Annotated in this window: 30 protein-coding genes and 1 tRNA gene; 18 read left to right on the forward strand and 13 right to left on the reverse strand. The window is 58.3% G+C overall.

Annotated features, from left to right (window positions below):
• The 4 genes from U9R25_08970 to U9R25_08985 form a co-directional block, all read left to right on the forward strand.
• Positions 1 to 1,132 (forward strand): CotH kinase family protein (locus U9R25_08970; GenBank protein MEA3336025.1); only part of this gene is annotated, 1,132 nt, incomplete at its 5' end.
• 294 nt (positions 1,133 to 1,426) lie between these two features.
• Positions 1,427 to 3,187, forward strand: coding sequence for a CotH kinase family protein (locus U9R25_08975; GenBank protein MEA3336026.1), 1,761 nt, complete (start codon positions 1,427 to 1,429; stop codon positions 3,185 to 3,187).
• 288 nt (positions 3,188 to 3,475) lie between these two features.
• Entirely contained in the window at positions 3,476 to 4,387 is a 912-nt protein-coding gene (locus U9R25_08980) for a CotH kinase family protein (protein MEA3336027.1), read from the forward strand.
• A gap of 226 nt (positions 4,388 to 4,613) precedes the next feature.
• Positions 4,614 to 9,149, forward strand: coding sequence for an SdrD B-like domain-containing protein (locus U9R25_08985; protein ID MEA3336028.1), 4,536 nt, complete (start codon positions 4,614 to 4,616; stop codon positions 9,147 to 9,149).
• A 547-nt stretch (positions 9,150 to 9,696) separates the two neighbouring features.
• Here the strand turns inward: U9R25_08985 and U9R25_08990 are convergent.
• The gene (locus U9R25_08990) at positions 9,697 to 11,391 is read right to left on the reverse strand and encodes a substrate-binding domain-containing protein (protein ID MEA3336029.1); all 1,695 of its coding nucleotides are present in this window, start codon (positions 11,389 to 11,391) and stop codon (positions 9,697 to 9,699) included.
• Between the two features lie 343 nt (positions 11,392 to 11,734).
• Here U9R25_08990 and U9R25_08995 point away from each other — a divergent pair, with 343 nt between their 5' ends.
• The 9 genes from U9R25_08995 to U9R25_09035 all read left to right on the forward strand — a co-directional run bounded on the left by U9R25_08995 (position 11,735) and on the right by U9R25_09035 (position 21,877).
• Positions 11,735 to 12,811 carry a sugar ABC transporter substrate-binding protein gene (locus U9R25_08995; protein ID MEA3336030.1) on the forward strand — a complete coding sequence of 359 codons (1,077 nt, stop codon included), beginning with the start codon at positions 11,735 to 11,737 and terminating at the stop codon, positions 12,809 to 12,811.
• A gap of 92 nt (positions 12,812 to 12,903) precedes the next feature.
• Positions 12,904 to 13,908 (forward strand): ABC transporter permease, encoded by a 1,005-nt coding sequence (locus U9R25_09000; protein ID MEA3336031.1) that lies wholly within the window; start codon positions 12,904 to 12,906, stop codon positions 13,906 to 13,908.
• 16 nt (positions 13,909 to 13,924) lie between these two features.
• A complete protein-coding gene (locus U9R25_09005) occupies positions 13,925 to 15,457 on the forward strand; it encodes a sugar ABC transporter ATP-binding protein (GenBank protein ID MEA3336032.1) in 1,533 nt (510 codons plus the stop codon).
• On the forward strand, positions 15,454 to 16,443 hold the full coding sequence (locus tag U9R25_09010) for an ABC transporter permease (protein ID MEA3336033.1): 990 nt from the start codon (positions 15,454 to 15,456) through the stop codon (positions 16,441 to 16,443). The genes U9R25_09005 and U9R25_09010 overlap by 4 nt, the downstream gene beginning before the upstream one ends.
• Before the next feature lies 1 nt (position 16,444).
• On the forward strand, positions 16,445 to 17,296 hold the full coding sequence (locus tag U9R25_09015) for a GDSL-type esterase/lipase family protein (protein MEA3336034.1): 852 nt from the start codon (positions 16,445 to 16,447) through the stop codon (positions 17,294 to 17,296).
• A gap of 238 nt (positions 17,297 to 17,534) precedes the next feature.
• On the forward strand, positions 17,535 to 18,821 hold the full coding sequence (locus U9R25_09020; protein MEA3336035.1) for a uroporphyrinogen decarboxylase family protein: 1,287 nt from the start codon (positions 17,535 to 17,537) through the stop codon (positions 18,819 to 18,821).
• An 837-nt stretch (positions 18,822 to 19,658) separates the two neighbouring features.
• Positions 19,659 to 20,297, forward strand: coding sequence for a transcriptional repressor LexA (gene lexA, locus U9R25_09025; GenBank protein MEA3336036.1), 639 nt, complete (start codon positions 19,659 to 19,661; stop codon positions 20,295 to 20,297).
• 114 nt (positions 20,298 to 20,411) lie between these two features.
• Positions 20,412 to 21,494: a DNA translocase FtsK gene (locus tag U9R25_09030; protein ID MEA3336037.1), complete on the forward strand. Its 1,083-nt coding sequence runs from the start codon at positions 20,412 to 20,414 to the stop codon at positions 21,492 to 21,494.
• Positions 21,491 to 21,877, forward strand: coding sequence for a hypothetical protein (locus U9R25_09035; GenBank protein MEA3336038.1), 387 nt, complete (start codon positions 21,491 to 21,493; stop codon positions 21,875 to 21,877). The genes U9R25_09030 and U9R25_09035 overlap by 4 nt, the downstream gene beginning before the upstream one ends.
• A 43-nt stretch (positions 21,878 to 21,920) precedes the next feature.
• On the opposite strand, the gene U9R25_09040 is transcribed toward U9R25_09035, so the two are convergent.
• The 7 genes from U9R25_09040 to U9R25_09070 form a co-directional block, all read right to left on the reverse strand.
• Positions 21,921 to 22,364: a SufE family protein gene (locus U9R25_09040; protein MEA3336039.1), complete on the reverse strand. Its 444-nt coding sequence runs from the start codon at positions 22,362 to 22,364 to the stop codon at positions 21,921 to 21,923.
• A gap of 166 nt (positions 22,365 to 22,530) precedes the next feature.
• The gene (locus U9R25_09045; GenBank protein ID MEA3336040.1) at positions 22,531 to 23,457 is read right to left on the reverse strand and encodes a 1,4-dihydroxy-2-naphthoate polyprenyltransferase; all 927 of its coding nucleotides are present in this window, start codon (positions 23,455 to 23,457) and stop codon (positions 22,531 to 22,533) included.
• Positions 23,458 to 23,494: 37 nt separating this feature from the next.
• Entirely contained in the window at positions 23,495 to 24,121 is a 627-nt protein-coding gene (locus tag U9R25_09050) for an NADPH-dependent FMN reductase (protein MEA3336041.1), read from the reverse strand.
• 25 nt (positions 24,122 to 24,146) lie between these two features.
• The gene (locus U9R25_09055; GenBank protein ID MEA3336042.1) at positions 24,147 to 24,521 is read right to left on the reverse strand and encodes a DUF423 domain-containing protein; all 375 of its coding nucleotides are present in this window, start codon (positions 24,519 to 24,521) and stop codon (positions 24,147 to 24,149) included.
• A gap of 45 nt (positions 24,522 to 24,566) precedes the next feature.
• Positions 24,567 to 25,397, reverse strand: coding sequence for a class I SAM-dependent methyltransferase (locus U9R25_09060; GenBank protein ID MEA3336043.1), 831 nt, complete (start codon positions 25,395 to 25,397; stop codon positions 24,567 to 24,569).
• A 53-nt stretch (positions 25,398 to 25,450) separates the two neighbouring features.
• Positions 25,451 to 26,794 carry a hemolysin family protein gene (locus U9R25_09065; protein ID MEA3336044.1) on the reverse strand — a complete coding sequence of 448 codons (1,344 nt, stop codon included), beginning with the start codon at positions 26,792 to 26,794 and terminating at the stop codon, positions 25,451 to 25,453.
• Positions 26,791 to 28,119 (reverse strand): hemolysin family protein, encoded by a 1,329-nt coding sequence (locus tag U9R25_09070; protein MEA3336045.1) that lies wholly within the window; start codon positions 28,117 to 28,119, stop codon positions 26,791 to 26,793. The genes U9R25_09065 and U9R25_09070 overlap by 4 nt, the downstream gene beginning before the upstream one ends.
• 580 nt (positions 28,120 to 28,699) lie before the next feature.
• Here U9R25_09070 and U9R25_09075 point away from each other — a divergent pair.
• Together U9R25_09075 and U9R25_09080 are read left to right on the forward strand one after the other, a co-directional pair.
• Positions 28,700 to 30,508, forward strand: a complete 1,809-nt coding sequence (locus tag U9R25_09075) for an ABC transporter ATP-binding protein (GenBank protein ID MEA3336046.1) — start codon at positions 28,700 to 28,702, stop codon at positions 30,506 to 30,508.
• Between the two features lie 103 nt (positions 30,509 to 30,611).
• Positions 30,612 to 32,531 (forward strand): ABC transporter ATP-binding protein, encoded by a 1,920-nt coding sequence (locus U9R25_09080; protein ID MEA3336047.1) that lies wholly within the window; start codon positions 30,612 to 30,614, stop codon positions 32,529 to 32,531.
• Between the two features lie 277 nt (positions 32,532 to 32,808).
• Here U9R25_09080 and aspS read toward each other — a convergent pair whose 3' ends face one another.
• Positions 32,809 to 34,116 (reverse strand): aspartate--tRNA(Asn) ligase, encoded by a 1,308-nt coding sequence (gene aspS / locus U9R25_09085; GenBank protein MEA3336048.1) that lies wholly within the window; start codon positions 34,114 to 34,116, stop codon positions 32,809 to 32,811.
• A gap of 949 nt (positions 34,117 to 35,065) precedes the next feature.
• On the opposite strand from aspS, the gene U9R25_09090 reads away from it, so the two are divergent.
• The 3 genes from U9R25_09090 (at position 35,066) to U9R25_09100 (ending at position 39,094) form a co-directional block, all read left to right on the forward strand.
• Positions 35,066 to 36,943, forward strand: a complete 1,878-nt coding sequence (locus tag U9R25_09090) for a DUF5107 domain-containing protein (protein MEA3336049.1) — start codon at positions 35,066 to 35,068, stop codon at positions 36,941 to 36,943.
• A gap of 71 nt (positions 36,944 to 37,014) precedes the next feature.
• Positions 37,015 to 38,841 carry a hypothetical protein gene (locus U9R25_09095; GenBank protein MEA3336050.1) on the forward strand — a complete coding sequence of 609 codons (1,827 nt, stop codon included), beginning with the start codon at positions 37,015 to 37,017 and terminating at the stop codon, positions 38,839 to 38,841.
• Positions 38,842 to 39,020: 179 nt separating this feature from the next.
• A tRNA-Pro gene (locus U9R25_09100) sits at positions 39,021 to 39,094 on the forward strand.
• Between the two features lie 215 nt (positions 39,095 to 39,309).
• Here U9R25_09100 and U9R25_09105 read toward each other — a convergent pair.
• The 4 genes from U9R25_09105 to U9R25_09120 form a co-directional block, all read right to left on the reverse strand.
• Positions 39,310 to 39,843, reverse strand: coding sequence for a DinB family protein (locus U9R25_09105; GenBank protein ID MEA3336051.1), 534 nt, complete (start codon positions 39,841 to 39,843; stop codon positions 39,310 to 39,312).
• Positions 39,819 to 39,998: a hypothetical protein gene (locus U9R25_09110; protein MEA3336052.1), complete on the reverse strand. Its 180-nt coding sequence runs from the start codon at positions 39,996 to 39,998 to the stop codon at positions 39,819 to 39,821. The genes U9R25_09105 and U9R25_09110 overlap by 25 nt, the downstream gene beginning before the upstream one ends.
• Before the next feature lie 197 nt (positions 39,999 to 40,195).
• The gene (mazF, locus tag U9R25_09115; GenBank protein MEA3336053.1) at positions 40,196 to 40,531 is read right to left on the reverse strand and encodes an endoribonuclease MazF; all 336 of its coding nucleotides are present in this window, start codon (positions 40,529 to 40,531) and stop codon (positions 40,196 to 40,198) included.
• Positions 40,532 to 40,535: 4 nt separating this feature from the next.
• Complete coding sequence (locus U9R25_09120) at positions 40,536 to 40,778, reverse strand: AbrB/MazE/SpoVT family DNA-binding domain-containing protein (GenBank protein MEA3336054.1); 243 nt, start codon at positions 40,776 to 40,778, stop codon at positions 40,536 to 40,538.
• Between the last annotated feature and the right edge of the window lie 475 nt (positions 40,779 to 41,253).

Consider the following 41,253-nt stretch of genomic DNA (forward strand, 5'->3'; position numbering starts at 1 on the left):
GGCCTCCTGGATAACGCTCTACATCACCCTGACCGGACGGGTAGACGGCGATGGCAATCCACTACCCGATCTGACCTTCTACAACGGAGTCTTCGTCAACGTGGAGCACCGGGACAAGCAGTGGCTGGAGAACCACGGCCTTTGGCTAGATGGCCAAACCTGGCTCTACAAATACAGCGATCCCTACAGCCCCGATATCAAAGAAGGACCTGACGGCGATAGCCCCGCCTATCAGGCCCTCCTCTTCAAGCCTTTCCAGGAATGCAAGAAGCCTCGAGACTGCAACACGCAACCCACCGGTCAGGATTTCGTGGATACACTCAATCAGTGGATCAACATGGAGGGCATGCTGGCCTTTGCTGCCACAAGTGCCTTTCACATCAGCCCCGACGACCTCTTCTCCAAGGGTAAAAACTTCTACTTCGTCGACTACAGCCAGACCGTGGACACCCCTCGTGAGTATATCGAGTGGGACCTGGACGCCGCCTATCAGGGCATGGACTACACAGCTGATATCTACGATGTTGGCGCCCGCAAGTTCGGCGTCTATGAGGATTGGATCGTCGACGATGGTACCTTCAAGGCTGAATATACTGAGATCATGCAGCGCCTGCTTGACGGGCCACTGAATGAAACCGATATCAACGATGCCCTTTCAGACTTCGAGGCGCTGCTCGGTGACGCCCTGGCGGCCGATCCTCACAATGCCCTGGGTGATCCTGTGCCCGAGTACTTCTCAGATTTCCGCACCTGGCACTCGAATCGCATCGCCAGCGTGCTCAGCCAGTTGCCCTCGACGCCACCCGAACCGGGGAACCCCGAGACGGCTCTGTATGTTGGTGCACTTGCCGGAGAAAGCGCGCCCGCGCCCAAGAACCGCTGGGATGCCACGGTCACGATCACTGTTTTTGTTGACCCTGAATCCCCTGACACACCATTCGAAGCCGCGACGGTATCGAGTGATTGGGGCAGCTGTGAAACCGATGACTCCGGAACGTGTCAGATCAGCAAGAACAACATCAAGAGCAATGTTGCCAGCGCTACCTTCACCGTCGCCGACATCACTGCGGATGGCATGTGGTACGATGCCGATGCCAACGCGGTAACGTCGGTCACTATCTATAAACCATAGCGCGCACCTCGCTGGCCGCTGAGAACGTATAGGTTCGACGTGCCTTCACCCAGGCGCGTCGAACCTATAACCTCCCTTAAGCAATTTCATTCTCTTGGCACCGTCCTGTTCCAGTCTTGCGCCAGCAAACAACTCAATCTGGATTTCCGCAGCCACCTCTTTCAGCACTGGAATCAGCGCTTCTTCTCGTTGTTCACGATTGGTTCCCAGCGACGCTTGCACTCGATCCTGGAATGCGCTAAACTCTTATGACAGATGAGCGGGCATCCTTCGATGTACTTAGACAGGAGAAGAATGATGACGAAAACACACACTTTCACCTTTGCACTCCTGATGCTGCTCGCCATGGGCTTCGTGCCCGCGGCGACCGCGCAGGAAGCCGTTCCCGATTGGCCCGACCATTACGATCCCTTTACGTTGTTAACCTATCAATTGGAGATGACCGAAGCTGACTGGGATACGATCCGCTATGACCTGACCTTTGACATCGAGGTGCCGGCACTGTTCTGGGCTGAGGATGAAACCCCGATCCCGATCAACGTGCGCCGCAAGTCGGCCGATTCCTTCCCCCTGAATGATCCGGCTAATCCGGAAAAGGTTTCGCTCAAGTTGGACCTCAACGATTTTACCGGCGAAGCCTGGCATGGGCTGAATAAGCTGAGCCTGGAAAACGGCGACGATAACAACGTGGTCACCGAGGGCATGTCCTGGTACTTGCACCGCCTGGCGCAGGACGATGCCAATTTCGACTATACGTCCGGCCTGGCCTCCTGGATAACGCTCTACATCACCCTGACCGGACGGGTAGACGGCGATGGCAATCCACTACCCGATCTGACCTTCTACAACGGAGTCTTCGTCAACGTGGAGCACCGGGACAAGCAGTGGCTGAAGAACCACCTTCTGTGGCAAGGTGGCGATAATACCTGGCTCTACAAATACAGCGACCCCTACGAGCCCGCAATCAAAGTGGGTCCCGAGGATGAACTCGGTAATCCTGTTGATAGCCCGGCCTACGACACTCTTTTCTTCAAGCCCTTCCAACGGTGCACGCAGCCCTGCGCTCTCCAACCGGCGACGGAAACCGAGTTCGCCAACACGCTGACTGCATCGATCAACATGGAGGGCATGTTGACCTTCGCCGCGGTCAGCGCTTTCCACGTCAGCCCCGACGATCTCTTCTCCAAGGGAAAAAACTTTTTCTTCGTAGATTACACCCAGCCCCCGGCCCATTCTCCCGACCTTGCTCCCCTCCGCGAGTATGTCGAATGGGATCTGGACGCGGCCTATGCCGGCATGGACTACGAAGCCGACATCTATAACGTTGGTGACGGGTCCGGCCAGTATGAGAATTGGATCATCGACAATGAGATTTTCAACGAGCAGTACACTCAGATCATGCAGGATCTGATCGCCGACGACGGGTTGCCTGAGGCGACCGGGCCACTAAATGAGGCTGCTATCAACGGCGCTCTGACAGCCTTCGAGGCGTTGCTCGGTGACGCCCTGGATGCTGACCCGTACAATATGCTGGGCGACCCCGTGCCCGAGTACTTCGAGGACTTCCGCACCTGGCACTCGAATCGCATCGCCAACGTGCAGACGCAGTTGCCGCTGGCAGTGCTGCTGGCCAGTTTCAGCGCCAGCGCGCAGGCGAATCACGTGCTGGTGAGCTGGGCCACGGTCAGCGAGGTCGACAACGCCGGTTTCAACGTCTACCGCGGCCTCTCGGCCGGTGCCCCTGAAACCCTGCTGGGCTTCGTGCCCTCCGCTGTGCCAGGCTCGGCCCAGGGTGCAGGCTACAGCTATGCCGATCTTGACATCGCCGACGGCCAGACCTACTGGTACTGGCTGGAGGATGTGGACACCAGCGGCGCCACCGGCCTGCACGGGCCGGTCAGCGTTACTTACCTGGCGCCCACGGCCGTCACCCTCAGCGACCTGACCGCCGGCGGCCAGCCGCCGGAGAACCTGAATTGGTTGTTGCCGGTCGCCCTCGCCCTCGCGGCAGCGGGTGCTGCGTTCGCCTGGCACCGCCGGGTCGCTGCGAATTAACATTCGACGATCAACACGAGAAACAGGGATCGGAGCTCAACCCTCATCATCTCCGATCCCTGGCCAATCGATCAGGATCCTTTGATCAGGTTTGTTCCATTCCTGGCGCTATCCGATTCGATTTGGCAGCATCGCAGCATGCACTGGCAAAGAACAAAAACGTATTGGGGACATTGGACAGTGCCGATCTGATGCTCTTGGCGAACGTAGCGCGTCCGGCAGTGGCAAGAAGCAATCTCCTGTCAGAGGGCACTTGTTCACTCTCGGTTCACCAATAGGAGAAGAACGATGAAGAAAACTTACGCACTTACTTTTGCACTCCTGCTGCTGCTGGCTACCGGCTTTGTGCCCACAGCAGCCGCACAGGAACCTGTTCCCGACTGGCCCGGCCTTTACGATCCAGAAACTTTGTTGAACTTCAACCTGGAGATGACCGAGGCCAACTGGCACACCATTGTCAACGATCTCACCTTCGATATCGAGGTTCCGGCGCTCTTCTCGGCCGAGGGCGAAGCACCGATCCTCGTCTCGGTGCGCCGCAAGGCCGCCACGAAGCTGGGCCAGGACAAGGTCAGCCTCAAGGTGGACATCAACGAATATACCGACGATGACGGCTGTGATAGTGATCACGGCTTCCCCGGTGCAACCTGCGTTGACAAATGGCATGGCGTCAAGAAGCTGAGCCTGGAAAACGGCGATGACAACAACGTCGTCACCGAAGGCCTGGCCTGGTATCTGCACACGGTTGCGGCAGATTCTGATCTGAACTACCATTCAGGCCACGCGGCCTGGGTGACAGTCACCGTCAATGGCGATAGCAAGGGCGTTTACGTCAATGTTGAACAGCCCGACAAACAGTATCTGAAGAACCACGATCTTTGGGAAGGCAGCGATGATACCTGGCTGTACAAGTACAGTGATATCGACAGCCCCGAGATCAAGGTGGGTCCTGAAGACGAACTTCGCGACAAGAGGACTCCAGCGAAGAGTCTCGCCTCACACACACCGCGAGATGCTTCGCTGCCGGCACCTGCCCGCATGGGATTCTGGCGTGTCTTCGGCCATTTTCCCCTTGCGAAGTTGACTGTCAGACCTGCTCAACATGACATATTCAGGCTTTTTGGACTTGCGAATAAGGGGCAGGAGTCGGTTACATGGGGGCATGATCTGTCATGTTCCCATGTAACCGACAAACTGTAAGCATTTTGTAATCTTCGAACTATTGACTCACCATGGGCCATCTGGTATCATTCATAGTGGCGAAAACCATGCCGCGATGGGCGGGACAGACCAACTGGGAGCCACTTTGCATGGCCCATCTCTGTACCGCCAGGGTGATCAACCCTAAAAAAACGGGGAGCACATTCTTCGACGAATACATAGCATGACAGTGAGCTACCCAGACTCATAACAGGAGAGAAAAAGTATGTTGACAAACAAAGAAAAACCGAGGCGCTCCGGCGGCACCAAAGGCGCTCGCCGGCGCACCACATGGGCGGGATTGGCCATAGTCCTGGCAATGCTCGTTGCCCTCTTGCCGGGAACGTTGCCTGCTATCGCTACCACCACGCCGACATTTGACGGCTTTGTCGACCCGCAGTACCTGACCTTCGGCACAACCGTGTCCTTTGCCGGCGTCGGCACCGGGGCAAATCTGTACGTCATCGACGATGCCGACGACGGCAACATCTGGCTGACCTGGGAGATCGACCGCAGTTTCGTCGACAACAGTTATGACGATGACGGCGTCAACGGCCAGAGCCAGCATCCCTCCTGGGCGCCGGGCTACCAGCACCGCTTCCGCGACCTGGCCGAGAGCGACCTGCAGCAGATGCAATTTTACAACAGTTGCGGTGAGCTGGCCGTGCATGTCACCATGGACTACATCGACGGCTACGGAGGCCTGGAAGCCTGCGGCGGCCTCAAACCCGTTCCCGTCATCGGCGGCAAGCTCGACATCAACGGTGGCGGAATCGGCGACGGAACCACTGACCCGGCTGATAACGGTTCCTACTTTGGTATCGAAATTCTCAACGGATGCCTGGACCTGGACGGCGATGGCACTTCCTGTCCCGACACGAACACCGGCGCTTCAAACGTCTTTGGCGGCACCGACGATCATGCAGCGGCAGGGGCCGGCTTTTTCGGGCTAGCGCCCACCTCCTGGCAAATCATCGATGGGATCCTGCAAACCGCAGATACCACTTATTCCGGCATCAATCTTATCGCCGTCACCGGCGGATACGCCGTTGACATGAACCTGGATAGCAGCATCACTGCGGCTGACAATGGTTCGCTTAGCGGGATTACCGTCACAGCCGGTGTCCTTTCGGCACCCGATGGACCGTTTCAGCCCAATCCGGCATTCACCGTTGCCAGCGGCCTGATCCAGGAGCCTGGTCCCTTGTACCCATCCGGCTGCGGAACCATCCATTCCAACACCAACTCGGGCTACGATGCCAACCTGTACACCAGCGAATCCATCCGCTGGTCAATCAATGGTGACGACTGGACCAAGTTTGACTACACCACCTCTTTGGTCGGCAATCTAAACCTTCCGGTTCCTCGCAGCGCCGGTCCTACTGCTTCCGGATACTGCGTATATAATCCCGCAGGCCTGCTTCCTGGAGGCGAGGGAGATTGCGACAACTATGGCCTAAATCAAGGTGACCCAGGTCCACCCCCAATTGCACCAGCACCAAATGACCTGCTCGGCAATCAGAGTCCCTACGGTGCAGAGTCGCCCTCCTGGGAGACTCCCCCGGGCACCGACTACGTGCCTCAGGCCGCCTACACCGCCGGCTGGGAGTACAGCCTGATCTACGAGATGAAGATCGACCCCAGCGTGTTTGTTACCACTAACTGTCCGGCTGGAGGCATCAGTCCATACCTGACCAAGCCGCTCGAGTTGCACGCCTCTCCCAACAAGCTGGGCGACACCTATGTTCCCGTCCGCGTTGTTTTCGGCGCCATCGGCAACTACGTCTGGCTGGACGAGAACAGCGACGGCTACCAGGATGCTGGTGAGCCGGGCATTCCCAACGTGGCCGTAGTGCTCTACGACAAGGAAGGCAGCGAGATCGCCCGCACCTACACCGACTCCCACGGTGGCTACCTGTTCACCCGCGATTCCGCAGGCGAGCCCCTGTCTGCCGGCCTCTATTATGTGGATGTGCTCGACGGCACCGACACAACAGCTTATACGCTGCCTCAGCAGGATATGACGCAGACAACGCCCAGTACGCTGGCCGACGCCGACTTCGGCAACCAGGATCATGGCTCGACGTCGATTCCGAGCACGGCCTTTACCGGGTATGAAGTGATCATTGGCGGCGCGCTGCCAATGGAAAACCTGACGGCAGACTTTGGTTATAACTACAACCCCGACAGCGACGTCAACGGCGGCACCAACTTAGCCGCCCTGGGCGACCGGGTCTGGGTCGATACCGACGGCGACGGCGCGCAGGATCCCAATGAGATCGGTGTCTCCGGCGTGGAAGTGACGCTTTACTACGATCAAAACCAGGACGGCGTGTATGACGAACCTTATTCCGTGGGCGGTTATGTTCCAACCACGACTACCGACGCCAACGGCTACTACCTGTTTGACGACTTGCCAGCTGGCGCTTATGTGGTGACGGTCACAGGCGACACGGGCGCCAGCCACGATATTCTCGGCACCTACACTCAGACAGGCGATCCGGACGACTTTGGCCAGCCGGCGACATCGCCGGACAATACGACTACTGTCGCGGTAATCCTCGGTCCTGGCGATGTCTTCCTCAACGCCGACTTCGGCTATCAGCCGCCGGCCGATGTTACCGGCGAAATCGGCGATACCATCTGGTTCGATGCCGACATTGATGGAAATGGCCCCGCATTGCCTCCCGCCAACGATCCCGGTGGCGCTCCGGTCAATCAGGGCAATGGCGTCGAGGATGACAGTAATGAATACGGCATCCCAGGGGTAACGGTTGCCTTGATCAAGGACAGCAATGGCAACGGCGAGTGGGATGCCGGCGAGCCGATCGTCGCCACCGACACAACCGACGCGAAAGGCCAATACCTGTTCCAGGGTCTGCCCGTGACCATCGGCACAGATGACTACCTGGTGTGGGTCAACGACACAGACAACGTTCTCGGCTGGTTTAAGCCCACCTACGACGCGGACGGCCCACTTCTGCCCGCCGGTGGCCTGGTCACTGGACTGGGCATTAGTTCGGTCCTGGATCTGACCACCGACACGGCGGCGTTCATGGACCAGGACTTTGGCTATACGCCGCTCGAACATGAGGTAGACAAGGGCTTGATCGGCGACACCATCTTCTATGATGCTGATCCAAACGACGGTAACGCCTACAATCCTGCCGCGGGCGACACGCCCATCGAAGGCGTACTGGTGCAGTTGTGGAATCGCCAGGGCAATAAAGTTCTAGCGACCACCGCGACCGATGAAAATGGCCTCTACTACTTCGGTGGCCTGGATCCCGATAGGTATCAGGTCGAAGTTTTTTCCGGCAACTTCCTGCCCGGTGGTGTATTGGAAGGGTTCGCCAACACCGCCGACCCCGACAATGACCAGGACAACAACTCCGGCGTGGTTGATATCCGAAATAGCCCCTATATCGATCTGGACCAGGATTTCGGCTACCGGGCAACGGACAATCCTGGCTCTATCGGCAACCTGATCTGGGAAGACCTGAACGCAGATGGTGATGTCGATGCCGGTGAGAATGGCATCGAGGGCGTGACCCTGGACCTCTACCGCGACCTGAACGGCGACGGCGATGTCGATCCCGGAGAGCCGCTGATTGGCACCACCAAGACCGATGGCAGTGGCAACTACCTGTTCGAAGGTCTGTCCACGACGGATAACGGCGTAGGAGCAGCTGGTGCAGACTACATCGTCGATGTGACCGATGTGGACGGCGTGCTGCATGGCTACTGGCATTCCCTGGGAATCGCCGGGGCTGACAACAACAGCCAGTTAGACCCGTATGCGGTCTCGATCAGCGTTGCCAGCCCGGACAACCTGACGGCGGACTTCGGCTACTACGTCAAGCCTGCTGCCGTGGGCAACTGGGTCTGGACCGACATTGACAAGAACGGTGTTCAGGATGATGGGGAGACCGGCATAAATGGGGTGGTGGTGCAACTGGGGATCGCATACCCCGATGGTACCGCAATTACCCTTGTCACAGTCACCGCCAACGATCCGGAAGGTAGCAGTCCCGGCTGGTACAGCTTTGGTAACCTGCTGCTGGACGAGGATTACGCGACGAGCAGCGGAACCTTTGGGGCTGCCCCCAACCAGCCTGCTCATGTGGTTTCAATAACAGTGCCCCCTGGCTACTACAAGACCTTAATCAACGCCGCAGGCAGCACGTTTATGAACGACTCCGACAACCACGACGGAACGCCCGCGCAGGCAACCCAGGGTCAGAACGACGTGACGCGAAATGCTGATCCTGACGCGGAAAGCAACCCGAATGCGGGCTACGACTTCGGTCTGACCGACACTCCGCTGGCGGTGTTGCTGGCTGACTTCGCGGCTGCAACCCAGGCGAATCATGTCCTGGTCAGCTGGGCCACGGTCAGCGAACTCAACAACGCCGGCTTCAACATCTACCGCAGCCTCTCGGCCGGTGCCCCTGAAACCCTGCTGAACTACGTGCCCTCCCAGGCGCCCAACTCTGCCCAGGGTGCCGATTACAGCTACGCCGATCTTGACGTCGCTGACGGCCAGACCTACTGGTACTGGCTGGAGGATGTGGACACCAGCGGCGCTACCAGCCTGCACGGGCCGGTCAGCGTCACCTTCATGGCGCCCACCGCTGTCACCCTCAGCGACCTGTCCGCCAACGACCAGCCCGAAAGCCTGAACTGGTTGTTGCTGGCTGCCATGGCCCTTGCGGCAGTGGTCGCAGGCTTTGCCTGGCGCCGCCGCATCGGTGTGCAGTAACACAAATCGACAACTTCCGGGATCGGAGACGATAGTTCGTTGTCTCCGACCCCGGCCTATAACCCCGACAAGCCCCGGTCGATGATCGGGGCTTTTTGTATCTCCCCCCAGCCCCCCAAAGGGGGGAGCGATCAGAAATTCCTCCCTGTGGGGGGGTAGGGGGGGGCACGCCCGGACTACCCCCCGCGCCACCGGCATCCCTGCGGCAGCAACGACCATGGACTCCCACCTTCGCGGGAGTGACGTGTTCACACCACCATCGTCTCCGTGTCCCCCCTCGCCGTGTCTCCCATCCCCGCGTCCCCGCGTCCTTCGTGCCCTTCGCTCCCTTCGCGCTTTGCGTCCTTCGCGTCCCTCCGCGCCTTCGTGGTCCAACCCCTCCCCGCGTTCGCGAGGATGACAGCGGGAGTGACGCGGCTAAATGGCCTTTTGCGCCGCGTCCCCGTGTCCCCGCATCCCCGTGTCCCTGCGTCCCCGTGTCCCTGCGTCCCCGCGTCCTTCGCGTCCCTCCGCGCCTTCGTGGTCCAACCCCTCCCCGCGTCCCCACTCACTCGTTGTAGTAAAGATCTACGTTCGAGGAGTCTATAAACACGTGCTCCATGTAAACCGCCGGCTGTATCGACTGCCCTTCCAGGATACGTTTTGCCAGTTCGATCAGCTTCTCCCCATAGCGATCCGGCATGAAGGCTGTCGATCCAATGATGGCTGAGTTTCGCTTGCGAATCTCGTTGCGGACGACCCGGTCAGCCCCCTGACCAACGATAGCCACGTCGGCTTCCCGACCCAACTTACGCGCTGCCTTCAGCGCACCGTAGGCGGCATCATCGTTGAAGGAAAACACGGCGATTCGTTGGCCTTCGGGAACCGACTGCAACGCCTCAGCGACGTGCATTTCGCTCACCTGGCTTGTATTGCCGCTGTCCAGATAGATCCGTTTCTCCTCAGGAATTGGGCCCATCACTTCCTGGTAACCGTCCACCTGACCTGTGATCCTCGATGCGGGCAATGCCCCTGCACGTTGTTCCTCCAGAATCACCAGCCGATCATACTGGCCCTGCCAATGCTCTCGGACCCATTTGCCCAGCTCGGCTCCCGCGATGTGTCCCGATCGATAGTTGTCTGCGCCAAAAAAGGTCGCCCCTACCATGGGGATATCCACGGCAATCACGGGGATCCCTGCCTGCAAGAATCTGTCCATGATCAAGCTGTTGATTTCGGCGTCAATCTGATACTCGATTGCCAGGTCGACCTGCTTTTCGATCAGGTAGTCGGCGACCTGTAGCGCCTGTTCGCCGCTGAGCTGATTATCGGCAAGGATTAGCTCCACCTGCTGTGCCTCTGCTGCTCGCTCCAGTCCACGCCGTACATCGATGGCAAAGGGGATTCCTGTTTCCGTTAGATTGGCAAAGCCGATACGGTAGGTTGGTTTGCGCCCATTGCTGCGGTAGTTGGTAACCGTACGCTCGTCGCAGACAGTCACCGATACGCCAGCCTGCTGCAACAGGTTGATGAAGGAGGGAGACACCTGGCTGTCCGTAACCACGTGAGAAAGCGAATCCACGTTCAGAAAAGGTGCAAAACCCACCTTGCCGAACTTGGTAGAATCGACCAGTGCCACCACCTGTGGCACTTTCTCTACCATTGCATGTTTTAGCTGCGCTTCCGCCACATCGCGTTCGGTCAGACCTTGCTCGAAATTAAAGCCGGTTCCGGAGACGAACGCTGTGCGCGCGTGAAGCCGTTCCAACATGTCAGTGCCCAGCAAGCCCGTTACGGAGTTATCGTTGGTCCCCATTATGCCGCCGACAACGATAACTGTGTGGTTTGTTGATTCGGACAGAAGGCGGGCCGTTTCCAGTCCGTTAGTTATTACCGTCAAACGCTGGCATGGCTGCAAACAGGGCACCATATGCAGAACCGTAGAACTGGCATCCATAATGATGGCGTCGCCATCCTCGATCATGTCAGCGGCCCAGCGTGCGATACTTCGCTTTGCCTCGGTGTTGACCGCGTTGCGGGCAATGCGGGTCTGGGCGATCAGCGGAGGTTGCTCAACCGGTGCGGCGCCACCTCTCACCCGCCTCAAGCGGTTCTCCGCCTCCAGAGCCGCCAGATCGTTGCGGATAGTGCCTTCGGATACGTCAAACTGTTTTGCCAGGCTAGTGACTTTGACGACGCCTTGCCCGGCGAGTAGCTGCAGAATGCGCTCGCGCCGCTCGAATGTGGTCATGTGTGGATTCATTTTTGTCCTCATGCCGGTGTCGCACGCGATTTCCAGGCGATTCCTCTGATTTTCCTTGACACAAGTTGTTGTTTATGATATCATAACGAGTAAGTTTCGTCAATCATCAACAATTTTCGACAACTTGTGCCTTACCTCACGTAACAGTCCTGTCAGCGTGCTTCTCGATAGAGGAGGTGATGCGTCAAAGCCTGACGACCCGACGATCCGCAGCCTCTTCGTTGCGCTGCAAGTCTTCCCTTGTTTCCTTCGATCCGAGAAACAGGACATGCGCCCCGTCGATTCCCGAAGTCGTGCTAATCTTGGCACAGCGAAGCTCTCAGTCCCTTCCTGGAGGAAAAGAATGAACCCCACAACGTCGAAACAGTTACTGATCATCGTCGCCATCATTCTGGTGGCCGGCCTCGTCACAGCTTGCGCCGCCCCAGTCCCCATGCCTGCCGAACAGGTGACCGTAGTAGAGACGGTCATTGTAACGGAGGTGGTCGAGGTAGTGGCCGAAACCGAGTGTGAAACGGCAAAGGACAGCTATAAGATCGGCTTTGCCAACCTGACCGAGGACATCGTCTTCACGCAGCTCGTGCGCGAGAGCATCGAGCGCGAGGCCGAGAAGGCGGGTAACATCGAACTGGTCCTGGCGGACAATAAATTGGACGGCGCCACCGCGCTTGCCAACGCGGACAACTTCATCCTGCAAGGTGTGGATGGCGTGATCGAGTTCCAGACCGACGAGAAGTTCGGCAACGTGATGATGGATAAATTCCGCAAGGAAGGCATCCCGGTGATCGCCATCGACATCCCCATGCCGGGAGCGACCTTCTTCGGTGCCGACAATTACGGCGCGGGGTTTATGGCAGGCGAGGCCGCTGCCAACTGGGCAAAAGAGAACTGGGAAGGCCAGGTCGATGCCCTCCTAGTGCTTGAACTGCCCCAGTCGGGCCCGATTCCAGAAGCCCGTATGCAGGGCCAGGTGGAAGGCCTTCTGGAAAATCTAGACGTTGAGGTACCGGAAGAGATGATCTTCTACCTCGACAGCAAGAACACCCAGGATGAAGCCTTCCGGGTCGTCGGCGATACCCTGCCCAAGATTCCTGATGCCAGGCACGTAGTCGCTGTCAACATCAACGAGGGCACGGCGTTAGGCACGATTGCCGCCTTTGAGGCAGCGGGCCGCAGTGAGGATATCATCGTCGTGGCCCAGGGTGCAGATCCCTCCGGCCAGGATGAAATGGTCAAAGAAGGCAGTCGCCATATCGGCTCCACCGGCTACTTCGCGGAGCGCTACGGTGAATACCTCATTCCAGCAATCATCGACACGCTGGAATGCAAGTCGCTGCCGCCAGCTATCTACGTGGATCACGTCTTCATCAACGCTGATAACCTGTGCGAATACTACCCCGAGCACAGTGCCTGCAACTAACGACACTTTCGAGAGGCGGAGGATAGCGTTGCCGTGTTCCGCCTCTCGTCCACTGTATCGAGCTCACGGGTATCGATTCAGGAGCACGATCCATGACTACGCCAACTGCCTCGCCGGGGAGATCGCAGCCTGACCTGATGGAACGCCTCCGGGCAAGGGGCTTGAGGGTCAACAATTTCGTCAGCCTGGTGGTGATCTTCCTTATCATCTGTGCCGTCTTGTCCATCCTCTCACCCTATTTTCTGACCCTCGAGAATTTCAAGAACATCGGGCGCACCATGCCGGTCGTTGGCATCATCGCCATCGGAGAGACCCTCGTCCTTATCGCCGGTGGGGTCGATCTATCGGTGGGATCGGTGGCAGCCCTGTCCGGCGTTGTAACCGGGCTGTTGTGGGAAGTAGTTGGCTTGCCCATCGGCATCGCAGCTGCAGCGGGGCTGGCCAGTGGCGCGTTCATCGGGCTTATCAACGGCTTGTTGGTCACACGGCTACGCATCAACGCCCTGATCAGCACGCTGGCAACCTTCTCCATTGTGCGCGGCCTGGCCTTCGTTTTGACCAATGCCCAGATGAACCAGCTCACAGACCCGGGATTTCTTTTCCTGGGGCGTGGCGAGGTGGGGATCATTCCGGTGCCGTTTATCCTGATGTTGATTCTGTATGCCATTTTCATTTTCATCCTTCGGCGCACACCCTTTGGCAGAGATCTGTACGCCATCGGCGGTAACCCGATGGCTGCCCGCCTGGTCGGCATATCAACCAGACGTAACGTCCTTGTCGTTTTCGTGATCAGCGGCCTGCTGGCCGGCGTTGGTGGTCTGGTGCAGGCGTCGCAGCTGGCAGCCGGCGCGCCCCAGGCCGCCGTTGGTCTGGAGTTCACCGTGATTGCCGCCGTTGTGCTGGGAGGGACCAGCTTATCAGGTGGCAAGGGAACGCTTGTTGGCTCCTTCCTGGGCGTGATCATTCTGCGCACCCTGGACAACGGTCTGATCTTGACCGGCGTATCCGCTTACTTTCAACAAGTCGCCCGTGGAGCGGTTCTGATCCTGGCGGTCGGGCTGGATCAACTACGCACAAAATGGTCGGCCAGGCGATAAGGTATGACAAAGGATTATGACAGAGAGCACTGATAGTCGTCCAACTCTGGAGATGATCGATATCTCCAAAAGCTTTTTCGGCGTGAAAGTCCTGGACGAGGTGTCAATTGACCTCTTTCCAGGTGAGGTGCTGGCCCTGGTGGGCGAAAATGGCGCGGGCAAATCGACGTTGATCAAGATCCTGAACGGCGACTACCGCAAGGATGGCGGCGCCATCGTCATCGACGGCCAACTGGTGGAGATCGAACACCCACGCGATGCCGAAGCGTTGGGCATTCACATGATCTACCAGGAATTGCATCACTGTCACGAGCTGTCGGTCACCGAGAATCTTTTACTCGGTCATCTCCCGCGAGGCAACGGGCCCGTCGGCAAGTACATTGTCGACTGGAAGAGGGCGCGCGCGATCGCAACAGAGCAGATCGAGATGTTGGGCCTCGAGATCGATCCCCTGGCCTTGATGGGCGAGTTATCGGTGGTGGAACGCGAGATCGTGGAGATCGTCAAGGCGGTGTCCTCCAACGCCCGAATCCTAGTCATGGACGAGCCCACGGCAGCACTGACACCCCACGAGGTTGATCTCCTCTTTGAGATCGTAGCGACTCTGCGCAAGCAAGGGGTCGGCATCATCTACATCTCTCACCGTCTGGATGAGATCTTTCAAATCGCCCAACGCGTGACCGTATTGCGTGATGGTTACAAGGTTGGCACTGAACGGGTGGTCGATGTGACGAAGCATGATATCGTCCGCATGATGGTGGGTCATGAGGTCGAGGAGCGACAGCCTGACGATCTACAGGTTCAGGAAGATGGCCGTCCCCCGATCCTGGAGGTCTCCCATCTGACCAGAACAGGCGCCTTCGAGGATGTCAGTCTGGAGGTTCACGCCGGTGAGATCGTGGGCATTTTCGGCCTGCTGGGCGCCGGACACTCAGAGCTGACCCGCACACTCTTCGGCGCAGAACGGGCCGACAGCGGGGAAATCCAGGTCGAGGGCAAGCCGCTTGTCATTCACTCGCCCACCGACGCGCGGCGGGTTGGCATCGGGCTGGTACCAATCGATCGCAAACAGCAGGGGCTTGTGTTGAGCCAAAACGTCCGTGAGAATCTCACCCTCTCCAACTGGCCGGCGATCTCCCGCTTCGGCTTTTTTCAGCGCGGATCAGAGCGGCAGCACGCCCAAACCTGGATCGACCGTCTGGGCATCCGCGTGGCCGGCGGTATGGAGGTCGAAACCCAGTTCATGAGCGGTGGCAACCAGCAAAAGGTTGTGCTGGGCCGCTGGCTCGAGGCCAACGTTAAGATACTGCTCATGAACGAACCAACCTGGGGCGTCGACGTTGGCGCGCGTTCGGACATCTACGACCAACTGGAGGGTCTGGCCGAACAGGGACTTGGTATTCTGATGGTTTCCTCGGACATGCAAGAGGTCTTGTCGGTCAGTCACCGCATTATCACTATGTTTCAGGGCAAGGTCACCGGCGAGTTCGCTGCCAGCGCGGTTACCCAGGAAGAACTCTTGAACGCAGCGGCCGGAGGTGAAGCGTGAGCGATCCCGCGGCACTCGCAACAACACCTGAACAACAATCTCTACAGGACAGGCTCAAAGCATCGGCTTTGCAGGAAGGCGCCGGGTTGGTGGTGATGTTACTCATCATCCTCGTGGTCATGTCCCTGTTGTCCCCCTATTTCCTGACGGCGAGAAATTTCTCGAACCTGCTGTTATACAGCTCCGCCATGGGCATCATTGCCATGTTCACCACCATGCTCATGGTGGGCGGTGGGCTGGATCTCTCGGTCGGCTCGACCGCGGCCCTGGTCGGCGTGGTCATATCTCAAAATCACAATTCCCTGGGCGTATGGGGAGCGGTGGCGTTGGGCCTGGTTGTGGCGATCGTCGTCGGCCTGATCAATGGTTTTCTGGTTACGCGCGTCGGCATCAACGCGCTCATCACGACGCTCGGCATGTTCTCCGTGGTACGCGGCCTTGCGTTCGTGTTTTCAGGCGGGCTCACCGAACTCATGCTCGATGAAACGTTTGGCGAATTGGGCAGGGGTGAGGTGGCTGGCATTCCCATGCCGGTAATTGTCTTCGCGGTGGCCACCATTGGCTGTGCCATCGTCATGCGTACCACACAATATGGTCGGGCAATGTACTCGATAGGCGGCAACGAAACGGCCAGCTTCCTTGCCGGTTTGCGTACGAAGCGCTATCAGATGATAGCGTTCGTGCTTTCGGCTCTCAGCGCCGGAGTCGCCGGCATTCTGCTGACCTCACAACAGGGCGCGGGCGCGCCACAGGCGGCCACCGGTCTGGAGATCAGCGTGATCGCAGCGGTGATTCTGGGTGGCACCAGTCTGGCCGGCGGCAAGGGCACCATTCTCGGCACGCTCATCGGCGTGTTGATCCTGGGCACGCTGACCAACGGCATGATCCTGTTGGGCGTTTCGGCCTATTATCAGCAGATCGCCCAGGGCCTGGTGCTGCTACTGGCCGTGGGCATGGACCAACTACGCACGCGCTCTGAGGCCTGATATGGATCCAGAAAACGCCCTGACGGCAGATGCCAAATCCCAGATCGACTTCAACCTGCACATGGTCCCGGCAGCCCTGGGGTTGGACGTACCGGATGTCGCCACCGCTGCTATCCTCAACGTCAGTGAGGTTGCCCTGGTCGGCTACATCGCCGAAATCGAAACGACGGTCCGGCATACAGCGCAGCGTCTGCTGGAAAAGCATGGCCTGGCGACAGCTCTCGAAAAATGGCCAGTCCCTATGGGTGGCACGATACTGGCGGTCGGCGACTCCATCACCACTTATCGCTTCGGTTATGCCCGCATCCTGGCGGCAACGCTCGCCGTACACCGTGTCGATGATGCGATTCGCTTCGCCAACGTTGGCCAGTCAGGTTACACGTCGACTCACGGGCTTGAGACCACGTTTACACAGAATCTGGACATGAATCCGGACTGGGTCTTTATCAAGTTCGGCGTAAACGATTGCAAGCGCTTTGGCGGCCGCGCTGCCCGCACCCTGGTTTCTCTCGACGAATATCGGGCCAACATGGCCGGAATTGTGGATGCTTATCAGCGTTTCACCGACGCCCGGATCATCTTGCTTACCCCCACGCCTGTAGTGGAACAGCTCGCCAACTCGCTTCCCGATTTCGTGGCCATGCGCATGACCTGGGACAATACCGATCTGGCCGCTTGCGCGGAGTTCGTGCGTGATCTGGCACGGTTGCGCAACCAGCTCGTTGTCGATCTTTTTGCCATCTTCGGTCCCGATCCCGACCCAGACTACTTCTTGCCGGATGGTTTGCACCCGAACCGTGCGGGACACGAGATCATCGCAGAACGAGTGCTCGAAACCGTGCGCGACATCTGAGAAACAGCATCAAGCCCAAAGAATCTCGTTTTCCGTACAAACCTTGACACGCCATCACAGGTACTTCGGCTTCGTCCCTCGACAAGTTCGGGGCACCGCTCAGCACAGGACCTTTGCCACGAACCTGACGGCGAACGAAAACAAATCCGGAACCAGAATAAGTGCAATTGATGGCAGGTCTTTTTTCGCTGGGCAAGTAGACGAGCGTTTAGGCACTGACAAAGAAGCGGAGGCTACAATGAATTCGCGTGAACGTTTTCTGGAAGTCATGCACTTCAACACCGACGTACGGTCGATGAAGTGGGAGTTTGGTTTCTGGGGCGAGAACATCAGCCAATGGTATGAAGAGGGCCTGCCCAGGAAATTCGGCACTAACATACCCACCAGCCTGACCACGGTGGGTGCTTCCCTTTATACAACCGCGTGGACTCACGAGTGGGCAAAGAACCGGACCTACCTGGAGAAGTTCCACCATGAAAGGGAGCGTCCGGTGCCGCTTCCGCCTGGTATTGCCGTCTGGGGAGGTGCACTGTATTGGCCAAGTCAGGGATTCCCCCTGGCGCTCGATGTTATGGACTATTTCGATTTCGACAAGAGTACGGCCCTTGTACCTGTTGAGCAGCTTTTTTGTCCGTTCTTTCAGCCACAGATATTGGATGAGGATGATAAGTATCTGGTCTACGTCGATATCGATGGCGTCGAGCGCCAGTTTCAGAAGGAAGAGGGTGTCATCCCCAGCTCTCGTAAGTGGCCCATTCGGGACTGGGCGAGCTGGCAGCAAATCAAGGAGCAGCGCCTTCGATTGGACTCTATCCATGAGCGCTTCCCAGACAATTGGGATTGGTGGATCGAGGAATACAAGGGTCGAGACTATCCTCTCTCGGTGGGTGGCTACCCCAACGGCTATTTCGGAACATTGGTTCACCTGATCGGTTACGAGAACGTTTTCTATTTGTACTACGACCAACCTGACTTGCTCAAGGATATCAATCAGCACCTGACTGATCTGTGGATCGCCATCTGGGAGGAGATTCTGGCCAATGTGGAGATCGACTGTTGTCACATTTGGGAGGATATGTCCTCTACCATGGGCACGATGATCTCTCCTGGCCACTTTGAGGAATTCATGGCGCCCTACTATCGCCAGGTCACCGATTTTCTGAAGGGCAAGGGCGTTGATATCATCCTGGTGGACACGGACGGAAATATCGAGCTGTTGATACCGCAGTTCCTGGAGGTAGGTGTCACCGGCATGTATCCTATGGAAACCTCAGCTGGCATGGATGTTGTCAAGCTTCGCCAGCAATACCCCCGCTTCCAGATGATGGGTGGCGTGCCCAAGTACGACATGGCGCTGGGACCGGAGCGTATCGAAGAATTTCTCCAGCCTGTAAACGAGTTGCTCAAGTATGGCGGCTATGTCCCCCATGGCGATCATCTCATCTCGCCCGGGGTTTCCTGGGAGCAATTCAAGCACTACCGCAATCGCCTCAACCAGATCATCGACGCCAACGGCAGCGAATAAATGACCTTCTCCCGGTAGCAGGAGGCGCAGGCCCCGCTGGGTTCATGAACCGTTGGTGCAGAGAGAACCCCACCTATCACTGAGCCATGGAAGTCGGCCGCCAGGTTGGCCGAATCAAGAACCAGGCGCGGCTTCTGGACATCGACCTGGCCGTAATCGGTTAGCTTTCTCTCTCTGGCAGGAACCCGGCGCTCCTGAATCGCCCGCGTCCCCGCGTCCCCGTGTCCTTCGCTCCCTTCGCGCTTCGTGTTCTTCGCGTCCCTCCGCGCCTTCGTGGTCCAACCCCTCCCCGCGTCCTTCGTGTCCTTCGCTCCCTTCGCGCTTCGTGTTCTTCGAGAGCCTTCGCGCCTTCGTGGTCCAACCCCTCCCCGCGTTCGCAAGGATGACAGCGGGAGTGACGCGGCTAAATGGCCTTCTGCGCCGCGTCCCCGCGTCCTTCGTGCCCTTCGCTCCCTTCGCGCTTTGCGTCCTTCGCGTCACTCCGCGCCTTCGTGGTCCAACCCCTCCCCGCGTTCGCAAGGATGACAGCGGGAGTGACGCGGCTAAATGGCCTTTTGCGCCGCGTCCCCGTGTCCTTCGCTCCCTTCGCGCTTCGTGTTCTTCGAGAGCCTTCGCGCCTTCGTGGTCCAACCCCTCCCCGCGTCCCCGCGTCCTTCGTGTCCTTCGCTCCCTTCGCGCTTCGTGTTCTTCGAGAGCCTTCGCGCCTTCGTGGTCCAATCCCTCCCCGCGTCCCCGTCTTGACATAGAACAGTTGTTCTGATATAATCATTTTAGAACATTTGTTCAGTTCCCTTGCAGGGATACGTAGATTGGTTGTCGCACGAAAAGGAGAATCAGATGTTGCCAACCCTAACGGAACTTGAAATGGAAGTCATCGATTTCCTGGAGATGCAGCTGCGGAAAGACCCCATCGCCCCCAGCATCGACGAAATCTGCCAGGCCGTTCGCCTGACCCGCGGCTATCGCATTAACAAGCTTTTGAACTCACTGCGGGAAAAGGGTTACATCGACCGGCGCCCAGGACGGGCCCGCTCGCTTCGCCTGTTGCTTAGTAGTGATGGCCAGCCCTTCCAGGCCGGCAGCAGACTGGTCCAGGTGCCGGTCCTTGGCCTGATCGCCGCGGGTTCCCCCATCGATCCACAGGATGGTTTCGACGACTTCATCGAAATCACCTCCGGGCTGATCGGAGATCCCAGCGAGACCTTTGCCCTTCGGGTCAAGGGAGATTCCATGATCGAGGACTCGGTCCTCGACGGCGATCTCGTGATCCTGCAGCATCAGACCACGGCCAGTAACGGTGATATGGTCGCCGCCTGGCTGCTCGACTCCGGCGAAACTACACTGAAACGCTACTACCGGGAGGGCAGACAGATCAGGTTGAAGCCGGCCAATGCCGGATATGCTGACCGGGTCGAGGATGAAAGCAATGTTCAGGTGCAGGGCAAGGTTGTGGCGGTCGTTCGTCAACTGATGTGAAGCGCGCCAGTATCCTCCTGGCGTTGCAATCAATCAACCAGTTCCAGACCTCCTTCTTGCCTCATAGGATCCCTATAACGTGCGTCATCGCTGCCGCTATGCAGGAGGCAGGTCATGCGAAGAAGACTGGAAATGCAAGCAGATCGGATCGAAGCGGTCCTCGCTTCCCACAAGGTTCCAGGTCGCGTCTGGGGCGGCACCATCACACCGCGCTTCATTCGCTTTCAACTCACCACCTCCCTCGGTACCCGCGTCAACAAGGTCTCTCAACTCTCTGAAGAGTTCGCCCTCTCCCTCGGCGTCTCCTCCGCTCGCATCTACCGGCAAAACGGCGCCATCCAGGTCGAGGTCCCTCGCAGCAAACCTCAGTCCGTTCGCCTTCTGCCTCTCTGCCAACGCCTGTCCAACGTCCCTCCCCTGGCCGCTCTGCTTGGCCTCGATCACGACGGCACTCCCCTGCTCCTTCGCCTGCCCAGCCCCGATGTCGTTCACGTCCTCATCTCTGGCACCACCGGCAGCGGCAAGACCGCCCTGCTTCGCTCCATCCTGCTCTCCCTCGCCATGTTCAATCGCCAGGGTGCCCTGCAACTCCTGCTCATCGATCCCAAGAGCCGTGGCTTCAGCCCCCTCGCTCAACTCCCTCACATCCTCGGCCGCCTCGTCTCCACTCCCCAGGAAGGTGTCCAGGCTCTCTCCTGGCTCATCCAGGAAATGGAGCGCCGTGACCGCGATCATATCTGCTCTCCCTCCATCGTCGTCGCCATCGACGAACTCGCCGACCTGCTCACCACCGGTGGCAAAGAGGTCGAAACCGCCCTGCTTCGCCTCGCCCAAAGAGGCCGGGAGGCTGGCATCCATCTCCTCTGTGCCACCCAGAAACCGGCCGCCTCCATCCTCTCCAGCCTCATCAAGGCCAACTTCCCCGTCCGTCTCGTCGGCTCCGTCTCCAGCCCCGAGGATGCCAAGGTTGCTTCTGGTATCGCCGCCACTGGCGCCGAAAAACTGCTCGGCCGCGGCGACTTCCTGCTGATCAACAAGGGCCAGATCGTCCGCTTCCAGGCCGCTTACGCCCCTGAGGTCGACATCCGCCAGATCGTCAACCGCCTCCACCTTGCCAGCGACTCACGCCATCGCTGGTCCCAATCCGTGCCTCTCCTGGCACCTGTCGCCCAGCCTGTACCCGGGAGCACCTCATGAAATGGATCCTCGCTCTCACCACCGTCGCCGCTGCCGTCACCCTGGCACTCATCATCGGCCAGCGCATGAGCACCGATGCCATGGCCATCGCCTTCGGCGTTGTCTTCGGCGTCGCAGCCAGCATCCCAACCAGCCTGATTGTCGTCCTTGCCACCCGCAGTCGCCCCCGCGACACATACCGCCCGCCCGAGCACCCACCTCAGCCCGGCCAACCCCAGGTCGTCATCATGCCCGGACCTGTCGGCCAGCGCAATCCCTGGCTCAACAGCGGCCTGCCGCAGCAACAGCTCCCTCAGCCTCCCGCCGACTTCTACAAGACCCAACCCGATCGACGCTTCAAGGTCGTCGGCGAGGATGAACACTGGCTGGATGCCGAGGATTAGTGCTCATTTGTCATTCGAGTTATTCCTTTTCTGCGGAACCCGATCAGGCCCCGATCTCGCGCAGCGCAAGCCGTTTCATGTAGGAAAGAATCGCGCTGATGCCGTTCAACCGTTGGTAACTCAACACATCCGGCAGGCCCATCTCGCGATAGAAGTCGCCTGGGATCGCCAGGATTTCCTGTGGCGTGGTGCCAGACAGCCCTTCAGCCATCAAGGATGCAAAACCTCGTACGGTCGGCGACTCCGGCGGCACGTCGAAGTAGAAGATCATGCGACCATCGTTGGCCTCGGCGTGGATGAATACCGGGGTCATGCATTCGTGAACCTGTTCCATGCCGTCACGCTGCTCAGCAAGCCAGTCGGGAAGCAATGGCATGCGATCTGAGAAATCGAGCAACAGCTCCAGCTTTTCACGCCCTTCCGCCCACTTGAAATCTTCCACGATATCCTGCAACTGCCGGGGCAAACTGTCAGTATTCTCGGCCATCATCCGTTCCTCTCAAATAGGGCATCGGTTCATTGTAGATGCCCTGCAAATCCCCGTCAAATAATCCAAAATTCCCTGTCTGGCGACCGGGGATAGATCTGTCCGGAGTAATGGCATCCAGAACAGGTCGTGGGATTCGCCGGCAGTTGCCCTCCATGCTGCAATGTCAGAGCGCTGATAACAGCATTCCCAGGGAAAAGAGAACGCAAAAGACAAGGCTCAGCCGGGCAGTGCCGGCCAGAGCCTTGTTCAATGCCGGCCCATCGGTCGTGGACACAACGGTTTGCCTCAAACGGGCAGCCATGGGCAGGGAGAGCCAGGGCAACAGGAGCAGCGAGGCCATCAAGGCCGGCCTTCCGTGAAGGAGATCGACGATTGACAACAGGACTGGCACCAGGTAGGCAACTGCCAACAACAGGGTGTATTCCCCGTGAGTACCCTCCACGCCCAGCCGCACTGCCAGGGTTCGTTTGCCTACCCGGGCGTCGGTCTGCATGTCCCGCAGATTGTTTACGACCAGGATGGCTGTGATCAGTGCGCCGGGCGGGATAGCGGCGGCGACTACCACCGGCGTGACCGTCAGCGCCTGCACGTAATAGGTGCCAATCACCGCGGCCAGGCCAAAAAAGGTAAAAACAAACAGATCTCCCAGGCCATGGGATGCCAGGGGAAAGGGCCCGGCACTGTATGCCACCGATGAGATGATACCGGCCACGCCCACCACCAGAATGGGCCAGCCACCGATGGCAATCAGGTACAGCCCGATGAGAGCGGTGATAAGCAGCACCAGGATCAGGCCAAGTCGAAGTTCACTGAGAGGAATGAGGCCGCTCGATGCAACCCGGGTCGGCCCCTTGCGGTCAGCCTGATCGAGTCCGCGAACGAAATCGAAGTAATCGTTGGCCAGGTTGCTGGCAATTTGCAACAGGATCGCGGCGGTCAAGGAGGCCAGCACTGGCAGCAGCTGAAAGAGATCATCAGCGACAGCCAGGGCAGCGCCCACCAATACCGGCCCAACCGCAGCCGGCAGGGTCTTGGGCCGAATGGCCAGTTGCCACGCCTGAGCGCCTGAAATTTCTTCCTGATGATTCATTTTCGGTTTCGCCGGATGGCATTTCGGTTCGGCGTCCTCAGTCCCATTCGCCGCCCGGATTAAGGGGCGCTTCTTCCCAGGCTTGCAGGAAGGCCATCGCCTGGTCGGAGGTAAGCAAGTAGGCAAAGCGAGCAACCTGCCGTCCCATATCCTGTACACGCTGCTCCAATTGGGGATCCTTTAGATTCCCGTCATTGTCGAACTGCTTCCACCCTTGCGCGATCGACACTTGCTGGGGCAGTACCCAGGCGCGCAATGATCGTCCCACGGCCCGAAGACTATTGAGGGAATTGGTAGCGCCCATGCTGCCCCCTGCGACACCCAGGAGACCGATCATTTTTCCTTCGAATTCATCGAAACCCATCAGGTCCAACGCATTTTTCAGAACACCGCTGAAGCCTGCGTGATATTCGGGCGTTCCGAGCAGGACACCATGAGCCCCTTTGATTTCCCGCTTGAGGCGCAACACGTCGGGAGCTTGCCTGGCATCTTCGCCATCACAGAAGGGCAACTGGTAGCTGCGCAGGTCAATCAACTCAGTTTCTGCGCCAAGCTCTCGAGCTCCAGCCAGCGCTATCTCCAGGGCGCTTCGCGTATAGCTGGCGGGACGCAGGCTACCACAGATGGCAGCAACGCGGATAGAATTCTTGCTTATGTCACTCATCGCAGGTTCTCCGGGTGCCTCCCCATCAGTTGCCGCGCCAGGCAGCCAGCGCCAGAAGAATCCATCCGGTGATGAAGGCGGCGCCGCCGATGGGTGCCACGGCGCCCAGCCAGCTGGTTCCCGTAAAGGCAAGCAGGTACAGGCTGCCCGAAAAAAAGAGGATTCCAGCCACGAATAGCCATCCGGCTGCCGCCGGAAGTCTCGATTGTGCCCAGCGCGTCAGGGCGATGGCGACGAGCAATAGCGCCAGCGAATGATACATCTGATAGCGGACCCCCGTTTCGAAAGTTGAAAGCAGGTCTTCGCTTAGCCGGCCCTGCAGGCCATGAGCGCCAAAAGCTCCCAACGCTACTGCAAGCCCGCCCATCAGGCTGCCAATGATGAAAAAAAGGCGATCCATGGTTATCTCCGGTGAGGTTTCCGACATCAGCGAGATCCGGCCCGATCAGTCCTGGGTCGCGATAAAAAGACCGGTGGATTTTTGGATATGGATCGCGCCCTGGTTAGCCATTTCTTCGACCAGCAGTTGCCGCAATGCGTCTTGATCATTCTCGTCAGCCAGACCCCAAAGCCGACTTGACTGCACATACGCCATCAGGGCTTCGATCTCGGTCACAACCAGGCCATCCCGGTACTGGGAAAGGGAAATCGTATCGAACCAGGGCATGAGCTGCTCGGTACCATTTTCCAGACCAAACTGGTCGAAGGCGCCCATGGTCACGGCTTCCTCGGGCACCAACCGGAGTACGTACTGGCGCAGCTCCTGCATGTGTGAGCGTCCGTTGGTGGCCGCGTAGAGTTGCCCTTCCGGCTTCAGGACCCGCTGAATCTCGCGAAGGGCCTGCCGGCGATCAGGCACATGGTAGAGCATGTGGTTGGCCACCACACCGTCGAAGCTGTTGTCGCCAAAGGGAATCGACTGGGCCTCGATCAATTCAAACTGAAAATGTCCCAGGGTTGGCGATGCGTTGGCTCCATCGCTACCAAAGCCCAGATTGTCCTTCGCTTTTTCGAGCATCCCCGGGGACATATCCGAGAGTGTGAGTTGCCATCTTGCTGGAATCCGGTCCAGGTTTTGGCGCCACAGGTCGGCAGGGCCGCATCCAAGCTCAAGTACACGGGCGTCAGCAGGGAAATCGAAGTGGTCAAACACCCAGCGATGCCAGCTTCCCTTGTTGGTGCTATACAGCTGGTGTAACCGAATACGGGTATTGAGATTTGAATCGTCTTTATACTGCTCTTTCAGCAGATAATCCTGTTCGGAAATCTTTGTCATACCAACTTCTTTCTCACCACGAGTCATGCCCTCTGCAATCAACCATTGACGATTCACCAATTGGCAATTGACAATGGATCACCATCCTCCGGCAACCGGACCAATACCTGCTGGACCGCCAGTCCCATTACTGATTCCACCTCGAACGTCACGCCGTCCTGCACGACGATATCACCTGCTTCTGCCACCCGACCCAACAGGGACATGACCAGCCCGCCGACGGTGTCGGCACCGGGATGGGCAACATTTAGCCCCGCAAGCTGGTTCAATTCGTCGACAAGAAGATCCCCGCGTGCCCGCAACAGGCCTGGCTCGACCTGCTCCAGCGGCGCTATTTCCAGGTCGAATTCATCCAATATCTCGCCAACCACCTCTTCGATCACATCTTCCAGGGTTACCAGGCCGGCGGTGCCACCATATTCGTCCACGACGATGGCAAGCTGGTTGCGTTCCCGACGAAAGCGGGCCAGCATGTCGTCCAGCGGCAAGGACTCTGGCACATAGATCACCGGTCGAAGCAGCTGGAGCAGGTCGAACTCCTCTCCCTCAACATGATTCACTTCCCGACGGGCCAGGGTTTTGATATGCACAATGCCAATGACATCGTCGAGATCCTGTTCGTAGACGGGGAAGCGAGAGTGGCGCGCCTCACAGACGAAACGCATTACCCCAGCTTCACTGTCTGATGCAGGGATACCCATAATATGGTTGCGAGGGGTCATTACCTGCCCGACGGTCCGCTCCCGCAGGTCGAATATGTTCTCGATAAAGAGCAAATCGTCGGCATCCATCAGTCCGCCTTCTGCGCTCTCCTCGGCGATGAATTCCAATTCTTCGGCAGACAAAAGGCGGGCATCTTCACTGGCTGGGGGGATGCCCATCAGGCGCACAATAGCATTGCCGATGGCATTGAGGAAGGAAACGAGTGGCGAGAAGATGCGGCGAATGAACCGCATCGGCCCATTCAGACGCAGAACGGTTGCTTCAGCGTATTGAATTGCCAGCGATTTGGGCACCATCTCACCCAGGACAACATGCAGGTATGTCATGAGGCCAATGGCAACTATGCTGGCTATGGTGTGAGCCAGTGGCTCTGCCAGATTTTCAAACCGGCTGAGAGGTTCCAGCAGCCACCCGGCCAGCACATGCTCACCATACATGCCCAACCCGAGGCTGGCAATCGTGATTCCGATCTGGGCCGTCGCCAGGTAGCGGTTTTGTTCGTCAGGATCGATCAGAATCCTCAGTACGTCACGGGCGGCCTTGGATCCCTTCTCAGCCGCCTGGGCGATGCGGGTACGGGGTACGGCAATAATGGCAAATTCAGCCGCAACGAAGAAGGCATTTAACAGTATCAGAAAGGCGATGACAAGGATCGGAATCAGGTATTCTGTCATGCGGCGGCCTCCCGCAATCGCTCAACCTGATCGGGCGTTGCCGGCATACTGACGGCCGCCACCGCCTTGCCCTCCACCCGTTCCACCCGCAGGGGCAGATCACCGAACTGCACCCTGTCGCCTACCTCGGGAACATGCCCCAGCTCGCGTAAAACCAGGCCGCCAATGGTATCGGCCTGTTGGCTGGGCAGGCCAAGATCGAGAATGGCGTTCAGCTCATCTACCTGCCAATCCCAGCGAATCATTACCCTATTGCCGGGTAATCCCCTGAAAAGTGGTACCTCCTGATCGAACTCGTCCTGCACCTCACCAAATATCTCCTCGATGAGGTCTTCCAACGTCACGAGTCCCGCCGTGCCGCCATACTCATCCAATACGACGGCGACATGGTAGCGACGCTGCTTCAACATAGCGAAGGCATCGTCTGCCGGCATGGTTTCAGGTACAAACACAGGGGAGCTCATGACCTGGCTGACATCGCCGTGGCCCTCATGTTGTCGCAGGCAGAGCAGATCCTTCAAGTGAACAATTCCCACGATGTCGTCAATGGAGTCGCTGAAAAGGGGCAGGCGGGAAAAGGGAGAATTGGCAAGGTGCTCAAACATCTCCTCGCAAGGTGTATCGACAGGTGTGGCCAGCACCCGGGTCCGGGGAACCATGACCTGTCGCACCGTTGAGCGGCGCATCCAGAGGGTATTCTCGATCAAACGCCGCTCCTGGCTGTCGAGCAGTCCCCCCCGGCTGCTTTCTTCGACCAGCATGGCGATCTCTTCCAGCGAATGGATATGGGCGTGTTCGCTGATCGGGTCAACGCCCATGAGTCGCAGGATCAGTTGACCACTACCGTTGAAAAGCCAGATCAACGGTCGAAATATCACCATGGACCAGCGCATGGGCACCGCAGTCAGCATGGCCAGTCGCTCGGGGTACTGAACACCGATGTTTTTGGGCACCAGCTCGCCGACAATCACCTGGACGCCGGTCAAGACAAGAAGCACTACGGTGGCGGACATGGAAAGCGCCGCGGCTGGCGCCAGGCCACCCAAACGCACTAACCAGGGGGCTACGGTCTGGCTGAGGCTCGACTGTGCATAAAAACCCAACATCAGGCTGGAAGCGGTGATGCCCAACTGGCAGGCAGCAATATAGGTATCCAACGCCCGTGGGTCCTCGACGATTGGCAGCACCATGTTTGCCAATCGATTGCCCTCCTCCGCCAGTTGGGCCAGTCGTGAACGTCTGGCACTGAGCGTGGCAAACTCAGCCGCTACATAAAATGCATTGACCAGAAGCAATAATGTGATTATGAGGAATACGACGATCACGTCGAGCTCCACTCGGAGAGGCATTCATGGTAGTGGAATTGGCGCTTCAACTCAACCACCCTTGCACGCTGGGACGGCGTTTGCGGCCAATCACCCCTGATCTGCCGGGATATGGGGTGGTGCAAGCAACATGCAATTCATCTGGCCTAGTATAAGCTGGATAGGCACAGGCTGCAAGTTACTTGCTCGATTGGATATTTTCGAAAATGGGGTTGACCTGCGTCCATTAGTGTGATAGAATTTAGCTTCATCTGACTGAATGAAAGGAGGCACACCTGTGACACATATTCGCCGTTTCCAGCCGGCTTGGACAATCGAACCTGGCGCCGGTTCCCTCGCGCGTCACTGGCGTGAGCCTTCGCAATGCTAGACTCCTCCGACAGGAGTTTCGTCGGAATTCCGACGGCGATGGCTGCACCTCCAGCCCATCGCCGTTTTTTTTATGAAAGGCTGGCGTGGCCAGATTTCACGACCGGGCCTGAAAATTTCCCGGCTATTTGGCACTGGCAGCAGTCGTCGAACGCTGTCAGCTGCCAGTGATCTCTCACCACAGCCCGAGGCAGGAAAGGAGGTCAAACTGATGGACCGACTCGGTATCTACCGGCGTCTCCTCAGCTACCTGAAACCCTATTGGCCTCAGGTGATCCTGGCATACACCTCCATGTTGTTTGCCACACTGTTGAATTTGATCATTCCGCTGGTGATCAAAGCCGCTATCGACCAAGGATTGGCGGCCGGCAACGCGCGGGCGCTCTTTACTGCGGCAGCCGTCATCCTGGTGATCGCCGTTGTACGAGCTCTGGCCGCTTATGGGCAGGTCTATTACGGCGAATGGTTAACCTACCGCGTGGCCTACGATCTGCGAAATCAGTTCTATGACGCTGTGCAGCATTTGCCCTTTGCCTTTCACGACAAGGCCCACACCGGCGATCTGATGAGCCGTGCTACCGGCGACATTTCGGAAACTGAGCGCTTCACTGGCCGGGGCATGATGGAACTCACGGGCACGGTGCTGCTTCTGGCTGGCGTTGTCATTGCCATGTTGATCGAGGCGCCGCGCCTGGCGCTGCTGGCATTGATCCCTTTCCCGATTTTGATCGTTTCAACCATCCGTTTCGGCGCGGTAGTTCGGCCCATGTTCAAGGAAATCCAGAAGCAGCTTGGTGTGCTGTCGACCGCCATGCAGGAAAGCATGACAGGCATTCGCGTCGTCAAGGCATTCGCGCAGGAACCCTATGAGTTCGAGAAATTCGGCCAGGAAAACGAAAGCTGGTTCCAGAAACGCTATAGCGTCATCAAGGTCTGGGCCAACAACTGGCCCTTCTTCACCTTCTTGATCGCCCTGAGCATCATCATTCTGCTCTGGTTCGGCGGGCCGCTGGCCCTGAACGGCACGATAACCGTCGGAACCCTCTTTGCCATGATTTCCTACGCGTTGATGCTTAACGGGCCTGCCCAGCGTCTGGGTTTTCTGACCAATCTGGCGGCGACTGCCGGTGCAGCCGCCAGCCGTGTATTCGAAATCATGGACACGACCAGCGAGATCGCGGAGAAACCGGAGGCCGTGCCCCTTACTCATGGCCAGGGCGAAGTAGCTTTCCATAATGTCAGCTTCGGATACGACGCCGAACGTCAGGTCTTGAGCGAGATCGGGTTCACAGCCAGACCAGATCAGGTTGTTGCCCTGATGGGACCCACCGGTTCAGGTAAGTCCACGATCATCAATCTGATCCCCCGGTTCTATGATCCTACCGGCGGAGAGATTCGGATAGACGGCACCGATATCCGGGATGTCACGCTGGATAGTTTACGCCATCACATTGGCATTGTGCTGCAAGAGCCATTCCTTTTCGGCGCGACCATCGCCGAGAACATCGCCTACGGCAAGCCCGACGCCGATGATGCGGCAATTGAAGCCGCCGCGCGAGCTGCCCGGGCCCATGACTTCATCACTGGCTTTCCAGATGGCTATCAGACCCGAATCGGAGAGCGAGGCGTTACCCTCAGCGGTGGGCAGAAACAGCGAATCGCCATTGCCCGGGCCCTGCTCTACGATCCACGCATCCTGATTTTGGATGACTCAACCAGCAGCGTGGACACCGAAACCGAGCACCTGATCCAGCAGGCCCTGCAGGAATTGATGAAGGGGCGAACCACGTTCGTTATTGCCCAGCGGCTCTTGACGCTCAAGAATGCGGACCAGATCCTGGTGCTCGATGATGGCAGGATCATTCAACGAGGCACCCACGAGCAACTGCTTTCCGAGGAGGGTCTCTACCGGGAAATCTACGACCTGCAGTTGCGGGACCAGGAGGAATTCCTCGATTTGCAGGATCGCATTGGGGTCAGCACGGACCAATCCGGTCGCCCGGCTGCCGTAGCTGGCTAGAAGCCACGACCTCATTCCACAGCCTGAGCTCGATAACTCACAGGTGTTGAGCTAGCGCATTTGCAGATAAATCAGGACAACGGTTGAGGCAGGAGGCACCACAATGACTGAAAACAACGGCCAAACAACCAGCGGCAATGGTCGCCACAAGCTGAGCCTTCGCGAGATGCTGGGCATGCCCGTTCAAACCCAGGACTCGGACCATCTTCGGCGGGAGGCAAAGGTCGAGGACCTGTTGCCCGACGAGAAGGATTACCAGCTGGGCAAGGCTTACGATGGCAGGCTGGTCCGGCGGTTGGCGGCATACAACCAGCCTTATCTGGGGAAGCTCATTGTGGCGATCTTCTTCATGATCATCAATGCTCTGATGACCGTTGCCCAACCCTGGATCATCGGCCAGGCCATTGACAAGGGAATCGTCGCGGGTGATATGGCGCAACTGCGCTTCTGGACAGTGGTCTTCGCAGCTGTGGCACTGGCCGTTTGGCTGAGTAACCGCTACCGCATCGGCCTGATGGCCTACGTTGGCACCCGAGTGGTCGCCGACGCGCGTCGCGATCTCTTTCGCCACCTGCACAGCCTTTCACTTACCTTCCACAACAACTACAGTGTGGGCCGACTGATGAGCCGGCTGGTTAGCGATGTGGGGGTTCTGCAGGAGTTCATCACCTGGTCCATCACCGGTCTGGCTCGCTCTCTCTTCATGCTCACAGGCATCATCATCGCAATGCTGATGCTCAATTGGCAGCTCACCCTGGTCACCTTTGCCGTGCTGCCACTGATGGTCATCCTGACAAATTATTGGCGGGCGCGCGTGCGCGATATCTACCGGGCATCCCGTATGCGCCTTTCCCTGATCAATGGCTATCTGAACGAGTCGATCACGGGCATTCGCGTCACCCAGAGCTTTTCCAGGGAAGAGATCAACGCCCGCCATTTCGACGATTTCAATCGCTCCTACTTCGATGCCAACGTGCGAGCCGGACAGTTAACCGCGGTCTTCTTTCCGGGTGTGGATTTCATTGGCTCGTTAGCGACGGCTTTGGTAGTTGCCGTCGGCGGTTGGTTGGTATTGGGCGACGCATTGACTGCCGGTACGCTGGTGGCCTTCGTATTGTACGTCGAGCGTTTCTTTGATCCCATCCGTGACCTGGCACGGCAATACAATGTGTTCCAGTCGGCAATGGCGGCCTCGGAGAGAATCTTCAACCTGCTGGACACTGAGCCCGATCTGATCGACGCCAGAGATGCCGTTGATTTGCCAGAGATCGAAGGGGAGGTGGCCTTCGAAAATGTTTCGTTCAGTTACAAGGATGATGAGCCGGTCCTGCGTGATATCACCCTGCGCGCCGCTCCGGGCCAGCGTATCGCCCTGGTCGGTGAGACCGGTGCAGGAAAGAGTACCATGATCCGGCTGCTGGCCCGTTTCTTTGATGCCAGCGAGGGCGCTGTCAAGGTAGACGGATACGACGTGAGAGCGGTTTCCCAGGCAAGCCTGCGCTCGCAGTTGGGTATTGTCCTGCAGGACACCTTCCTCTTCGGCGGCACTATCGCCGACAATATCCGTTACGGCCATCTTCAGGCAACGGATGAGGAGCTAAAGGCTGCAGCAAAGGCTGTGGGTGCCCACCAATTCATCAGCCAGCTACCCAATGGTTATGACACCGAGGTGGGTGAGGATGGGGTCAATCTCAGTGTCGGCCAAAGGCAGTTGGTTTCTTTCGCCCGCGCCTTGCTGTCCGACCCCCGCATCCTGATCCTGGACGAGGCAACCAGCAGCGTGGATACCACCACCGAAAAACTGATCGAACAGGGACTCGACCGGCTGATGCAAGGCCGCAGCAGTTTCGTCGTCGCCCACCGCCTGTCCACCGTCATCAACGCCGATCAAATCGTCGTGTTGGACCAGGGCCAGATCGTCGAGCAGGGGACCCACGAGCAACTACTGGCAAAGCAGGGCCGCTACTTCAATCTCTACACCATGCAGTGGGCGCAGGCGGAGACCGGCCTGAACATGAACTGAACGGTGTACCGGAGTTCCAAAGTCTCAGGGGCGTCATGTCATGATGTCAAAATGCCATCATTCCAGAATGTCACGAAGTCCCGGAGCGAAGCGGAGTGGAGAATATCATTACACTATCACCGTGTCCCCGCGTCCCCGTGTCGCCCTATCGTCTCGTCGGCTGAAGCCTCGACTCCTACCCATCCGACCGCTGACCACTGACCGCCGATCGCCGTGCCCCCCATCGCCGTGTCGCCCTATCGTCTCTCCGTCGACCGAGGACCGCCGTGTCCCTCCGTCACGGCGTGACCCGATTGAGATCCCGGGGAAACAGGGTGGCCGATCGAACATTGGACAGGTCCAGCAGTTGCATCAACAGTCTTTCCAGGCCGATGGCAAAGCCCCCGTGGGGGGGCATTCCGAAGCGAAAGATTTCCAGGTAGGTCTCGAACGGTTCAGCAGGATATCCCTGACGATCGAGGGCCGCCAGATAATCATCGTAGCAATGCAGGCGCTGGCCACCGGTGATCAGTTCGGTGCCCCGAAACAAGAGGTCAAACGAGTTGGAGTACTCCGGTCGCTGCGGATCGGGGTGGGTATAGAAGGGCCGTTTGACCATCGGGTAGCCAGTTACGAAGAGAAAATCGCTGCCATGCTCCTCCTGGGCCCACTGTCCCAGCCAGCGCTCATCCTGGGGCGACAGATCGGGCTCAGCCCGTACGTCGACACCGTGTCTTTCCAGGATCAGATCCTGGGCATCGGCGAAGTGGATATGGGGAATTGGGTCGGGAACAGCAGGCATCAGCGCCTTGAGAAGATCCAATTCGGCGCCATGATTTTCTGCCAGGGTGGTCAGGATACCGGTGATCACCTCTCGGGCAAAGGCCATCACCTCGAAGTGATCCTCTATGAAGCCGAATTCCACATCCAGACTGACATATTCGTTGATATGCCGGGTGGTGTCGTGGGGTTCCGCCCGGAACACGGGGCCGACCTCGTACACCCGCTCAAAGACGCCCACCATGATCTGCTTGTAGAACTGAGGGCTTTGGGCCAGGAAGGCCGGGCGTCCAAAATAGTCGATCTGGAAGACATTGGTGCCACTCTCGGTGGCAGAGCCCACAATCTTGGGAGTTTGTACTTCGGTGAAGCCACGCGCGGCCAACGTCGCTCGAAAGGCAGCCATCGCCGCCGCGGAAAGGCGGAATATCGCCCGGCGTTTCGGGTGACGATTGACCACGACAGCGTGATTCAAGAGTGTAGGCAAGCTCGCCTTGATCCGGCGCTTGTTGATCGGCACCGGCAGCGGTTCGGTCACGGGAGTGATCACCTCAATGCGCGGCTGGTGCAACTCGATCCCACCCGGCGCCTGGGGAGTCTCGACCACCAGGCCCTCCAGCGCGATAACGCTCTCAGGTCCACAGCCCCTGGACACAAGTGGATCGAGATCGCTATCGTCCTCCGTCACTGCCTGAACGATTCCCCAGCCGTCTCGCAATATGACAAAGTTGACACCGCCAAGCATTCTCAGGTTATGTAGCCAACCCTGCAGGCGAACGCGCTGCCCAATATGGGTTGCAATATCAGTGCTGCGTATGCGTTGCATCGGTCACTCCTTCCAAGGTGCGTGTCGCGACCATGAAAACTCGTTGGTTCCTTTACTTTGCCTGGTTTCGCCAGAGTCAAAAAACCCTCATCCTTTGGAGGACGAGGGTTTGAAAACCATCGTGGTGCCACCACCATTCACCCGTAAAAACGGGCACTCAGCCGGCTCGGTGCACAGACATCGTTGATTGGAACAAAGCCGTTGCGCTGTAACGGGCGCAACCCGGTAACGGCTAGTGTCGGAGTGCGGAGGGTCAGAGTCTCAGAGTCTCGGAGAGTCAGAGTCCCGGATTTCCATCCTTCCGATTTCGCCGCACGGCTCAGGGGTGTCGTCTCGAGGGGTCGGTGGCGACGCTTGCAGCCTGGACGTCGCTCTCTGTCCACCGGTGGGCCTTCTCGATAGGTCCCCATCACAGCCTTTGGGGTTCTCTTCGATTGGAGTGGGATTTTAGCACAGGAAACAGACCCTGTCAACCAACCTTGGAGTTTCTTGGCACTCCTCAATATGGGCGATATGGGCATTGAAAAGAAAACAAACATGACCGCAGATCGATCCAAAAAAAGATCAGCGACCTCTGCGCCGGAGGTCTGCGGAAATCAGCGGTGAAAAGAACAAAACATAAACGCAGACCTGTCCTGAGCGTAGCCGAAGGGTGGATGCAGATCAATCCAAGAAAGATCAGAGAAGATCAGCGAGAATCTGCGCCGGAGGTCTGCGTAAATCAGCGTTCCTCTGGCTTGTTCAGGTCAGGAGAATTACCAGGCAATTTCGGTTGAACGGCACCATGGATTCCCGCCTGCGCGGGAATGACGGAGCGGGTAATCATGGCGGTCTGGACAGAGACCATTGCCCCGGGCTATAATGAGCCGGAGAAACATGAACGACCAACTTCCTGGAAGCTGCGAGCTTCCAGGAAGTTCAGAAACGACACCGCGCAATAAAGGTTGTTATGAACACAATTCATCGCACATTACATTCCACCTGTCTGTTGGTCCTGCTGATTCTGGGATCGAGCGGATGTTCCCGGCAAGAATCGCCGGCAGACACGCGCACAGCATCCCCTCAACCTACCACAGCACGCGCCGCGGCCGCGACGCTTACCTCGACGCCAACGGCCACGGCGACTCCGTTGCCCGCGGCCACCAGCACACCTACAGTCACATCCACAACCCAACCATCGGACACACCGCCCGCACCAACGATCACCCCGACGGCCTTGCCCCCGACCTCGACCCCACCACCGCCAACACCCGAACATGCAGGTCCAATCCTGACGGTACAGGCCGATACCCTGAATATCCGAGGTGGTCCAGGCATCACTTTCCCCGTGGTGGGACAGGCGCCCAGGGGCCAGCTGTTCTCCGCGATTGCCAGGACTGCCGACGGGTCCTGGGTACAGATCGACCTGGATGGCATGGAGGGTTGGCTTTATGGTCCCATGGTAGCTGCCGAAGGGGATTTGACCCTGCTGCCTGAAGCAGATGGCCCACCAGCCAACCAGATTCCGAGCGTTCAACTTACACAGACCACGGTCACCATTCCAAGCTATCCTTACGCTGAATTCACCGAAGACGCCTTCAATGCCCAATTCAACTGGACCTATCTCCGCTTTGACCGCGACGCCTACCAGGCCAGCGATCCACAGCCTGTGGACAAAACCTACCACCTGCTTCTCCTGGAGAATGAGTACCTTCGCCTCAGTATCCTGCCGGAGCTGGGTGGACGCCTTTACGAGGCGGTGTTCAAGCCCACCGGCAACAACGAGTTCTACCGAAATCCGGTCATCAAACCTTCGCCCTGGGGACCGCCGGAACAGGGTGGCTGGCTGGCCGCCGGTGGCATGACCTGGGACCTGCCGGTGGAAGAACATGGCTATGCCTGGGCCATGCCCTGGGGCCATATCACTGTCCAGTACGACCCCTCCACCGCCGGCGTGACGGTCTTCATGCCCAACGAGGGACATCTGCGCGGGGATGTAGACATTACCCTGAGGGCAGGGGGGGCAGCCTTCACCGTCGAACCGAGAATCGTCAATCCTACCGATCAGGATACCCCATACAAGTTCTGGATCACTGCGATGCTGGCACCGGGGCCAGGTGACAGACCCAGTGAGGAGCTGCGATTCATCTACCCAACCGATGCCATGACGGTCCACAGCCGCGGTGATGATCACTTGCCGGAGGGCAATGAGATGATGTCCTGGCCCACCGTCGACGGTCAGGACCTGAGCCGTCTGGGAAACTGGAATCAATGGCTGGGTTTTTTCGAGCGTCCCGCTGCACATGGACCGTTCACGGCTGTCTACGATGAACGTTTTGACGAGGGCATGGTACGTGTTTTTCCAGCAGATGCAGCGCCGGGCAGCAAGGGCTTTGGCCTGGGCTGGGCAACGGCGATCGACCCCGCTTACTACACCGATGGCGACTCGGCCTACGTGGAGATCCATGGTGGCGTTGCCCCGACCTATGAAAATCAGGCCACTTTGCCTGCCGGCGCCACATACACGTGGCAGGAAACGTGGTATCCCGTGGCTGGCATCGGCGGGATTACCTACGCTGACCGCGGCGGTGCCCTCCATGTCGGTGGCAGCCACGGCCGCCTGGAGATAGGCGTTTTCCCTGTGCGGGAGATAGCAGGGAAACTGCTGGTTACCCTCGACGATCAGATCGTTTTTGAGAAATCCACACAGTTGAGCCCTGCGTCACCCTTTCATCAGGACCTGCCGGTTGAGCGTCTGGTCGGGGGAAGACAGGTGTCGGTGACGCTTTTTGACCAGGATGGAGAAGCGGTGCTACACTACGCGGGCACATTGAGCCTGGATGATTGACAGAGTGACCTGTTCTTCCAGTCCCTGATTTCTGGGCGTGTTCTCGAACACCGCCCGATTGTGATCCGACAATGCAAGACGATCAACTTTTTTCCCGGTTCCGCCGTTGGCGGGACTTCACCTGGCGAGGACCCCGCTGGTCCTGGTTGGTGATCGCTGCTGGCATTCTTGTATTGGTATTGGCATGTCTGTTGGCGGCTGGCATTGCCGGTTTGAGCCAGGGCTTCACCGACCGACAGGCGGCTATTCAGGTTCAGGTAGACGATCACCTTGCCAGGGGTAGCCACCTGGTCGACGCGGGCAATGTGAGCCGGGCCATGGCGGAATATCAGATGGTCCTGCAACTCGATCCTGGCAACGCTGCGGCCCAGGAGGCCATTCGCGCGCTCCAGGCGACACCAACGCCCGAACCGACGCTGGTTTTCTCGGTTCAAGCGCCCCGGTTGTTGCCTCCGTCGGCGGCAACGCCGGTACCCACCGAAAGCCGACAACCCCTGGTCAGTGACGTGATCTTTCAGAAAGCCGAAGCTGCTCTTGAAGAGGGCAAGTGGCTCGATGTAGAGAGTTTTCTCGACCAACTCCAAGCCCTGGACCCCTCCTACCGTGCTGACGAGGTGGTGAACCTGCGCTTTGAAGTCGCCTTTCGGGAGGGGTTAGGCCTGGTCAACCAGGAACGATTTGAGGAAGCATTGCGGGCCCTGGACCATGCTTTGTCCATCTATCCGGATGATCTGCGCGCCCAGGAACAACGGGAACTTGTGGCCGATTACGCCAACGCGCTGGGGACATGGAAAGCGGATTGGTCCAAATCGGTGATCTTTCTGCAGAAGATCTACGATCGCCACCCTGACTTCCTCGATGTAGGCGAGCGCTTGCCCGTGGCGCTGGAGGGTTGGGGAGATGAAGAAGTGACGAGTGGTCAGTGGTGCGAGGCGTCTCAACATTTCGGGCTTGCCCTGGCACTGGCATATTCCGCTGAGACCGAGGAAAAACAGGATCAGGCCGCCGACGCCTGTACCCGGGGCCTTGGACCACCCACAGTGGAAGCGGAGCCGGACAGGGCTACCGGTGCGAAACTGCCGGCTGTTTCCGGTCCCGGACGGATCGCCTTTGCGTCCTACTCCTCAGAGTTCAACCGCTGGACCCTGTTCGAGGTACCGATGGATGATCCGGTTCCCGTTGCAGCCCTGATTGGTGGATCCCAGCCCGCATATTCTCCCACCGGTGAGCGTATCGCCGCCCGGTCGCAGCGAGGTGACAGAACAGGACTGGTCACCATGGCGCCGGACGGCACCGATGAGGTGCGGATCTCGACCTTCTCAGAAGATTCCCATCCCAGTTGGGCGCCCGACGAGGTGCAGATCGTTTTCGAATCGAATCGGGAGGGCGACCGGCGTTGGCGCGTCTACAGGACTGGTTCCAGGAGCGGCGGTGAAACCATGTTGGACTTCGGGCGCTGGCCCGCATGGGGACCAGAAGGTAGCCAGATCGCCTTTCAGGGCTGCGACCAGCGAGGCAACCGGTGTGGGCTGTGGCTGATGGGAACCGATGGTAAGGGAACATCGCAGGTCACCGATGTTCCCGGCGATGCCATGCCGGACTGGTCACCGGACGGCGGGCGGCTGGTCTTTGCCTCGGCGGAGCGCGGTGGTAGCTGGGATATCTACATTGTCGAGATCGACACCGGCAGCGTGGCCACGCTGGCCTCCAGCCCGGGAATCGACGCCCATCCGGTCTGGTCACCGGACGGCCGGCAGGTCGCCTTTCTTTCAAACCGGGATGGCGGGTGGGGGCTTTATGTGGCTGGCGTGATCTCGGGACAGGTGAGGATGGTCACGGCCCTGCCCGGCACCTTGCCCGACTGGTTCGATGCCCAGATCAGCTGGGGGCCGGGTTAATGGTCAATTGCCGATGTCAGGCGGCAGTTGGCGATTGCGATCCGTGCGGGGCCGTTGGGCAGGTGCAACACTTCGATGAGCGCGTTATTTGGGAATAGAGCAGATCATCCTATTGCGCTGTCCCCGGGAAGTCCAATGTTTGACCGTACGGGGCGGGTGGGGTACAATGCAAGAGTCTTCGGGGCGTGGCGCAGTTCGGCAGCGCGCACGGTTTGGGTCCGTGAGGTCGGAGGTTCAAATCCTCTCGCCCCGACTTTTTGGAACACGTATTCCACACTGGAATCCGCACGGCTGGCCAGAAAGGCTAACCATGAGGGTTCCAGTGAATGATTCTAACACACCACACGACTCACCGCCAGGTGAACTATATCCCACACGGCTGGAAGCGCAAGAAGGGGGGCCACCTGTGCTTTGGGAGGCAACGGAAGAGGCGAGCAACGTTGGTCCGATGAAGCCAGTCCGCCCGTCCTACGGCACCCGTTCGTACCAGCGCGGCGACGGCTTGCTGGCGCCCCCGATCCAGAGCTGGTAGGTGATCTGCATGTGGCCCAGGTGTAGCGCCGTGTGGTCGATCACATGCAGGATGCCCCAGCGGACGGTCACCGGCTTGCCCCTGCTCTTCCGCATCTGATCCAGGTCCGCTTCGGTCAAACCGGCGAATACCTCGCGGGTCTCGACGCCCACCTCATCCAGGCGGCGCAGCAGGCTATCCGGTCCATCCACCTGGCTCGTGAACTCGGCCGGCCGGTCCCGGGTGGCCGCCTGGCCACCGACCACCTCGGCAATCCAGAAGTGCTCGGCCCCCGCCACATGCGCTGCCAGCACCGCCAGCGAGTTCATGGCGTGATCCTCCGCGCCGGGCAACGGCCGCCAGTTCAACGCTTCCGCGGGCAGGCCGGCGATCAGGTCGCGCACCTGGCCCCGCAGGTCCTCGATCATGTGCAGGTAGTGTTCAAATTCAGGATTCATGACACAATCTACCGGCCGCCGACCACAGACCACAGACCGCAGCCCCGCACGATGCCGTCGGTGCAGGTGCCGGTGAAGACCATGGGCAGGTAAGCGCCGGCCAGTCCCATCAACATGCAGCCGATGACGGCGGTGCTGTATCGAGCGCTCGAAGTTGACATTTCCGCTTTATGAACGACAAGTTCCATGCGATTCGCTTCCAAAGCCACCTAACGTGTTATTCACCCGCTCGGCGTTTTTAACCCGAACCATCCTTTGCTCGGAACCGAATGATGAAAAATCGCGCCGATTCCCCCGAGGCGAAGCCGAGTCGGGTGCAATTTGGGTTAGGTGTTTTTTGTTGCTCAAGAGCCTCTGTTTTCTTGATAATTTACGCACACGCAAACTACTGACCCAGTAAGGTGTTTAGTTTCAGTAAAACTTCATCAACCGTTACTGTTGGTAACGTACAAACGAACTCGGCTTTTCTTGTTTTCCAATCAAGGTTTTTTACTTGGTCAGACAAAATTGCGCCAGTAATTTTCAACCCATTGGGTATTACCACCTCAAACGGGTAACCTTTGACTTTGCTCGTAATAGGGCAAAGAATTGCTAACCCAACTTTGCCGTTATAGGCCACGGGCGATAAAACTAATGCTGGGCGTCTTCCTGCTTGCTCATGCCCAGCTTGCGGATTGAATGTGAGCCAAATGATATCTCCACGTTTCGGTTTATATGCCATAGCTTCACCAAGCCTCATTGCCCACGGCGTCGCCAGTGTTCATTTCTTGGTGAATGTTATCGCTGGTTACACCAGACAATAATTGTTCCAGTGACCAATGGCGTGGGGAAATTGGCTTGATAACAATCCGACCCTCAATGAGCGAAACTTCTACAACTGAATTATTTTCTAATTGGGCATCTAGTGCAAATGCTTTGGGAATTCTCAAAGCTAGGCTGTTGCCCCATTTCTGAACTTTTGTGCGCATAAGATATTGCTCCTTTCGTGTCTACAATAAAGATACACCACTTTGCTCATTTAAGCAAGCACTATAATTGGCCCCGAAAACTGGACCACGTGCTAAGGTGTGAAAACCGAGTACAATCAGCACGTGGAGGTGCCAATCTCATGTCCAAGAAACGTCGACAGCACAGCGCCGAGTTCAAGTTCCAGGTGGCGCTAGAGGCTGCGAAGGGAACAGCGACTGTTAGCGAGTTAGCTACGCCAGCACGTCAGCAGACGATGCGAGAGCTACGCCAGCACGTCAGCAGACGATGCGAGAGCTACGCCAGCAGGCGGTGCGTGAGCTAGGCGGTGCGTGAGCTAGGCGGTGCGTGAGCTAGGCGGTGCGTGAGCTAGTCGATACGATATCCATCCGAACCAGGTGAGCGCCTGGAAGCGACAGCTGATAGCAGGAGGAAGCAATCTATTCATCAACCAGAACGGAGCTCGTCGAGAGCGAG

It is taken from the genome of Chloroflexota bacterium (assembly GCA_034717495.1).
Classification (GTDB): domain Bacteria; phylum Chloroflexota; class Anaerolineae; order JAAEKA01; family JAAEKA01; genus JAYELL01.

Excerpts from the sequence above, each read along its gene's own strand:
- U9R25_08980 (MEA3336027.1), top strand. The coding sequence starts at position 3,476 with ATGAAGAAAACTTACGCACTTACTTTTGCACTCCTGCTGCTGCTGGCT.
- U9R25_09110 (MEA3336052.1), bottom strand. The coding sequence starts at position 39,998 with ATGGAACTTGTCGTTCATAAAGCGGAAATGTCAACTTCGAGCGCTCGA.
- U9R25_09040 (MEA3336039.1), bottom strand. The coding sequence starts at position 22,364 with ATGGCCGAGAATACTGACAGTTTGCCCCGGCAGTTGCAGGATATCGTG.
- U9R25_08985 (MEA3336028.1), top strand. The coding sequence starts at position 4,614 with ATGTTGACAAACAAAGAAAAACCGAGGCGCTCCGGCGGCACCAAAGGC.
- U9R25_09055 (MEA3336042.1), bottom strand. The coding sequence starts at position 24,521 with ATGGATCGCCTTTTTTTCATCATTGGCAGCCTGATGGGCGGGCTTGCA.
- U9R25_09080 (MEA3336047.1), top strand. The coding sequence starts at position 30,612 with ATGACTGAAAACAACGGCCAAACAACCAGCGGCAATGGTCGCCACAAG.
- lexA (MEA3336036.1), top strand. The coding sequence starts at position 19,659 with ATGTTGCCAACCCTAACGGAACTTGAAATGGAAGTCATCGATTTCCTG.
- U9R25_09065 (MEA3336044.1), bottom strand. The coding sequence starts at position 26,794 with ATGACAGAATACCTGATTCCGATCCTTGTCATCGCCTTTCTGATACTG.
- U9R25_09020 (MEA3336035.1), top strand. The coding sequence starts at position 17,535 with ATGAATTCGCGTGAACGTTTTCTGGAAGTCATGCACTTCAACACCGAC.
- U9R25_09035 (MEA3336038.1), top strand. The coding sequence starts at position 21,491 with ATGAAATGGATCCTCGCTCTCACCACCGTCGCCGCTGCCGTCACCCTG.
- U9R25_09045 (MEA3336040.1), bottom strand. The coding sequence starts at position 23,457 with ATGAATCATCAGGAAGAAATTTCAGGCGCTCAGGCGTGGCAACTGGCC.
- U9R25_09095 (MEA3336050.1), top strand. The coding sequence starts at position 37,015 with ATGCAAGACGATCAACTTTTTTCCCGGTTCCGCCGTTGGCGGGACTTC.
- U9R25_09120 (MEA3336054.1), bottom strand. The coding sequence starts at position 40,778 with ATGCGCACAAAAGTTCAGAAATGGGGCAACAGCCTAGCTTTGAGAATT.
- U9R25_09015 (MEA3336034.1), top strand. The coding sequence starts at position 16,445 with ATGGATCCAGAAAACGCCCTGACGGCAGATGCCAAATCCCAGATCGAC.
- U9R25_09090 (MEA3336049.1), top strand. The coding sequence starts at position 35,066 with ATGAACACAATTCATCGCACATTACATTCCACCTGTCTGTTGGTCCTG.
- U9R25_08975 (MEA3336026.1), top strand. The coding sequence starts at position 1,427 with ATGATGACGAAAACACACACTTTCACCTTTGCACTCCTGATGCTGCTC.
- U9R25_08990 (MEA3336029.1), bottom strand. The coding sequence starts at position 11,391 with ATGAATCCACACATGACCACATTCGAGCGGCGCGAGCGCATTCTGCAG.
- U9R25_09075 (MEA3336046.1), top strand. The coding sequence starts at position 28,700 with ATGGACCGACTCGGTATCTACCGGCGTCTCCTCAGCTACCTGAAACCC.
- U9R25_09030 (MEA3336037.1), top strand. The coding sequence starts at position 20,412 with ATGCGAAGAAGACTGGAAATGCAAGCAGATCGGATCGAAGCGGTCCTC.
- U9R25_09060 (MEA3336043.1), bottom strand. The coding sequence starts at position 25,397 with ATGACAAAGATTTCCGAACAGGATTATCTGCTGAAAGAGCAGTATAAA.
- U9R25_08995 (MEA3336030.1), top strand. The coding sequence starts at position 11,735 with ATGAACCCCACAACGTCGAAACAGTTACTGATCATCGTCGCCATCATT.
- U9R25_09000 (MEA3336031.1), top strand. The coding sequence starts at position 12,904 with ATGACTACGCCAACTGCCTCGCCGGGGAGATCGCAGCCTGACCTGATG.
- U9R25_09050 (MEA3336041.1), bottom strand. The coding sequence starts at position 24,121 with ATGAGTGACATAAGCAAGAATTCTATCCGCGTTGCTGCCATCTGTGGT.
- aspS (MEA3336048.1), bottom strand. The coding sequence starts at position 34,116 with ATGCAACGCATACGCAGCACTGATATTGCAACCCATATTGGGCAGCGC.
- mazF (MEA3336053.1), bottom strand. The coding sequence starts at position 40,531 with ATGGCATATAAACCGAAACGTGGAGATATCATTTGGCTCACATTCAAT.
- U9R25_09005 (MEA3336032.1), top strand. The coding sequence starts at position 13,925 with ATGACAGAGAGCACTGATAGTCGTCCAACTCTGGAGATGATCGATATC.